The organism is Kitasatospora sp. NPDC022856 (genome assembly GCF_055561235.1).
This window is the reverse complement of sequence record NZ_JBVHHE010000009.1, coordinates 96,488-153,054: the sequence shown is the minus strand read 5'-3', so window position 1 is coordinate 153,054 and position 56,567 is coordinate 96,488. Positions and strand designations below refer to the sequence as shown.

Below are 56,567 nucleotides of genomic sequence, written 5' to 3'. Positions count from 1 at the left end.
CGGTCACGTCCAGCTCGCGGGTCAGCACGTCGTTGATCTTCTGCTCGACGTCGACCAGCACGCTGCCGGGCACGGCGGCGGGCGAGCCGAAGTCGAAGCGGAAGCGGCCGGGGGCGTTCTCGGAGCCGGCCTGGGCGGCCGTCGGGCCGAGCGCGTCGCGCAGCGCCTGGTGGGTCAGGTGGGTGGCCGAGTGGGCGCGGGCGATGGCACGGCGGCGCTCGATGTCGATGGTGGCGTACGCCGAGGCGCCGAGCACGACCTCACCGAACAGCACGCCGCCGGAGTGCACCGTCACGCCCGGGACGGGCTGCTGCACGTCGCGGATCTCCACCACGGCGCCGGAGTCCAGCCGGATCCGGCCGTGGTCGGCGAGCTGGCCGCCGCCCTCGGCGTAGAACGGGGTGCGGTCGAGGATGATCTCGACCTCGTCGCCCTCGCTCGCGGCCGGCGCCGGGACGCCGTCCACCAGCAGGCCGACCACGGTGGCCTCGCCCTCGGTGAGGTTGTAGCCGGTGAAGACGCTGGCGCCGGACTTGTCGGCGACCTCGCGGTACGCGGCGACGTCGGCGTGGCCCATCTTCTTGGCCTTGGCGTCGGCCTTGGCACGGTCCCGCTGCTCCTGCATGAGGCGGCGGAAGCCGGCCTCGTCGACCTGGAGGCCCTGCTCCTCGGCCATCTCCAGGGTCAGGTCGATCGGGAACCCGTAGGTGTCGTGCAGCTTGAACGCCTGCTCGCCGGAGAGCACCGCGCCGCCGGACTGCTTGGTCTCGGTGACCGCGGTGTCCAGCAGGGTGGTGCCGGCCTTCAGGGTCTGCAGGAAGGCCGCCTCCTCGCCGCTGACGACCGTCTCGATGCGCTTGCGGTCGGCCTCCAGCTCCGGGTACTGCGGGGCCATCGCCTTGATCGCGACGTCGGTCAGGTCCTTCGCGACCTGGCCGGTGGCGCCCAGCAGGCGCATGTTGCGGATGGCGCGGCGCAGGATGCGGCGCAGCACGTAGCCGCGGCCCTCGTTGCCGGGGGTGACACCGTCGCCGATCAGCATCAGCGCGGTGCGGATGTGGTCGGTGACCACGCGCAGCGAGACGTCCGACTTGTGGTCGGCGCCGTAGGTGTGACCGGTCAGCTCGGCGGCGCGGTCGAGGATCATCCGGCTGGTGTCGATCTCGAAGAGGTTGTCGACGCCCTGCAGGATGGCGGCGAGGCGCTCCAGGCCGAGGCCGGTGTCGATGTTCTTGCTCGGCAGGTCGCCGAGGATCTCGAAACCGTCCTTGCCGTCACCGTGGCCGCGCTCGTACTGCATGAAGACCAGGTTCCAGATCTCCAGGTAGCGCTCGCCGTTGACGGCGGGGCCGCCCTCCTCGCCGTACGCGGGGCCGCGGTCGTAGTTGATCTCCGAGCACGGGCCGCACGGGCCGGGGACGCCCATCGACCAGAAGTTGTCCTTCATGCCGAGGCGCTGGATGCGCTCGGAGGGCACGCCGATGACGTCGCGCCAGATCTGCTCGGCCTCGTCGTCGTCCTTGTAGACGGTGATCCAGAGCTTCTCCTTCTCCAGGCCGTAGCCGCCGTCCGCGACGGGAGTGGTGAGCAGCTCCCACGCGAACTTGATGGCCCCTTCCTTGAAGTAGTCGCCGAAGGAGAAGTTGCCGCACATCTGGAAGAAGGAGCCGTGCCGGGTGGTCTTCCCGACCTCCTCGATGTCCAGGGTGCGCACGCACTTCTGGACGCTGGTGGCCCGGGAGAACTGCGGCTTGACCTCGCCGAGGAAGTACGGCTTGAAGGGCACCATGCCGGCGTTGACCAGCAGCAGGGTGGGGTCGTCGGCGACCAGGGACGCCGACGGAACGACGGTGTGGCCGCGCTCCTCGAAGAAGCGCAGCCAGCGGCGGCGGATCTCTGCCGACTCCATTAGTGGTCCTTCCGGTTCGGGGTACCGCCCGGCTGCGGCAGTGCGCGGCCGGGCGTCTTTTCGATGGCTGGGGTGGTGCGCGCACCGTCGGACGATGCGCGGGCGCTGCTGGACGGAGGCAGGGCGGCGGCCGGGCTGCCGGGCGCCGCCGAGATAGCTCGGTACTGCGGCTCGCCGCGCAGGACCCGGCGCCGGGGCTCGACGACGGCGGTGCCGTCCAGTCCGAGGTCCTCGCGCAGCTGCTCCTCGCGCTCGGCCATGCCCGCCTTCACGTCCTGGGCGAACCGCTTGGCCGCGTCGCCCAGGTGCAGCGCGCCGCGCGCGGCGGTGCCGGAGAGGCTGTCCGGGGTGAGCCGGTGCACGGCCTCGTTGGCCTTGTTCATGGCCCAGACGGTGGCACCGGCGCCGACCGCCATCCAGAAGATGCGTCGCACCATGCCGTCAGCCCCTCACCGCGCGCCGGACCCGGGCGAGCAGGCCGCTCTTGGCCGTCGTCGCGGCGCGCACCTCGGCCCGGATCAGCCGGGCCAGCTCCTCGCGCTCGCTCGGCTGGGTGGGCAGCGTCACGGTGCCGTTCTGCTTGGCGACGGCCTTGCGGACGCCGTAGCTGAAGGCCGCGACCTTGACCAGCGGCCCGCCCAGGGTGGCCGCGACGGTGGAGGAGAGCGCCTGGGCGTTGGCGGCGGCGTCCTGGACGTTGGCGGTGATCTCGTCGACCCGCTCCAGCTGCTCGTTGGCGCTGCGCACGGCGGCTCCGGCCTCGGTCAGCAGCGGCACGGCCTGCTCGGTCACGGCGGAGACCAGGACGGCGGCCTCCTTGAGCACCCGCGAGAGGTGCACCAGCACGACGGCGAGCAGGGTGACCAGGACCGCCCAGAACACGGCGACGAGCAAGCCGGCCAGCTCTCCCACGGACACCTTGTGCGCTCCCTCGCCTTGCTGTTCTCCGAAGGAGACCCTATCGCGACCACGGCCGGTTTCCGGACCGGATATCGGCCGGGGCGTCCCCGGGCCCGTCCCCGCGGATCCGGTCCGGTGTACGAGCCGCGCGCGTAACCTACCGGCCGGTCACCTCGTTCTGCCGGACGGGCCGTCGCCGGGGCGGCCTGCGGGCATGCCCGAACCGCGACGGTCCGGGCCCGGAGACGGGAGCAGCGCTTGGCCGCGGACCCGACAGCACGGCCCGGAGCGGGGGCGGCGCGGCGGGAGCCGGCGCCCGGCCGGCTTCCGGCCGAGGTGACCAGCTTCGTCGGCCGGCAGCGGGAGCTGACCGAGCTGGCCCGGCTGCTGGCCGCCGCGCGGCTGGTCACGGTGACCGGCCCGGGCGGCGTGGGCAAGAGCCGACTGGCCCTGCGCGCGGCGGCCCGGGCGGCCGGCGCCTTCCCGGACGGCACCTGGCTGGTCGAGGTCGCTCCCGTGCAGGACCCGCTGCTGCTCGGCCACGCCGTGCTGGAGGCGCTGCGGCTGACCGACGGCACCCCCCGGCCGCCGCTGGACGTGCTGACCGAGCAGCTCGCCGGGCGCCGGACGCTGATCGTGCTGGATGGCTGCGAGCACCTGGTGGACGCCTGCGCGGACCTGGTCGACGCCCTGCTGCGGGCACTGCCCGGCCTGCGGGTGCTGGCCACCAGCCGGGCGGCGCTGCGCGCCCCGGGCGAGCACCTGCTCGTCCTGGCGCCGCTGCCGGTGGGCCCGGTCGGCCCCGGCGTACTGCCGGACGCGGTGCGGCTGTTCGCCGACCGGGCCCGGGCGGTGCTGCCCTCCTTCGAGATCACCGCGGCCTCCGCCGAGGGGATCGCCCAGCTCTGCCGCCGGCTGGACGGCATCCCGCTGGCCGTCGAGCTGGCGGCCGGCCGGCTGCGATCGCTCTCGGTCGCGCAGATCGACGCCCGGCTGGGCGACCGGTTCCGCGTGCTCACCGGCGGCGCCCGGACGGCGCTGCCGCGCCACCAGACGCTTCGCACGACCATCGGGTGGAGTCACGAACTCTGCACGCCGCAGGAACGTTTGCTCTGGGCCCGGCTCTCGGTCTTCGCGGGGAGCTTCGACCTGGAGGCCGCCGAGTACGTCTGCGCCGGCGACGGCATCGCACCGGACGACCTGCTCGACCTGGTGTCCGAGCTGATCAACAAGTCGGTGCTGCTCCGGGTGTCGGCCCCCGGCCGGCCGGCCGAGGAGGGGGGCGGCGTCAGGTTCGGACTGCTGGACACCCTGCGCGAGTACGGCCTGCGGTGGCTGCGCTCGACCGGTGAGGAGCAGCGGCTGCGGCGCCGCCACCGGGACTGGTACCTGGGCGTGGCCACCTGGGGCGAGGTCGAGTGGTTCGGCCCCCGGCAGGCGGAGACCGCCGAGCGCACCGAGCTCGCCCACCCCAACCTGCGCGCGGCGCTGGAGTTCTGCCTGGCCGAACCGGGCGAGGAGCAGCTCGCCCTGCTGCTGGCGAGCACGCTCTGGTTCTACTGGGTCGGCTGCGGCCACCTCGGCGAGGGCCGGCACTGGCTGGACCGCGCGCTCGCCCTCGACCCCGAGCCGACCGAGGCCCGCGCCAAGGCGCTCTGGGTCACCGGGTACATGGCGACCCTCCAGGGCGACCTGCTCACCGCCCGCCCGGCCCTGGAGGAGTGCCGCCGCCAGGCGCTGGACACCGGCGACGACCGGGCGCTCGCCTACGCCGTCCACCGGCAGGGCTGCGCCGCGCTGATCGGGGACGAGCCGGCCCGTGCCGCCGAGCTCTTCGAGGAGGCGCTCTGGCACTACCGGACGATCGGCGAGCTCAACAGCAACGTCCTGATGGCCATGTTCGAGCTGGGCATCGCCTACCTGTTCCAGGGCGACCAGGACAGCGGCGAGTTCTGGCTCGGCGAGGTCCGCGAGCTCTGCGAGGAGCACGGCGAGCAGTGGGCGTACGCCTACGGGCTCTACGCGCTCGGGTACTCGCACTGGCTGGACGGCGAGGTCCGGCTGGCCCGCGCGCGGGCCCGCGAGAGCGTCCGGCTCAACCACCTCTTCCACGACCTGCTGGGCATCGTGCTGGCGATCGACCTGCTGGCGCTGCTGGAGACCGAGCCCACCGGGCCCGGCCGGCCGGGCGACCTGCGCGAGGCCCGGGTGCTGCAGGGCGCCGCGCACCGGATCTGGCAGGCGGTGGGCAAGCCGTTCTTCGGCTCGCGCGCCTTCAACGGCCCCCACCGGCACTGCGAGGAGCGGGCCAGGGCCGGGCTGACCGAGCAGGAGTTCACCGAGTGCTTCGACCGCGGTGCCCGGCTGGACCTCGACGCCGCCGTCCACCGGGCGCTCGGCGGCGACGGCCGCGCGGGCGGTCCGGGCCGGCTGCCGGACCCCTTCCCGGTGCCGCCGGCGCCGCACCCCGCACCGGCCAGGAATAGTTGAATCTTGTCCATTGCTACACCGGTCGGCACCTCCCGGCACCCCCGCCGGGCGGACGCCCGGAAGGAGCAATCGTGGCCACCAACACCGCCGACGAGTACCGCCTCGCGACGTTCTACTTCGACTCCAAGGCGTACACCGACGCCGCCCGCATGCTGGAGGGCGTCCTCGCCGAGGAGCCGGCCAACCTGTCCGTCCGGCTGCTGCTGGCCCGCAGCTACTTCCACTCGGCCCAGCTCTCCCGCGCCGAGGCCGAGCTGCGCCGGATCCTGGACGCCCACCCGGCCGAGGACTACGCCCGGCTGATGCTGGGCCGGACCCTGGAGCGCCAGGGCCGCGCCGAGGAGGCCCGCCCGCACCTGCGGCTGGCCGCCGCGATGACCGGCGAGGACGACTGAGCACAACCCGGGAGCACCCGGGAACGGGACGAGCCCCCGCCGCCTCGAAAGGCGACGGGGGCTCGCTGGGTACGGCAGGCGTACCGCTCGCGGGTCAGCGCGAGTAGTACTCGACGACGAGCTGCTCGTCGCAGATCACCGGGACCTCCTTGCGCTGCGGCGCGCGGTCCAGGCGGAAGGCCAGGGCCTTCAGGTTGACCTCGAGGTACTTCGGGGTCTGGCCCTCGCCCGCGTAGCCACCCTCACGGGCGACCTGGAACGGGACCTTCTCCTTGCTGCGCTCGCGAACGGTCACGACGAAGCCCGGCTTCATCTGGTACGACGGCTTGTTGACCTTGCCGCCGTTGACCTCGATGTGACCGTGGACGACCATCTGACGGGCCTGGTAGATGGTGCGGGCAATGCCCGAACGCAGCACCAGGGAGTCCAGACGGGTCTCCAGCTCGGCGACGAGCGCCTCACCGGTCTTGCCCTCGGCCTTCTTCGCGCGGTCGAACGCGCGCGCCATCTGCTTCTCGCTCAGGTCGTACTGGGCGCGCAGACGCTGCTTCTCGAGCAGACGGACCTTGTAGTCCGAGTTCTGCTTGCGGCCACGGCCGTGCTGGCCGGGCGGGTACGGGCGGGCCTCGAAGTACTTGACGGACTTCGGGGTCAGCGGCACGCCGAGCGCACGCGCGATCTTGACCTTGGGACGCTTCTGGTTCGCCATGAACCAAACCTTCCTTGCTTACGAATACGGCTTCACCAGGTGTTGACGGAGGTCGCTTCTCGCGGTCCGGAGACAACCGCACCGCCCGGGGGCAGTGCGATCAGCCGCTCTCCACGACCGGGCACGGATGTGCAAGCACACGAGTGGCCCACCGAACCTGGGTTGGTGGGCTGCACGCGACACCGAAACGGTGCGCGACGCTCCTGGGGCCTCCCGGAGGAGACCACGGCCATTGCCCCGCTGGTGCGGCCGGTCGGTCAGGGTCTCCCCTGCCGCCGCGCCCGGGACACGGCACTCCGGACGAGTATACCCGCCGATCACTCGCCCTTGAGCCGACCCCTGGTCCACTCCACGATGTCCGCGTACCGGGCCTCCCCGCCGTGCCGGGTCGGCCGGTAGTACGCCTTGCCGTGCACGGCGTCCGGCGCGTACTGCTGCGCCGCGATGCCCTCCGGCAGATCGTGCGGGTACTGGTAGCCCTGGCCGTGCCCGAGCTTGCCCGCGCCGCCGTAGTGCGCGTCCCGCAGGTGCGGCGGCACCGCGCCCGCCAGGCCCTGCCGGACGTCCGCCAGCGCCGCGTCGATCGCCAGGTAGGCGGCGTTGGACTTGGGCGCCAGCGCCAGCGCGATCGCCGCCTGGGAGAGGATGATCCGCGCCTCCGGGAAGCCGATCAGCGCCACCGCCTGGGCCGCCGCGACCGCCGTGGCCAGCGCCGTCGGGTCGGCCAGGCCGACGTCCTCGCTGGCCGAGATCATCAGCCGCCGGGCGATGAACCGCGGGTCCTCCCCCGCCTCGATCATCCGGGCCAGGTAGTGCAGGGTGGCGTCCACGTCACTGCCCCGGATCGATTTGATCAGCGCGCTGGCCACGTCGTAGTGCTGGTCGCCGTCCTTGTCGTAGCGCACCGCGGCCTGGTTCACGGCCGTCTCGGTGGTGGCCAGCGTGATGCTCGCCTCGCCCTTCTCCAGCGCCGCCCCGGCGGCCGCCTCCAGCGTGGTGAGCGCCCGCCGGGCGTCCCCGCCGGCCAGCCGGACCAGGTGGTCCTCGGCCTCCGGGGTGAGCTCCAGCGCGCCCTCCAGACCGCGCTCGTCGGCCACCGCGCGGTGCAGCAGGGCGCGGATGTCCTCGTCCGTCAGCGACTCCAGCGTGAGCAGCAGCGAGCGCGACAGCAGCGGGGAGATCACCGAGAAGTACGGGTTCTCGGTGGTGGCCGCGATCAGGGTGACCCAGCGGTTCTCCACGGCGGGCAGCAGCGAGTCCTGCTGGGCCTTGGAGAAGCGGTGGATCTCGTCCAGGAAGAGCACCGTCTCCCTGCCGTTCATGCCGACCGCCCGGCGGGCGCCGTCGATCACCGCGCGGACCTCCTTGACGCCCGCGGTGATCGCGGACAGCTCCACGAAGCGGCCCTCGACGGACTGGCTGATCACGTGCGCCAGGGTGGTCTTGCCGGTACCGGGCGGCCCCCAGAGGATCACCGAACTGGTCGCCGCCGGGCCGCGCGAGCCCGAGACCAGCCGGCGAAGCGGCGAGCCCGCCTTCAGCAGCTGCCGCTGCCCGGCGACCTCGTCCAGGGTGCGCGGGCGCATCCGCACGGCCAGCGGGGCCCGGCCGGGCTCCTTGGCCTGGCGTTCCTCGGCGGCGGCGGTGAAGAGGTCCGGTTCGTCCACACCGGAAGCCTATGCGAGCCGACCGACACCCCGGCCCGGCCGCCGCGCCCCGGCGGCCCCGCGGAGCTCCCGGGCGGCCGGGCCTACCCGATCCGCGCCGAGTGGTCCGGTACGTACTTCTGCAGGTCCCGCGGCGGCCGCTGGTAGCCGCGCGTCTCCGGGCGGGCCGGCAGCTCGATCCGCCGCGGGGCCACCTCGTGGTACGGGACGGTCGAGAGCAGGTGGGCGATCATGTTGATCCGGGCCCGCCGCTTGTCGTCGCTCTCCACCACGTTCCACGGCGAGTCCGGGATGTCGGTGTAGACGAACATCTCGTCCTTGGCCCGCGAGTAGTCCTCCCAGCGGCTGACCGACTCGACGTCCATCGGCGAGAGCTTCCACCGCCGCATCGGGTCCTCCAGCCGGTCCCGGAACCGCCGCTGCTGCTCGGTGTCGCTGACCGAGAACCAGTACTTGCGCAGCAGGGTGCCCGACTCGATCAGCATCCGCTCGAACATCGGGCACTGGTGCAGGAACTGCCAGTACTGCTCGTCCGTGCAGAAGCCCATCACCCGCTCGACCCCGGCCCGGTTGTACCAGCTGCGGTCGAACAGCACGATCTCCCCCGCGGCCGGCAACTGCTCGACGTAGCGCTGGAAGTACCACTGGGTCCGCTGGCGCTCGGTGGGCGTGGGCAGCGCCGCCACCCGGGCGATGCGCGGGTTCAGGTACTCCGTCACCCGCTTGATCGCGCCGCCCTTGCCGGCCGCGTCGCGCCCCTCGAAGACGACCACCAGCCGGGCGCCCTCGGCCCGCACCCACTCCTGGAGCTTCACCAGCTCGTTCTGGAGCCTCAGCAGCTCCCGCTCGTACGGCTTCTTCGCGAGCCGCTCCCGCCGGTGCTCCGGGCCGGTACCGGGATCGCGCTCGGCCTTGGCTGCCACCTGGGTGCCTCCGTTCGGCAAAGGCTGATGAGCACTCACCGTAGGCGCAACCCCGGGTTCCCGCAGGCCGGGGCGCCGGCCCGGCAGCGGCGGCCCCCTGAACCGCCGCTGCCGGACTCCCCCGTGGCCGGCCCGCGAGGGCCGAGTGATCAACCCTGTCGTAGACCTGCCGGGCCGGTCCAATATCCCGTTCCATAACCTTGGGGCATGGATGTGGACACCCGACTGCTGCGGAGCTTCGCCGCGGTCTGCGAGGAGGGCCAGCTGACGGCCGCCGCGGCCCGGCTGTTCGTCTCGCAGCCGACCCTCACCAAGCAGATCCGCCAGCTGGAGGCGCTGCTCGGGGTGGAACTGTTCGAGCGCTCGCGCCGGGGCATGGCGCCCACCCACGCCGGCCGGGCCCTGGCCGAGCGCACCGGGCCGATGCTGGCCGGCTGGGACGACGCGCTGCGCGCCACCCGGGCGGCGGCGGCCGAGCAGGGCTCGACGCTGCGGGTGGGCTTCGAGGGCGGCAGCATCAACCTGATGACCCGCAGCACGGTGACGGACTTCGCCCGGCGGATGCCCGGCTGGCAGGTGGAGCTGCGGCAGAACAACTGGTTCGACCCGACCTCGGGGCTCGCCACCGGGGAGATCGACCTGACGCTCTGGCACGCCCCGCCGTCGCTCTCCGAGCAGTACAACGTCGCGGTGCTGGGCGAGGAGCCGCGCTGTGTGGCGCTGCCGGCCGGGCACCGGTTGGCGGGCCACCAGGTGATCCGGTTCGAGGACCTGCTGGACGAGCCCTTCGTCGCGATCCCGCTGGAGGCCGGGCACTGGCGCGACTACTGGCTGTCGGTCCCGGAACGGCGCGGGCGACCGGTGCGGATCGGCGCGGTGGCGCACAACTCCGACGAGTGGCTGGCCGCGGTGGTGTGCGGTCAGGGCGTCGGCTTCGCCCCGGAGGCGATGAGCAGGCTGGCGGCGCGGGAGGACATCGCGTACCGGCCGGTGCGGGGGCTCAGCCCGAGCCTGGTCGGGCTCTACTGGCCGATGGGCCGCGAACTGTCGCCCGCCATGGCCGCGTTCGTGCGCAGCTGCCGGGCCACGGTCGGGTTCTCGGCCGGCCCGGCGGTCCCGGGCCAGGCGGAGTGAGCCGGACGGAGCCGGTCCGGCGCGTACGGGGGCGGGCCGGACCGGGTCAGACCGCCTCGAAGGGCTCCGGGTAGCGGCAGAGCCCGCGCGGACCGCCGTCGTAGGCCGGCAGGGCGAGTGTCTGGAAGTAGGCCTCCGGCACCTCGAACGGGCCGGTGACCTCGTGCCGGCCCGCCGGCGCGAAGCCGAACCTGCCGTAGTAGTCCGGATCGCCGAGGACGACGACGAGCTTCTCCGCCGCCTCCTCCGCGGCCGTCAGCGCGGCCCGGACGACCAGCTCGCCGACGCCCTTGCGCTGCCACTCCGGGGCGACCGCGACGGGCGCGAGCGCCAGGCCCCGGCCGTCGCCGACCGCCAGCCGGGTGAGCAGCGCGTGGCCGACCACCAGCCCGGCCTCGTCCACCGCCACCACGGACAGCTCGGGCAGCCAGGCGGGGTCGCGGCGCAGCGCGTCCACCAGATCGGCCTCGTCGGGGCCGGGGAAGGCCGCCATGTGGACCCGTCTGGTGGCGGGTGCGTCCTCGGGACACTCGATTCTGGTGGTGACCTTCATGGGGGGAGCCTCTCTCCGTCGCACACCGTTGTGGACCGGCCCCGGACGGCGGGTGCGCCGTCCGGGGCCGTGAAAGATTAGCCGATTGGACGTCAGGCCTGGGGCTGGGCCTCGGGCTTGACCTCGGAGGACTTGGCGTCCTCGCGGACCTTCGGCTGGGCGTCGACGCCGGCCTCGCGACGCTGCGCCGGGGTGATCGGGGTCGGGGCACCGGTCAGCGGGTCACCGCCGGTGGACGTCTTCGGGAACGCGATGACGTCGCGGATGGTGTCGTACCCGCCCAGCAGCGTGACGACGCGGTCCAGGCCGAAGGCGACACCGCCGTGCGGCGGCGGGCCGTAGTTGAAGGCGTCCAGCAGGAAGCCGAACTGCGAGGCCGCCTCCTCCTCGGAGAGGCCGATCGCGTCGAACGCCCGCTTCTGCACGTCCCGCTGGTGGATACGGATCGAACCGCCGCCCAGCTCCGAGCCGTTGAGGACCAGGTCGTAGGCGTTGGAGAGCGCCGAACCCGGGTCGGTGTCGAAGGTGGCGAGCGACTCGGCGGTCGGGGCGGTGAACGGGTGGTGCACCGCGTGCCAGCCCTGGAACTCGCCCTTGTCGTCCTCGATCGGCTCGAACATCGGGAAGTCGACGACCCAGAGGAAGGCCCAGCGGGACTCGTCGATCAGCTCGCAGCGGCGGCCGATCTCCAGGCGGGCGGCGCCGAGCAGCTCCTGCGAGGGGCGCTCCTTGCCGGCCGCGAAGAAGATCGCGTCACCGTTCTTGGCCCCGGCGGCGGCGGCCAGGCCTGCCAGGTGCTCCTCGGAGAGGTTCTTGGCGACCGGGCCGCGCAGCTCGCCGGTCTCGGCGTCGATCAGCACGTAGGCGAGGCCCCGGGCGCCGCGCGCCTTGGCCCAGTCCTGCCAGGCGTCGAGCTGCTTGCGCGGCTGCGAGGCACCGCCGGGCATGACCACGGCGCCGACGTACGGGGCCTGGAACACGCGGAACGAGGTGCCCTTGAAGTACTCGGTGAGGTCCGTGAGCTCCTGGCCGAAGCGGACGTCCGGCTTGTCCGAGCCGTAGCGGCCCATCGCGTCCGCGTAGCTCATCCGGGGCAGCGGGTTGGGGATCTCGTACCCGTGCACGTCGCGCCAGATCGCACCGATGATCTTCTCGCCGAGGGCCAGGATGTCCTCCTGGTCGACGAAGGAGGCCTCGATGTCCAGCTGGGTGAACTCCGGCTGGCGGTCGGCGCGGAAGTCCTCGTCGCGGAAGCAGCGCGCGATCTGGTAGTACCGCTCCATGCCGGCCACCATCAGCAGCTGCTTGAACAGCTGGGGCGACTGCGGCAGCGCGTACCAGTGGCCGGGCTGCAGGCGGACCGGGACGAGGAAGTCGCGGGCGCCCTCGGGGGTGGAGCGGGTGAGGTACGGCGTCTCGATGTCGAGGTAGTCGTTCTCCTCCATCACCCGGCGGATGATGTTGCTGACCTTGGAGCGCAGGCGCAGGCCCTTGGCCGGGCCCTCGCGGCGCAGGTCCAGGTAGCGGTAGCGGAGGCGGACCTCCTCGTTGACCGTACCGGGCTCGTACTCGGCGACCGGGAAGGGCAGCGGGGCGGCCTCGGAGAGCACCTCGATCTCGCTGACCACGACCTCGACGGCGCCGGTCGGGATGTCCGGGTTCTCGTTGCCCTCGGGCCGCACGCGGACGTCGCCGACGACCTTGACGCAGTACTCGGCACGCAGGCCGTGCACCGAGTCGAGGTCGCGGACCACGATCTGCACGGTGCCGGAGGCGTCCCGCAGGTCGATGAAGGCCACGCCGCCGTGGTCTCGGCGGCGGGCGACCCAGCCGGCCAGGGTGACGGTGGTGCCTGCGTGCTCCGGGCGGAGCGTGCCCGCGTCGTGCGTGCGGATCACAGCTGCTTCTCCTTCAGGGTGGTGACGAGAGCGTCGAGGGCGACGGGGTTCTGCTCGCCGGTGGTCATGTCCTTGAGCTGGACGACGCCGTCGGCGAGGTCCCGGTCACCGGCGAGCACGGCGAAGCGGGCGCCGGAACGGTCCGCGGACTTCATCGCGTTCTTGATGCCCTTGACGCCGAAGGCGAGGTCGGTGGCGACGCCCGCGCGGCGCAGTTCGACCACCTTGGCGAAGAGGACGTTCTTGGCCTGGTCGCTGAGCGCGACGGCGTAGACGGAGGTGGCGGCCGGCAGGTCGAGGACGACGCCCTCGGCCTCCATCGCCAGGTAGCTGCGGTCCACCCCGAGGGCCCAGCCGACGGACGGCAGCGCGGGGCCGCCGATCATCTCGGAGAGCCCGTCGTAGCGGCCGCCGCCGCCGATCGCGGACTGCGCGCCGAGGCCGTTGTGGACGAACTCGAAGGTGGTACGGGTGTAGTAGTCCAGGCCGCGGACCAGCTTGGGGTCGTCGGTGAAGGCCACCCCGTTGGCGGTCAGCAGCTCGCGGACCTTCTCGTCGTAGGCCTTGCACTCCTCGCAGAGGAAGTCGCGCAGCATCGGCGCGCCGCCGAGCTGGGCCTGCACCGACTCGCGCTTGTCGTCCAGCACGCGCAGCGGGTTGATCTCGGCCCGGCGGCGGGTGTCGTCGTCCAGGTCGAGGCCGGCCAGGAACTCCACCAGCGCGGCCCGGTAGACCGGGCGGCACTGCTTGTCGCCGAGGCTGTTGAGCAGCAGCGAGTAGTCGCGCAGGCCCAGCGAGCGGAAGGCGTCGTCGGCCAGGATGATCAGCTCGGCGTCCAGCGCCGGGTCCTCGGCGCCGATCGCCTCGGCGCCGACCTGCGAGAACTGGCGGTAGCGACCCTTCTGCGCCCGCTCGTAGCGGTAGTAGGAGCCGGAGTACCAGAGCTTGACCGGCAGGTTGCCCTGCTTGTGCAGGTTGGCCTGGAGCGCGGCGCGCAGCACCGAGGCGGTGCCCTCGGGGCGCAGCGCGAGCTCGTCGCCGCCCTTGGTGGTGAGGTTGTACATCTCCTTGCTGACGATGTCGGTGGACTCGCCGACGCCGCGGGAGAAGAGCTTCACGTCCTCGAAGACCGGGGTCTCGATGTAGCCGTAGCCGGCCCGGCGGGCCGGCGCGGCGATCCGCTCGCGGATCGCCAGGAAGGTCGCGGAGCTGGGGGGCAGCAGGTCGTAGGTGCCCTTGGGGGCGGTGAAGGTGCTCAACTTCTCTTCCGTCACATTCCTCGTCGCGGGAAGGCCGGAGCGCCGAGCGCTCCCGCCGCCTGTCGGAGGTAGGGGTTGGTGGCGCGCTCGCGGCCGATGGTGGTCTGTCCGCCGTGGCCGGAGAGGACCACGGTCGCGTCGTCGAGGGGCAGGCACACCCGGGCCAGCGACCGCAGGATCGCGTCGCCGTCCCCGCCCGGGAGGTCCGTGCGCCCGATGGAGCCGGCGAAGAGCAGGTCGCCCGAGAACAGCACCGGGGGGAGGTCCTCGGCGCCGGGCGTCCGGAACGTCACCGACCCCTTGGTATGGCCGGGCGCGTGGTCGACGGTGAGCTTCAGGCCGGCCAGCTCCAGCACGCTGCCGTCGGTGAGCTCGCGCACGTCGTCGGGCTCGCCGACGGTGAGCTCGCCCATCAGCTGGGTGCCGAGCGAGCGGCCGAGCGCCTTCTCCGGGTCGGCCATCATGTAGCGGTCCTCGGGGTGGATCCAGGCCGGGACGCCGCGCGCGCCGCAGACCGGGACCACCGAGGCGACGTGGTCGATGTGGCCGTGGGTGAGGACCACCGCGACCGGCTTCAGCCGGTGCTCGCGGACCAGCTCCTCCACGCCGCGGGCGGCCTGGTGGCCCGGGTCCACGATGACGCACTCCTCGCCGGCGGCCGGTGCGACCAGGTAGCAGTTGGTGCCCCAGGCTCCAGCGGGGAATCCGGCGATGAACAACGCGCGTCCTTCGTGATTCGGGTCGGCCGTGGCGGCTGCGGGATGCGGCTACACGATGAGATGTAACGGAAGCCTACCGGCGCTCCGGGTCCGGTTGCGAACCAGATAGGCGGGACAGGTCCACTCCGTCCCGACGGGTTCACCGGGTTCTTACAGCCGCGGTCCCTACACTTGGCCGCCGATGGATGCGATGATCCGCTCCAGCATCCGCACACGATCCCTCCCCGCCCCCGGGCCGGAGGGGCCGGACAGCCCCCAGTACGACAGCACCCATGTAGGAGACACGGCCGGTGGTCAGCAGCGAACAGCGGCGGCGGCAGCTCGCCCGCGAGAAGTACGAGCGCCAGGCGAAGCGCCGGGCCGAGATGCACGCCGCGCGCCGGCGTCGCAACACGATCCTCGGCAGCGCGCTCGCCGTGGTGGTGCTGGCGGGCGGCGGTGTCCTGGTGGGCACGGGTGCCTTCACCTCGGACGACAAGAAGGACACCGCGGCGGCGCCGCCGACCGCGCCGACCGCGCCGACCGCCACCGACGAGCCCACCACCCCGACCCGCACGCCGGTCGAGGGCTGCGCCGACCCGGCGCCGGGCGCGCCGAACGGCAAGCAGTGGAAGGCCGAGCCGGCCATGAGCGTCGACGCCGCCGGCAAGTACACGGCGACGCTGGACACCAACTGCGGCAAGGTGACGCTCTCGCTGGACGCGGCCAAGGCACCGCACACGGTGAACTCCTTCGCCTTCCTGGCCGGCGAGCAGTACTTCGACCACACCAAGTGCCACCGGCTGACCACCGGCGGCATCTTCGTGCTGCAGTGCGGCGACCCGACCGCCAGCGCGACCAACCCGGGCGGCACCGGCGGTCCCGGCTACAAGTTCGCCGACGAGAACCTGACCGGCGCGACGTACCCGGCGGGCACCCTGGCGATGGCCAACTCCGGCCCGGGCACCAACGGGAGCCAGTTCTTCCTGGTCTACAAGGACACCCAGCTCGGCCCGAACTACACCCCGTTCGGCAAGATCACCGGCGGTCTGGACGTGCTCCAGAAGATCGCCGCCGCGGGCACCCTGGAGGGCGGGACGGACGGTCACCCGATGGCCGACGTCACCCTCAACTCGGTGACCGCCGCGAAGGGTTGACCGGCACCGGGACCGCCCCGCGGACGCCCGCGCGGCGCCCCGGCGCGGTGCCGGCCCGAAATCGCCCGGCCCGGATGCGGACAGCACCGGTCCTGGTCGCCTATGTTGGCGTTGTGTAGGGTGCCCAGACCCGCCGGCCGTCACCCTCGGCAGCAAAGCACGGCGGACGGGACGGCGGGCCCATCGGTCCGCCGCACATCAACTGTGGACGACGTACGCGTCCCGCTCCGGCGCGGGCGCGACGTCATGTGGAGGACGCGCTATGAGCAGCGACCCGTGGGGCCGTGTCGACGAGCAGGGCACGGTCTACGTCAGGACGGCCGACGGCGAACGCGTCGTGGGTTCCTGGCAGGCCGGCTCGCCCGAGGAGGCTCTCGCCTACTTCGAGCGCAAGTACCAGGGCATCGAGGTGGAGATCGGCCTGCTGGAGAAGCGGGTGCGCACCACCGACCTGGCCGCCAAGGACGCCCAGACCGCGCTGGACCACCTGCGCGCGCAGGTGACCGAGGGGCACGCGGTCGGCGACCTGGACGCGCTGGCCAAGCGGCTGGACACGCTCGCCGGTGATATCGAGAGCCGCCGCGAGGAGCGCAAGGCGGCCCGCGCCAAGGCCCAGGACGAGACCCGTACGGCCAAGGAGGAGCTGGTCGCCGAGGCCGAGCGGCTCGCCGAGTCCACCCAGTGGCGGGAGGCCGGGGACCGGCTGCGCGCGCTGGTGGACACCTGGAAGGGCCTGCCCCGGCTGGACCGCAAGAGCGACGACGAGCTGTGGCACCGGTTCTCGCACGCCCGCTCGGTCTTCTCGAAGCACCGCAAGGCCCACTTCGCGACCCTGGACGCCGAGCGCGACCAGGCCCGGGCCACCAAGGAGCGGCTGGTCAGCGAGGCCGAGGCGCTCTCCTCCTCCACCGAGTGGGGCGAGACCGCGGCCAGCTACCGCGACCTGATGGCGCGCTGGAAGGCCGCCGGGCGCGCCCAGCGGGACATCGAGGACGAGCTGTGGGCGCGTTTCCGCGGCGCCCAGGACGTCTTCTTCCAGGCCCGGTCCGCGGTGTTCAGCGAGCGCGACGCCGAGCAGGTCGGCAACCAGAAGCTCAAGGAGGCGCTGGCGGCCGAGGCCGAGGCGATCCTGCCGATCACCGACCTGAAGGCCGCCAAGGCCGCCCTGCGGGACGTCAACGAGCGCTGGGAGGCGATCGGGCACGTGCCGCGCGACGCCCGCCCGAAGCTGGACGCCCGGCTGAACACCGTCGAGCGGGCGATCCGCGAGGCCGAGGACAGCGAGTGGAAGCGCTCGAACCCGGAGGCCAAGGCCCGCGCCGCCGGCATGGTCGGCCTCTTCGAGGCCAAGGCCGAGAAGATCCAGGCCGACCTGGACAAGGCCCGTGCCGCCGGCAACGCGAGCAAGGTCGCCAAGCTGGAGTCCGAGCTGGCGGGCGTGCAGACCCTGCTGGAGCAGGCGCACCGCAGCCAGGAGGAGTTCAGCGGCTGATCCGCCGCCCTCCGGACCTGACGAAGGGCCCCACCGCCGAGGCGGTGGGGCCCTTCGCCGTACCCGCTACTTGCGGGCCGAGGTGACCCGGTAGACGTCGTAGACGCCCTCCACGCCGCGGACCGCCTTCAGCACGTGGCCGAGGTGCTTCGGGTCGCCCATCTCGAAGGTGAAGCGGCTCATCGCCACCCGGTCGCGGGAGGTCTGCACCGCCGCCGACAGGATGTTGACGTGCTGGTCGGAGAGGACCCGGGTGACGTCCGAGAGCAGCCGGGAGCGGTCCAGCGCCTCGACCTGGATGGCCACCAGGAAGACGGACGACTGGGTGGCCGCCCACTCGACCTCGATCATCCGCTCGGGCTGCTGGCTGAGCGCCTCCACGTTGACGCAGTCGGCGCGGTGCACCGAGACGCCGTTGCCGCGGGTGACGAAGCCGACGATCGGGTCGCCCGGCACCGGGGTGCAGCAGCGCGACAGCTTGACCCAGACGTCCTCGACGCCCTTGACGATGACGCCCGGATCGCCCTTGGCCCGGCGGCGCACCGCCCGGCGGTTGTCGTGCGTCGGCGTGGCCGTCTCGGCCAGGTCCTCGGTGGCACCCTCCTCGCCGCCGAGCGCCTGCACCAGCTTCTGCACGATGTTCTGCGCGGCGACGTGGCCCTCGCCGATCGCCGCGTACAGCGAGGAGATGTCCGGGTAGCGCATCTCGTGGGCCAGGGTGACCAGCGAGTCGCCGGTCAGGATCCGCTGGATCGGCAGGCCCTGCTTGCGCATCGCCCGGGCGATGGCCTCCTTGCCGTGCTCGATCGCCTCCTCGCGGCGCTCCTTGGAGAACCAGGCGCGGATCTTGTTGCGGGCGCGCGGGGACTTGACGAAGCCCAGCCAGTCCCGGGAGGGGCCGGCGTTCTCCGCCTTGGAGGTGAAGACCTCGACGCTGTCGCCGTTCTCCAGGGTCGACTCCAGCGGCACCAGCCGCCCGTTGACCCGCGCCCCTATGCAGCGGTACCCGACCTCGGTGTGGACGGCGAAGGCGAAGTCCACCGGGGTGGCACCGGCCGGCAGCGCTATCACGTCGCCCTTGGGCGTGAAGACGAAGACCTCGTTGTTGGAGAGGTCGAAGCGCAGCGACTCCAGGAACTCGCTCGGGTCCTCGGTCTCCTTCTGCCAGTCCAGCAGCTGCCGCAGCCAGGCCATCTCGTTGACGGCGCCGGCCTTGTCGTCCTTGCGGGTCTGGGTGGGGGTGTCGGTGCGGACCTTGGAGGCGCCGGCCACCGCGCGCTGCTTGTACTTCCAGTGCGCGGCGATGCCGTACTCGGCCCGGCGGTGCATGTCGAAGGTGCGGATCTGCAGCTCGACCGGCTTGCCCCCGGGACCGATCACCGTGGTGTGCAGCGACTGGTACATGTTGAACTTGGGCATCGCGATGTAGTCCTTGAACCGCCCCGGCACCGGGTTCCACCGCGCGTGGATGGTGCCCAGCGCCGCGTAGCAGTCGCGGACGGTGTCGACCAGGACCCGGATGCCCACCAGGTCGTAGATCTCGGCGAAGTCCCGGCCCCGGACGATCATCTTCTGGTAGACCGAGTAGTAGTGCTTCGGCCGGCCGGTGACGGACGCGGTGATCCGGGCGCCGCGCAGGTCGCCCTGGACCTGGTCGATGACGGTGGCGAGGTACTCGTCCCGCTTGGGGGCGCGTTCGGCGACCAGGCGCACGATCTCGTCGTACATCTTGGGGTAGAGGATCGCGAAGGCGAGGTCCTCCAGCTCCCACTTGATGGTGTTCATGCCCAGCCGGTGCGCCAGCGGGGCGTAGATCTCCAGCGTCTCGCGGGCCTTCTTCTCCTGCTTCTCCCGCTTGAGGTAGCGCATGGTGCGCATGTTGTGCAGCCGGTCCGCGAGCTTGATCACCAGGACGCGCGGGTCCTTGGCCATCGCGACGACCATCTTGCGGACGGTCTCGGCCTGCGCGGCCTCGCCGAACTTCACCCGGTCCAGCTTGGTGACGCCGTCGACCAGCAGGGCCACCGAGTCGCCGAAGTCCTTGCGCAGGGTCTCCAGGCCGTAGTCGGTGTCCTCGACGGTGTCGTGCAGCAGGCCGGCCATCAGGGTCGCGGCGTCCATGCCCAGCTCGGCCAGGATGGTCGCCACCGCCAGCGGGTGGGTGATGTACGGGTCGCCGCTCTTGCGCTTCTGCCCGCGGTGCCACTTCTCCGCGACGGCGTACGCCTTCTCGATGTCCCGCAGCAGGACCGGGTCGGCCTTGGGGTCGTTGGCCCGGATCGAGCGGAACAGCGGCTCCAGGACGGGGTTGAGCACGCTGGAGCGCTGGCCGCCGAGGCGGGCCAGCCGGGCGCGCATGCCCCCGGAGGAGGACGGACGGCTCGCGGGAGCCACCGGGCGGGAGGAGGTCGGCGCCGGGCGTGCCGGGGTGGCCCCCGAGGGCGTGGGACGGTTTTCGGGGGCGGCCGCTTCGGCCGTGGGCACAACCTCGTCGGGCAAGGACACTCCTCGGGGCACCGGGCCGGCCCCTCGTGCGGCTCGCACCATCACGCACAACCGGGAGGGGATGAACCTTCATGGTACCGAGCCCGGCGCTCCCGTGTTCAGCCGGTCGGCCCCGGACACGCGGAGGGCGGCGGTCGGATGATCCGACCGCCGCCCTCCGTCCGTACGTCGGACGCTTCCCTCAGACCGTGACCAGCGTCTCCAGCGGCGCGCCGCCCAGGTGCCCGGCCAGCCGCTCGCGGCCGTCCAGGAAGCCCAGCTCCATCAGCACCACGACGCCCACCAGCTCGGCGCCGGCCTCCTTGACCAGGTCCAGCGAGGCACCGATCGTCCCGCCGGTGGCCAGCACGTCGTCCACCACCAGCACCCGCTCACCGGGTGCGAAGGCGTCGCACTGCACCTCCAGCGTCGCCGAGCCGTACTCCAGCTCGTACGAGCGCCGGAACACCTCGCCGGGCAGCTTGCCCTCCTTGCGGATCGGCACGAAGCCGAGCCCGGCCGCGAAGGCCGCCGGGGCCGCCAGCACGAAGCCGCGCGCCTCCAGGCCCACCACCTTGGTCGCACCGAGGGCCGTCGCCCGCTCCGCCAGCGCCCGGGTGAGGGCCGCGAAGGCCTCGGCGTCGGCGAGCAGCGGTGCGATGTCCTTGAACAGCACACCGGGCTTCGGGTAGTCCGGAACGTCCCGGATCCGGCTGTTCAGCAGCTCGGCCAGGGCGGTGTCGGCGGTGGTCACGGAAGAGTCCTCACGGTCGGTCGGGCGTCAGCGCTTGGTGGACGGACGGCCCTTGGCACGCGAGGCGCCGGCCGCCCGGCCGCGCTGACCGACCATACCCGCCGGCAGGTCGCCGTCGGCGATCTCCTCGCCCTCCGGGGCCTCGCCGCGCGCCTCCGCGGCGGCGTTCCTGGCCTCCGCGGCCCGCCGCTGGGCGACCCGCTTGGCCAGCGCCTTCATCTCCGGCTGCTCCTCCTTGAGCTGCGCGAGCAGCGGGGTGGCGACGCAGATCGAGGAGTAGGCACCGGCGGCGAGACCGATGAACAGGGCCAGCGAGATGTCGTTCAGCGTGCCGGCGCCCAGGAGGCCGCCACCGATGAACAGCAGCGCCGCCACCGGGAGCAGGGCGACCACCGTGGTGTTCAGCGAGCGGACCAGGGTCTGGTTGAGGCCCGCGTTGGCCGCCTCGCTGTAGGTGATCTTGTTCTGCTTGGTGAGCCCCTTCGCGTTCTCCTTCACGGTGTCGAAGACGACGACCGTGTCGTAGAGCGAGTACCCGAGGATCGTCAGGAAGCCGATCACCGTACCGGGGGTGACCTCGAAGCCCACCAGGGCGTACACCCCGATGGTGATCAGGAGGTCGTGGATGAGGGCGACCAGGGCGGCCACCGCCATCCGCCACTCGAAGGCGATCGCCAGGTAGACCGTCACCAGGACCATGAAGATGATCAGGCCGGTGAGGGCCTTGTCGGAGATCTGCTCGCCCCAGCTGGGGCCGATCACCTGGGTGTCGATCTCCGCGATCGGGACGCTGAGCTCCTTGGACAGCTTGTCGGTGAAGACCGCCGAGGAGACCTGGTCCTCGGAGCTGACCTGGATGCGGATCTTCTTGCCGTCGTCCACGGACTGGACCAGCGGGTGCGAGTGGACGATCTTGTCCACCACGTCCTGCGTCTGCGAGATGGTCAGCCCCGGCTTGGCGACGGTGTAGACCGAGCCGCCCTTGAACTCGATGCCGAGTTTCAGGCCCATGGCCAGGCCGACGGCGGCGACCAGCACGATCACGCCGGAGATGCTGTACCAGAGCTTGCGGCGGCCGACGAAGTCGAAGCTGACCTCGCCCTGGTAGAGCCGGTGACCCAGATTGGAGAAGCGCGACACGGTGTCAGGCCTCCTTCACGGCGGCAGAGGAGGAGGAGCTGCGACGACGGGTGCTGCGCAGCGGCGGGCGGGCGCCCAGGCGCTTCGGGTCCAGGCCCGACCACGGGTGACCGTCGGAGAAGAACTTCCGGCGGGCCAGCAGGGTGATCAGCGGCTTGGTGAACAGGAAGATCACCACGACGTCGAGCGCGGTGGTCAGGCCCAGCGTGAACGCGAAGCCCTGCACCTTGCCGACCGAGACCAGGTAGAGCACCGCGGCACAGAGGAAGGACACGAAGTCCGACACCAGGATGGTGCGCCGGGCGCGCGGCCAGGCCCGCTGGACCGCCGGGCGCAGCGGGGCGCCCTCGCGGACCTCGTCGCGGATGCGCTCGAAGTAGACGATGAAGGAGTCCGCGGTGATACCGATCGCGACGATCGCGCCGCAGACGGCCGGCAGGTTCAGCGCGAAGCCGATCCCCGCGCCGAGCAGGCTCATGATCGAGTAGGTCAGGATCGCCGAGACGATCAGACCCGCGATCGAGACCAGGCCGAGGCCGCGGTAGTAGACCAGCGAGTAGAGGACCACCAGCACCATGCCGATGAGGCCGGCGATCAGGCCCGCCTTCAGCTGGTCGCCGCCGAGCTGCGGCGAGACGGTGGTGACGTCGTCCGTGGTGAACTCCAGCGGCAGCGCGCCGAAGCTCAGCACGTTGGCGAGGTTCTGCGCCTCCGCCTGGCTGAAGCTGCCGGAGATCACGGCCGAGCCGCCGGGGATGGCGTTGCGCACGTACGGGTGGGAGACGACCTGCCCGTCCAGCACGATGGCGAACTGGTTGGTCGGGTCCGGCTGGGCGGCGAGCTTGCCGGTGACGTCGGTGAAGGCGTCGGTGCCCCGGCCGTTGAACTGCAGCGCGACCTGCCAGCCGGCACCCTGCTGGGTGTCGATGGTGGCCTGCGCCTTGGAGACGTCGGCGCCCTTTACCGCGACCGGGCCGAGGGCGAGCTTGTAGAAGATCCCGCGCTCGTCCTTCTGGGTGCAGGCGACGGTCGGCTGCCCCTCGGACTTCTGCAGGTTCTTGCGCTGCTCGGGCTTGGAGCAGTCGACGGCGGCGAACTCGGCGGCCAGCTCCGGCGGCACGGTGCCCGTGGTCATCGCGGCGGAGAGGCCCGGGTTGACCGGTGCGGTGGGCGCGGGAGCGCTCGGGGTCGCGGCGGCGGGCGCGCTCGGAGCGGTGCTCGCGCTGCCGGTGGCGGCCGGGGTCGGGGTGGCGTCGGCGGCGAGCGCCTCACCGACGGCGCGGCCCTGCTTGGTCGCACTGGCGCTGGGGGCGCCGGCGGACGCGGCGGGCGTGCCGGTGGCCGAGGGGGTCGCGCTCGGGGCGGCGCTGCCGCTCGCCGAGGGGGACGCGCTCGGGGCCGGGGCCTGGACACCGCTCGGGGCGAGGGCGAGGACGGGGCGGAAGTAGAGCTGCGCGGTGGTGCCGACCTGGTCGACCGCGCTCTGCTTGTCACCACCCTTGGGGATGTTGACGATGATGTTCCGGTCGCCCTGGGTCTGGACCTCCGCCTCGGAGACGCCCATCCCGTTGACCCGCTGCTCGATGATCCCGGTGGCGATGTCCATGTTGGACTTGTTGATCGCCTTGGGGTCGGTCGACTTCGCGCTCAAGGTGATGCTGGTACCGCCGGCGAGGTCGATACCCAGGCGGGGCTTGGTGTGGCCCGTCCCGAACATGAGGGCGACCAGTCCGACGGTGACCACCAGGATGAGGGCCAGAGCCCGCCCCGGGTAACCGTCGCGCGGGCGCGACTTGGGTGTTGCCACCTTGCTCGTTTCTCCCTGTCCATGCCACCTCCCCTACCGGACCCCCGTCCGGCTCGTGGCGGACGGGGGCATGGCGGATCTGCGGCCCTGAGATCCTGTGGGCTCGCGGCACTACTGACTGCGCCGCGCGGCCGGGCGGGTGCCCGGCCGTACTACTTGGTCGCGGGACCAGCGCCCTCGACGTCGCCCTTGTCGGCGCTGTCCTTGGTGAGCGTCAGCGGCTTGTCCTCGACCGGCTCGACGTCGGCGTCCTCGGCCTCCGGCTCGGACAGCTCGTCCACGGCGGGGCGACCGTTGATGATCGCGTCGTACTCCTGCGGGTCCAGGACCGCCGCCACCGCGCTCTTGGTGAAGTGGGTGACCACGCCGGGCGCGATCTCCAGCTCGACGGTCTCCTCGTTGACCGCCTTCACCTGGGCGTACAGGCCGCCGATGGTGCGCACTCCCGCCCCGGGCTCCAGCGCGGTCTGCATGCTCGCCTGCTGCTGCTGGCGCTTCTTCTGCGACCGGAACATGAGCACGATCGCGATGATCGGGAGGAGAAGGATGATGAGGTTCACTGCAGCCAGGGTCCTTTACGGGCCGCCGGCCGGCGGCCTGTGTGGTAATGGTCGGCCCGTCAGGTGAGAGGGGCGGTCCGGCGGAGTCTAGGCGACCCCGAACTGATCGGACAACGCCAAGCATCGCATCCTGCCGCCGAAAGTGGCGAGCCTGCGCCTGCACAGATTCCCCGGACTTCTCCCCCGGCTTCTCCGCGCGGACCTGCTCAGGCGTCCGCGCGCCCCGATCGCCCCGGTGTCACCCGTTCAGCCCTCGTCCGCCGGGAAGAGTTCCGACTGGGCCGGTACCGCGCCCCTGGTGGTCTGAACCGGCGGGGTCAGACCGAGGTGCTGCCACGCGGCGGCGGTGGCGATCCGGCCGCGCGGGGTCCGGGCCAGCAGGCCCTCGCGGACCAGGAACGGCTCGGCGACCTCCTCGACCGTCTCGGACTCCTCACCCACCGCGACCGCCAGGGTCGACAGGCCGACCGGTCCGCCGCCGAACAGGCGCAGCAGCGCGTCCAGCACCGCGCGGTCCAGCCGGTCCAGACCGCGGGCGTCCACCTCGTAGACGTCCAGCGCCCGGGCGGCGATCTCCGGGGTGACCACCCCGTCGTGCCGGACCTGCGCGAAGTCGCGGACCCGGCGCAGCAGCCGGTTGGCGATCCGCGGGGTGCCCCGGGAGCGGCCGGCGATCTCGGCGGCGCCGGCCGGGTCGATCTCGACGTCCAGCAGGGCGGCCGAGCGGTGCACCACCCGCTCCAGCTCGGCGGGCGCGTAGAACTCCATGTGGCCGGTGAAGCCGAACCGGTCGCGCAGCGGCGGCGGCAGCAGCCCGGCCCGGGTGGTCGCGCCGACCAGCGTGAACGGCGGCAGCTCCAGCGGGATGGCGGTGGCGCCCGGGCCCTTGCCGACGATCACGTCGACCCGGAAGTCCTCCATCGCCATGTAGAGCATCTCCTCCGCCGGCCGGGACATCCGGTGGATCTCGTCCAGGAAGAGCACCTCGCCCTCGGAGAGCGAGGAGAGGATCGCGGCCAGGTCGCCGGCGTGCTGGATGGCCGGGCCCGAGGTGATCCGGATCGGGGCGCCCAGCTCGGCCGCGATGATCATGGAAAGGGTGGTCTTGCCGAGCCCGGGCGGACCGCTGAGCAGCACGTGGTCCGGCGCGGTCCCGCGCTGCCGGGCGGCCTGCAGCACCAGGGACAGCTGCTCGCGCACCCGCTCCTGGCCGATGAACTCGTCCAGCTGCTTGGGGCGCAGCGCCGCCTCGACCGCCTGGTCCTCGCCGTCGGCGGCGGCCGTCACCAGCCGGTCGGCCGGGTCGGAGTCGTACGGGCTCATCGGTGCGGGCTCCAATGTCGACAAGGTGACAGATGGTCGGTTCGGTGGAGAGTGGTGGCCGACGCGGCGTCAGCGCGTCCGGTTGAGGGTCCGCAGCGCGGCCCTGAGCAGCGCGCCCACATCGGTGACGGCCTGCGCCTCGGCCTCGGGGGCGACGGCGGTGACCGCCTCGTCCGCCTCGCGCGGCGCGTAGCCGAGGCCGACCAGGGCGGCGTGCAGCTGCTCGCTCCACGGCGCGGGCCCCGCGGCGATCGGCTTCTGGGCCGGGACGCTGCCGTGCGGGGCGCCCAGCTTGTCCTTGTACTCCAACAGCAGCTTGGCGGCCTTCGCCTTGCCGATACCGGGGACGGCGATCAGCGCCTTCTCGTTCCCGGCGGCGACGGCGGCGCGCAGCTCGTCCGGGCTGTGCACGCCGAGCATGGCCTGGGCCAGGCGCGGCCCGACACCGGGCGCGGCCTGGAGGATCTCGAAGACGGCCCGCTCGTCGTCGTCGGCGAAGCCGTACAGCGTGAGCGAGTCCTCCCGGACGACCAGCGAGGTGGCGAGCCGGGCCGGCTCCCCGAGGCGCAGGCCGGCCGCGGTCGCCGGGGTGCACTGGACGGCCATGCCGACGCCGCCGACCTCGACGACGACGGTGCCGCCGCTGACGGCGGCCACCGGCCCTTGGACGAAGGCGATCATCGAGCGGCTCCTCGGGGGGATCGTGCGGAGTACGGGGCCCGGGCGGCGGGCGCGGCCGCGCCGGGCGCGGTCCTGGCGGGCGCCGCCTTGGCGAGCGCCGCGGCGATCCGGTCGCTCGCGCCGCCGCGCCAGATGTGGCAGATGGCCAGCGCCAGCGCGTCGGCGGCGTCGGCCGGCTTGGGCGGGGCGTCCAGTCGCAGCAGCCGCTGCACCATGGCGGTGACCTGGGCCTTGTCGGCCCGGCCGGAGCCGGTGACGGCGGCCTTCACCTCGCTGGGGGTGTGCAGGGTGACGGGGATGCCGCGCCGGGTGGCGCAGAGCATCGCGACCGCGCTGGCCTGCGCGGTGCCCATCACGGTGCGGACGTTGTGCTGGGCGAAGACCCGCTCGACCGCGACCAGGTCGGGCCGGTGCTCGTCGAGCCAGCTCTCGATGCCCTGCTCGACCAGCAGCAGCCGGGGCCCGATGTCCGCCTCGGCGGCCGTGCGCACCACCCCGACGCCGACCATCCTCAGCGGCCGGCCCGGAGCGCCGTCGACCACCCCGATCCCGCACCTGGTCAGCCCCGGGTCCACACCCAGTACCCGCACCTCGACCCCGCCTCTCCGAAAAGCGCCGCTCGCCGTGGCGACCTGCGAAGGCTACCGCCAGGGTCGGACAGTCCCACCGACGACACCGGCCCGGTGGTCGTGGGACCACCGGGCCGGGGAGTGGGAACGATCACTCGGCGTCGAGCTGCGCACCGACCTCGTCGCTGATGTCGAAGTTGGCGAAGACGTTCTGCACGTCGTCGCTGTCCTCCAGGGCGTCGATCAGCTTCAGGATCTTGCGGGCGCCGTCGACGTCCAGCTCGACCTGCATGCTCGGGAGGAAGTTGGCCTCGGCCGAGTCGTAGTCGACGCCGGCGTCCACCAGCGCGGTCCGGACGGCGACCATCTTCGAGGCCTCGGAGACGATCTCGAAGGACTCGCCGAGGTCGTTGATCTCCTCGGGCTCCTGGTCGAGGACGACCTCGAACAGCTTGTCCTCGTCGACGCCGTCGGCCTTGGGGACGATCACGACGCCCTTGCGGTTGAACAGGTACGAGACCGAGCCCGGGTCGGCCATCGAGCCGCCGTTGCGGGTCATCGCCACGCGCACGTCGGAGGCGGCGCGGTTGCGGTTGTCGGTGAGGCACTCGATGAGGACGGCGACACCGTTCGGGCCGTAGCCCTCGTACATGATCGTCGAGTAGTCGGCCCCGCCGGCCTCCGCGCCCGAGCCGCGCTTGACGGCGCGGTTGATGTTGTCGATCGGGACGGAGCTCTTCTTCGCCTTCTGGATGGCGTCGTACAGCGTGGGGTTGCCGGCCGGGTCGCCGCCGCCGGTGCGCGCCGCCACCTCGATGTTCTTGATCATCTTGGCGAAGAGCTTGCCGCGCTTGGCGTCGATCACGGCCTTCTTGTGCTTGGTGGTAGCCCATTTAGAGTGGCCGGACATCGCCAGCTCCTTTACGTCGCCAAAGGGAAATGAACAGGAGGGATCTTACCGGTGCCGCCGCCGGTGGGGTGCACACGGTCCGCGTGCGGCGGCGAAGCGTTACCGGGCCGCCGCCGCCAGGTGCTCCTCGACCATCCGCACGAAGTAGCCGTGCACCCGGTGGTCGCCGGTGAGCTCGGGGTGGAAGGAGGTCGCCAGCAGGTTGCCCTGGCGGACGGCGACGACGCGGCTCTCCGGACCGTCGGCGGCCGGCAGCTCGGCCAGCACCTCGACGCCCGCGCCGACGGCCTCGACCCAGGGGGCGCGGATGAACACGCCGTGCACCGGGGCGTCGTCCAGGCCGCGGAAGGCGATGCCGGACTCGAAGGACTCGTTCTGGCGGCCGAAGGCGTTGCGGCGCACGGTCATGTCGATGCCGCCCACGGTCTCCTGGTCGTCGCGGCCGTCCAGGATCTTGTCGGCCAGCATGATCATGCCCGCGCAGGTGCCGTAGACCGGCATGCCCCCGGCGACCCGCTCGCGCAGCGGGTCCATCACGCCGAACAGCAGGGCCAGCTTGGACATGGTGGTGGACTCCCCGCCGGGGATCACCAGCGCGTCGACCTCGGCCAGCTCCTCGGCACGGCGCACCGGGCGGGCGAGCGCGTCGGCCTCGGCCAGCGCGACCAGGTGCTCGCGGACATCGCCCTGCAGGGCGAGGACGCCGATGACTGGAGTGCTCACGGTCTCAAACCTCTTCGATCGTTACGTCGTGTGTACGTGGCGCGGCCCGCCGCGCGCCGAGGCGCTGCGGCGGGCCGGCGCTTGGCGCGGGGCCGACTACCAGCCGCGGTTGGCGTAGCGCTCGCTCTCGGGCAGGGTGTCGCAGTTGATGCCGACCATGGCCTCGCCCAGGTTGCGGGAGGCGTCCGCGATGATCTTCGGGTCGTCGAAGAAGGTGGTGGCCTTGACGATCGCGGCGGCACGCTTGGCCGGGTCGCCCGACTTGAAGATGCCGGAGCCGACGAAGACGCCCTCGGCACCGAGCTGGCGCATCAGCGCGGCGTCGGCCGGGGTGGCCACACCACCGGCGGAGAACAGCACGACCGGCAGCTTGCCGAGCTCGGCGACCTCCTTGACCAGCTCGTACGGAGCGCGCAGCTCCTTGGCGGCGGCGAACAGCTCGTTGTTGTCGTAGCCGCGCAGCCGGGCGATCTCGTTCTTGATCTGGCGCAGGTGGCGGACCGCCTCGACGACGTTGCCGGTGCCGGCCTCGCCCTTGGAGCGGATCATGGCCGCACCCTCGGCGATGCGGCGCAGGGCCTCGCCCAGGTTGGTGGCACCGCAGACGAACGGCGTGGTGAACGCCCACTTGTCCGAGTGGTTCACCTCGTCGGCCGGGGTCAGCACCTCGGACTCGTCGATGTAGTCCACGCCGAGCGACTGCAGGACCTGGGCCTCGACGAAGTGGCCGATCCGGGACTTCGCCATGACCGGGATCGAGACCGCGGCGATGATCTCCTCGATCATGTTCGGGTCCGACATGCGCGCGACGCCGCCGTCCTTGCGGATGTCGGCGGGCACCCGCTCCAGCGCCATGACGGCGACAGCGCCGGCGTCCTCGGCGATCTTGGCCTGCTCGGCGTTGACCACGTCCATGATCACACCGCCCTTGAGCTGCTCGGCCATGCCGCGCTTGACCCGGGCGGTACCGATCTGCGGCTGGTCTGCGGTGGTGGGGGTGGTGGACACGTGAGACCTCACTCGAAGATGAACCAGTGCTATCGCCCTATGGTAGGCGGAAGAAATGGTCTTTCCATGCGCCATCAAGTCCAGGCTGGCCGACGGGATACGACAAACAGGCCGGATCCGGGCACACCCGGTCCGGCCTGTGAGACGCCCGCTCCTCAGGCCGGAGCACCCTCCGGGGTCAGCGCCGACGGCGGGGCGTCGTCCATCTCGAAGGCCATCGGGAACGGTGCCTTGCCCGCCAGCCGGAAGTAGCGCACCAGCCGGTGTTCGCGCACCGCCCGGGCCGCACGCACCGCGTCGTTGTGGAACCGCCGCGCCATCGGCACCCGGCGCACCGCGGCCGTCAGCTCCTTGACCGCCTCCTCGCCGCCCGGCTCGGCCACCAGCACCGCGACCTGCTCCGGCTCGGCGAACACCGCCCGCAGCGCCATGCTCAACTGGCTCTCCGCCACCTCGCGCTGCTCGTCGTCGGCCTGCCGGGCCGCGTGCGCCGCGTCCAGCAGCAGCAGCGAGGCCGCCGGGTCCAGCAGCGAGGAGGCCGCCAGCTCGATCGCGACCGAGGCCCGCCGGACCAGCTGCGCGTCCAGCGCCGCCCGCGCGGCGTCGATCCGGGCGTGCAGCCGGTCCAGTCGGCCGGCCGTCCAACTCAGGTACATGCCGAACAGCACCACGGCCACGGCGGCCCAGATCCAGGTAGTCACGGGGCGCTACGCTACCGGGTGCCCGGCGTCAGCCTTCGGCGGTGGCACTCCGGTAGCTGGCGCGGTCGATGTCCTCGACGTTCACCGCGGTGAACAGCCGGGTGCCCGGCGCCGGCGCGATCCGCTCCGCCAGCAGCGCCAGCACGGCGTCGCTGAGCGCCGCCTTCGCCTCCGGGGTACGGCCCGGGAAGATCTGGAACTCGACGTACACCTGGGCGTCGCCCGCGCCCTCGCCGTCCTCGACGCCCACCACGAACTCCCGCACCTCGCGGAAGACCGTCTTGCACGCCTCCGGGCTCGCGTCGATGGTCTTCACCACCAGCCGGTTGATCGCCAGGCCCAGCGCACGCCGGTCGAAGGCGCCGGACAGGCTCGGGGAGTAGTCGACGGAGATCTGCGGCATCCGGTGCCTCCAGGGTCACGATGATCGGTGGTTCAGGCAGCCCAACCCCGGACGGCCACCGCCGATTCCCGGCCGACCGGCCCCCGGACGCCGGGGTCAGTCCCGGGCCAGCCCGAACCGCCCGCGCCGGCCGCCGCGCTCGTCCTCGCCGACCACCGCCACCGCGCCGGCCGTCACCGTCTCGTACACCGCCAGGATGTCCGCACCGACCGTCGACCAGTCGAACCGCCGCACGTGCCGGGACGCCGCCTTGCGCAGCTCCTCCAGCCGGCCCGGGTCCCCCAGCAGCCGCAGTGCCGCCGCGGCCAGCGCGTCCGCGTCCTCCACCGGGAACAGCTCCCCCGCGTCCCCGCCGTCCAGCACCTGCTTGAACGCGTCCAGGTCGCTCGCCAGCACCGGGGCGCCCGCCGACATCGCCTCCACCAGGATGATCCCGAAGCTCTCGCCACCGGTGTTCGGCGCCACGTACAGGTCGACGCTGCGCAGCAGCCTGGCCTTGTCCCGGTCGCTCACCATGCCGAGGAACTCCACCTGCGCGCGGACCTCCGGCGCCAGGCCGGCGACCGCCTCCTCCTCGTCGCCCTTGCCGGCCACCAGCAGCCGCACCCCCGGCCGCTCGGCCAGGATCCGCGGCAGGGCCGCCAGCAGCGTCGGCAGGCCCTTGCGAGGCTCGTTGATCCGGCCGATGAACCCGATCGTGCCGGGCTCGCCGGACGCCGCCCCACCCGTCCAGCGCGCGTCCGGCTCCGCCTCCGCGAAGAAGCCGACGTCCACCCCGTTGGGAATCACCACCGCGTCCCCGCCCAGGTGCTCCACCAGGGTCCGCCGGGCGTACTCGCTCACCGCGATCCGCGCCCGCATCTTCTCCAGGCCGGGCTGCAGGATCGGCGAGGCCGCGATCATCGCCCGCGACCGCGGATTGGACGTGTGGAAGGTGCCGACCATCGGCCCCGACGCCGACCAGGCGGCCAGCATCGACAGGCTCGGCGAGGCCGGCTCGTGCACGTGCAGGATGTCGAACCGGCCCTCGTTCAGCCAGCGCCGGACCCTGGCCGCCGAGAGGATGCCGAAGCTCAGCCGCGCGACCGAACCGTTGTACGGCACCGCCACCGCCCGCCCCGCCGAGACCACGTACGACGGCAGCGCCTCGTCGTCCTCCGCGGGCGCCAGCACCGACACCTCGTGGCCGAGGCCGATCAGGTGCTCGGCCAGGTCCCGGATGTGGAACTGCACCCCGCCGGGAACGTCCCAGTCGTACGGGCAGACGATGCCGATCTTCACTGGTTCCTCGTGATCCTCTAGGTGCGGCGGGTGCGGCGGGTCAGGGCCCGGAGGCCTCGGCGGCGGGCTCGCCGGCCGGAGCGGGGCGGGCGGCGCCGGCCGGCCGCGCCGGCTCCTCCACCGCCGCGCGGACCGGCAGGTCCGCCAGCCAGAACCGCTGCAGCATGTGCCAGTCCTCGGGGTGCTCGCGGATCCCCTGCTCCCAGACGTCAGCCATGGCCTGCACCATCGCCTGGGTCTTCTCCTTGCGGTCCCCCTCCGACGGCGGAACGATCTCGGGGTGGATCCGCGCCCGCAGCAGCGGGCCGTCGTACCAGAGCGAGACCGGCAGCAGCGCCGCCCCGGTCCGCTGGCAGAGCGCCGCCGGACCGGCCGGCATCCTGGTCGCCTCGCCGAAGAAGGACACCTCGATCCCGGCCTCCGAGAGGTCCCGGTCGCCGACCAGGCAGACCAGCTTCCCCTCCCGCAGCCGGCGGGCCAGCGTACCGACGACGTTCACCCCGCCGCCGGTCAACGCGAGCACCTCCATGCCCAGGCTCTCCCGGAACGCCACGAAGCGGTCGAACAGCTTCTCGGGCTTCAGCCGCTCCGCGACCGTGGTGAACGGGTACCCCTCCAGCGCCACCCAGGCGCCCGCGAGGTCCCAGTTCCCCATGTGCGGCAACGCGACGACCGCGCCGCGGCCGGACTCCATCGCCTCCCGCAGCTGCTCGAAGCCGGCCACCTGCACATCGCGGGCCACCCGCTGCCGGCTCCACACCGGCAGCCGGAAGGACTCCATCCAGTACCGCATGTACGACCGCATCCCGGCCCGCGACAACTCCCGCAGCCCGGCCTCGTCCAGCCCCGGCCGGACCCGCCGCAGGTTCGCCTCCAGCTGGAGGACCCGCTTGCCGCGCCTGCGCCAGGCGAAGTCGGCGATCCGGTCGAACAGGCCCCGCGCCACCGGCTCCGGCAGGTGCCGCAGCACCGCCCAGCCCGACGCGTAGGCCGAGTACACCAGTCGGTCCTTCACCGAAGGCCCGCCCCCCATCAGCTCCCGGCCGCCGCTCGGTCGGCCTCGAACGCCTCGCGGCGCACCGTCAGCATCCGCTGGAACACCGTGACCAGGCTGCCCGCGGCCACCAGCCACAGCGCCACCGGCAACAGCCACTCCACATAGGGCACCCCGAAGGTGTGCAGACCCGCGACGCCGGCCGCGACCAGACTGATCACCAGCCGCTCGGCCCGCTCCACCAGCCCCGACACATCACACGGCAGCCCCTGGCTCTCCGCCCGCGCCTTGGTGTACGAGACCACCAGGCCGCTGGCCAGGCAGAAGATCGCCACGGCACAGAGCAGATCGTTGTCGCCCCCGCCCGCGTACCACATCGCCAGCCCGCCGAAGATCGCGGCGTCCGCGACCCGGTCCAGCGTGGAGTCCAGGAAGGCACCCCACTTGGTGGACCGGCCCAGCTGCCGCGCCATGTTCCCGTCCACCAGGTCCGAGAAGATGAACAGCGTGATCGTGATGGTGCCCCAGAAGAACTCCCCACGCGGGAAGAACACCAGCGCACCGGCGACCGAACCGGCGGTACCGATCAGCGTCACGGCGTCCGGGCTCACACCCAGCCGGATCAGGAACGCGGCGAACGGGGTCAGGACACGTGTGAAGAAGGCACGCGCGTATTTGTTGAGCATGGCCTTCCGGACCGCTCCGATCTCCCTGGTACCCGCCTGCGGCGGAGTACGCGGCAGACGGCCGGACGGATCAGCCCACCCGGCGCACCCATCGTAGTCACGCCCACGACACCCCTCCGCGCACCGCACCGCCCGCCCGCCCCCAGCGCCCGCCCACCGGCGACCCCCGGCGCACGGCCGCACACACCCGGTCACCGCGAACCCCCAGAACACGCGCCCCCGCGAACACCGCCCCTAGACTTTTCACGTCAGCCTCGGCGCGACGGGAGGAGACCCCGATGCCCGACCGCAGCACCGCACGATCCGGCCAGGCGCCCAGCGTCACCGACCCCGGACAGCTGCGCAACGTCGTCCTCATCGGCTGCAGCGGCGTGGGCAAGACCACCCTCGCCGAATCCCTCGCCCTCACCGCCGGCGCCCTCGGCCGGGCCGGCCGCGTCACCGACGGCAACACCGTCTCCGACCACGAGGACATCGAGCACCAGCAGCAGCGCTCGGTCCAGCTCTCGCTGCTCCCCCTCGAATGGAACGGCGTCAAGGTCAACCTGATGGACCCGCCCGGCCACCCCGACTTCACCGCCGACCTGCGGGCCGCCCTGCACGCCGCCGACGGCGCCGTCTTCGTCGTCTCGGCCACCGACCCGGTCACCGCCCCCACCCGCGCCCTCTGGCGCGAGTGCGCCGCCGAAGGCATCCCCCGCGCCATCGCCGTCGCCAAGTTCGACATCGCCCGCAGCGACTTCGACGACATCCTCACCGCCTGCCACGACGCCTTCGGGCTCGGCCCGGACACCCTGCGCCCGCTCTTCCTCCCCGTCCACCACGACGGCCACCCCGCCGGCACCGTCGACCTGCTCACCGGCCGCACCTACGGCGAGGCCGAACCGCTGCCCGACACCGGCCCCGCCCGCGAGAGCCTCGTCGAAGCCATCTCCGGCCAGGACGACACCCTCATGGAGCGCTACCTCGCCGGCGAACCGCTCGACACCGACGCCCTCGAAGCCGGTCTGCGCCGCGAAGTCCTCGCCTGCGCCCTGCACCCCGCCCTGCCCACCACCGACCGCGGCCTCGGCTCGGCCGAGCTCCTCGACCTCATCACCACCGCGTTCCCCGACCCCACCGAACGCACCCGCCCCGGCCCCGACTGCGACCCCGACGCCCCCCTCGCCGCCCAGGTCGTCCGCGTCACCGCCGACGCCTACGTCGGCCGGATCAGCCTGCTGCGGATCTACGCCGGCACCCTGCGCCCCGACACCCACATCCACCTCACCGGCCCCGACCACCCCGAGGACCAGACCGGCGACGAACGCGTCACCGGCCTCACCAGCCCGTTCGGCAAGCTCCAGCGGCCCGTCCCGCACGCCGTCGCCGGAGACCTCGTCTGCGCCGCCAAGGTCAGCACCGCCCGCCCCGGCGACACCGTCCACGAACCCGGCCACCCCGTGAAGCTCGACGGCTGGCCACTGCCCGAACCGCTCCTGCCGATCGCCATCGAGGCGCACAGCAAGGGCGACGACGACCGGCTCTCCCAGGCCCTCGCCCGGCTCACCGCCGAAGACCCGGCGCTGCGCCTGGAACAGAACCCCGACACCCACCAGCTGGTCCTCTGGTGCACCGGCGAGGCCCACGCCGAGGTCGTCCTCGACCGGCTCCGCGGCCGGCACGGCGTCCACGTCGACACCGTCGAACCCAAGGTCGCCCTGCGCGAGACCTTCGGCACCGCCGCCGCCGGCCACGGCCGACTGGTCAAGCAGTCCGGCGGGCACGGCCAGTACGCGATCTGCGAGCTGGAGGTCGAACCGCTGCCGGCCGGCGCCGGCTTCGAGTTCCGGGAACACGTCGTCGGCGGCGCCGTGCCCAAGCACTTCATCCCCTCGGTGGAGAAGGGCGTCCGCGCCCAGCTCGCCAAGGGCGTCGGCGCCGGGTACCCGCTCGTCGACATCCGGGTCACCCTCACCGACGGCAAGGCGCACTCCGTCGACTCCTCCGACTCCGCCTTCCAGAACGCCGCCGCCCTCGCCCTGCGCGACGCCGCGGAACACGCCGTCATCCGACTGCTCGAACCGGTCTCCGCGGTCAGCGTCCTGCTGCCCGACGACTACCTCGGCGCCGTCCTCGGCGACCTCTCCGCCCGCCGCGGCCGGGTCCTCGGCACCGAGACCGGCGGCCCGGGCCTCACCCTGCTCCGCGCCGAGGTCCCCGAGCTCGAACTCGCCCGCTACCCCGTCGACCTGCGCTCCCTCACCCACGGCACCGCCGAGTTCTCCCGCGCCCATCTGCGCCACGAACCCATGCCCGCCGCCCTCGCGGCCAAGCACACCGCCTGACGGTCCCGCGGCCTCAGCGCTTCGGCAGCGCGCAGGCCGGCGTCCCGCCCGGCATCCGGTGCCGGTTCTTCGCCACCCAGCGGTACAGCACGTCCGCGAGCGGCCGCACCGGCGCCAGCGCCAGTACCCCGCCCAGGTACGCCCAGACCCCGCCCGACCGCATCAGCAGCCGCGCCACCGCCTGCGCACCGCCGTACACCCGGCCGGCCGGCGTCACCCAGAGCACCTCGCGCCCGGCCCGCTCCCAGGACACCTCGCCGCGCCCGCCGGCCAGCGCGTCCAGCCCGGCGAGATCCGCGAACTGGAACGGCTCCGCCTCCCAGCCGCCCGACGCCAGGGTCTGGCGCAGGTACCGCTCCGCCCAGCCGGCACACGTCGTGCAGAACGCGCAGTCCCCGTCGAAAACCAGCACCGGATCCTTCATCACGGCTCCCTCCGTACGGCCCATGCGCCCATCGTGCACCACTGCGCCCGTCCACCCCCCGCACACGGGTATCGCACGGCGCAAAGGTGGGCATCATGCCCCACGAGCGCGTACTGGCCCGAACGTGACGGCACTTCAGACGATCATCCGCGCGCCCGCACCGCGGCGCGGTACCCTGCCGCTGACAAGGGGAGGAGGGGAAGCCACCGTGACGACACTCGACATGACCCCGGGTGCGCAGATACCCCGGACCGACACCGGCCCGCAGACCGCCGTCACCCAGGCGCTCTCCTCGGCCGCCTACCGCGACGGCGAGGTCCGCGGCTTCGTCGAGACCGTCGCCAACGCCACCGAGAAGAAGGGCCGCTTCGCCCTCTTCCGCCCCAACCTCGGCGAGGCCTTCAGCCGCGCCGTGATCGGACGCACCCTCGGCGGCGACCGCAAGCCCCTCGTCCCGTCCTTCGGCATCGACACCCGGCAGATCGTCGAGCACTGCCTGGCCGCCGAGGACCTGCGCGCCGCCCGGGACCGTCGGCTCACCACCGTCACCCTCGTCACCGGTCTGCTCTTCCTGCCCGGCGCCCTGGTCTGGCTCGGCGCCTTCCAGCTCCGCGCCTGGCTCAAGCGGGACAGCCCCAGGAACGCCGGCGTCGTCGGCGCGGTGGTCCTCCTCGTGGCGGCCGCCGTCGGCGTGCTGCTCGCCCTCAAGCCGCCCGCCGGCGGCCTGTTGGGCGTCTACCTGCGCATCGTGATGCTCGCACCGGTCGTCGGCTGGTACCTCGCCAAGCGCATCGTCGTCGGCACCGCCGTCGACCTGCGCAACCGCTGGCGCGACCTCGTCGAGGGCAACGCCGTGGCCGCGACCGTCCCCATGGCCGTCCCGCGCGACGACCTGGACAAGAAGGCCGCCGACCTGCGCGCCAAGCTCGGCCGGCTCGAAGCCGAGCAGGACACCAACATCCAGCACTACGCCGGCCCCAAGGGGATCCTCGGCGCCGGCCGGCGCTGGGGCGAGTGGAAGATGGTCGACGCCCTGCGCCCGGCCGAGGGCCACGCCGACTTCCGCGCGTTCCACCCCTGGGACCTCGTCCGCAAGATCGCCGGGCACCTCAAGGGCCTCGGCATCAGCGAGGTCGCCAACAGCGGCATTCCCAACGTCGCCGTCAAGCAGTGGGTGGTCTTCGAGGTCGGCGAGGGCGCCGACGAGATCGGCCGCCCCGGCAACGCCGACATGGACGGCGACCGGATGCGCGACTTCGCCGTCCAGGCCATAGCGGACAAGCAGACCTTCCCCGGCGGCCCCCGGCACTACCTCGCCACCCAGTTCGTCACCCACGACGGCAAGCTGGTGCTCACCTTCACCGTCACCGTCGTCCTGCTCGCGCACACCATGAACGTCAGCGTGGCCGGCTACGCGCTCGGCCCGGTCAACGGCGTCTTCTCCGACAAGCCCAAGGACAAGGAGAAGTCCGTCCCGAAGAGCCTGAAGTTCTGGGAGGAGCGGACGGTCAAGCTCCCGCTGATCGACAACGACGAGGTGGTCCGGCAGGCCGTCCGCGCCCCCCTCCACCGCAGCCCCGGACTGCTCGCCTGGCTCGGCGGCGGCCTCGGCCTGCCCGAGCCGTTCGGCCTGCGCCACGTCTGGGCCGCACCGCCCTGGAACACCCGGTCGATGACCGACAACGCGCTCAACGCCGCCACCCCGGTGCTCACCGCCGTCCACGCGGCCGTGCTGGAGTTCCTGGAGGAGCACGACCTCGACACCGAGCGCTTCTTCAAGAACCGCGCCTCGATCATCAAGTCCGAGGCGCAGGGCACCCGGCCCTACAAGGTCGACCAGTACGACGCGGGCTGAGCGGCCCGCCGCAGAGCAGGGGAGAGGGGCCCACCGGTTCTCCGGTGGGCCCCTCTCCCCTGCGGTCCAGCCCTGCGGTTCAGCCCTGCGGTTCAGCCCTGCGGCCAGGCCTCGGCCAGCATCTTGCGGGTGTCCGCCAGCAGCTGCGGCAGCACCTTGGTGTGGCCGACCACCGGCATGAAGTTGGTGTCCCCGCCCCAGCGCGGCACCACGTGCTGGTGCAGGTGCGCCGCGATCCCGGCGCCCGCCGCCGCGCCCTGGTTCATCCCGATGTTGAACCCGTGCGCGCCCGAGGCCGCCCGCAGCGCCGCCATCGCCTTCTTGGTGAACACGGCCAGCTCGGCCGTCTCCGCGTCGTCCAGCTCGGTGTAGTCCGCGACGTGCCGGTACGGGACCACCATCAGGTGCCCGCCGTTGTACGGGTACAGGTTGAGCACCGCGAACACGGAGTTCCCGCGCGCGACGACCAGCCCTTCCTCGTCGCTCAGCGACGGGATCGAGCAGAACGGACAACCGTCGTCCGGAGCCGGACCGGTGGGCTTGTTCTCGCCCTGGATGTAGGCCATCCGATGGGGGGTCCACAGGCGGCGGAAGCCGTCCGGCTCGCCGACGCCCCGCTGCAGTTCCGGCTCAGTCGTCATGCTGATCAGCATATTCGCCCGGCGTGGCTTGCAAAGCAGTGCGGGGCAGACTCCGTGTGGAGACTGCCCCGCGAACCCCGCTGACGCGGGGCGGGAGGTCACACCTGGACGCGACGCTCCACCGCGTCGACGATCTCGGCGACCGCCTCGGCGAGCGGCACGCCGTTCTTCTGCTCGCCGTTGCGGTAGCGGAACGACACCGCGCCCGCCTCGACGTCGTCGTTGCCCGCGATCAGCATGAACGGCACCTTGCTCTTCTGCGCGTTCCGGATCTTCTTCTGCATCCGGTCGTCCGAGGTGTCGACCTCGACCCGGATGCCGCGCTTCTTCAGCTCGGCCGCGACCTCCAGCAGGTACGGCACGTGCTCGTCGGTGATCGGGATGCCGGTCACGGTGACCGGGGCCAGCCACGGCGGCATGGCGCCGGCGTAGTGCTCCAGCAGCACCGCGAAGAACCGCTCGATCGAGCCGAACAGCGCACGGTGGATCATGACCGGCCGCTGACGCGAGCCGTCCGCCGCCGTGTACTCCAGGTCGAAGCGCTCGGGCAGGTTGAAGTCGAGCTGGATGGTCGACATCTGCCAGGTCCGGCCGATCGCGTCCTTCGCCTGGACGGAGATCTTCGGGCCGTAGAAGGCCGCGCCGCCCGGGTCCGGGACCAGCGGCAGGCCCTGCTTCTCGGCCACGTTCGCGAGCACGGCGGTGGCCTCCTCCCAGGCCTCGTCCGAACCGACGAACTTGACCGGGTCCTTGGTGGAGAGCTCCAGGTAGAAGTCGGTCAGACCGTAGTCCCGCAGCAGGTTGAGCACGAAGGTCAGCGTGGAGTCGAGCTCCTCCGCCATCTGCTCACGGGTGCAGTAGATGTGCGCGTCGTCCTGGGTGAAGCCGCGGGCGCGGGTCAGGCCGTGCACCACGCCGGACTTCTCGTACCGGTACACCGTGCCGAACTCGAAGAGGCGCAGCGGCAGTTCACGGTACGAGCGGCCGCGCGCGTCGAAGATCAGGTTGTGCATCGGGCAGTTCATGGGCTTCAGGTAGTAGTCCACGCCCTCGTCGAGCTGCATGGGCGGGTACATACCGTCCGCGTACCAGTCCAGGTGGCCGCTCTTCTCGAAGAGCTTCCCCTTGGTGGCGTGCGGGGTGTAGACGAACTCGTAGCCCTCCTCCTCGTGCCGGCGGCGCGAGTAGTCCTCCATGGCGCGGCGGATGATGCCGCCCCTGGGGTGGAAGACGGCGAGGCCGGAGCCGATCTCCTCGGGGATGGAGAAGAGGTCGAGCTCGTTGCCGAGCTTGCGGTGGTCGCGCTTCTCGGCCTCGACCAGGAAGTCGAGGTGCGCCTTCAGCTCGTCCTTGGTCGGCCAGGCGGTGCCGTAGATGCGCTGCAGCATGGGGTTGCGCTCGCTGCCGCGCCAGTAGGCGGCGGCGTTGCGCATCAGCTTGAAGGCCGGGATGTGCCGGGTGGACGGCAGGTGCGGGCCGCGGCAGAGATCGCCCCAGCAGAGGTCGCCGCTCTTGGCGTCCAGGTTGTCGTAGATGGTCAGCTCGCCCGCGCCGACCTCGACGTCGGCGCCCTCGCCGGCGGTGGCGGCGGAGCCCTTGAGGCCGATCAGCTCCAGCTTGTACGGCTCGGCGGCCAGCTCCTCGGCGGCGGCCTCGTCGGTGACCACCCGGCGGGAGAACTTCTGGCCCTTCTTGATGATCTCCTGCATCTTCTTCTCGATGGCCTTGAGGTCATCGGGGTGGAACGGCTTCTCGACGTCGAAGTCGTAGTAGAAGCCGTCCTTGACCGGCGGGCCGATGCCGAGCTTCGCCTCCGGGAAGAGCTGCTGCACGGCCTGGGCCATGACGTGCGCGGTGGAGTGGCGCAGGATGTCCAGGCCGTCCTTGCTGCCGATCTCGACCGGCTCGACCTCGTCGCCGTCCTGCACGGCGTACGCGAGGTCCTTGAGCTGGCCGGCGATGCGCGCGGCGATGATCGAGCGGTCGTCGGCGAAGAGCTCGGCGGCCGTAGTGCCCGTGGTCACCACGCGCTCTTCCCGATCGGGTTCGCGGTTGATGATTACCCGGACGTCCGTCACCGGTCTCTCCTGACGTGCTGGATTCATAGGACGCAACACGGCGCTGCGCGTGACGATGGTACCGAGAGCACCACCCCCGCCGTGCACCTACGCCCCCGCTCCCCCTTCTCCCAGGGTCTTCAGCAGCCGCTCCCGCTCGGCCTCCTCCAGACCGCACGGCTCCAGCGCTCCCGGGTGGGTGAGCCGCCGGAACCCGCCGCGGCGCTCCAACCGGCCGCTGACCCGCACCGGAGCCCCGGCCAGGTGGGCCTCGACGGCCACCCGGTAGGCGGGGTCGGCGAGCCGCACCCGGACCTCGCTGACCTCCGCGCCGCCGAGCACCTTCAGCCGGACGGTGCCCGGTCCGGCGGGGTCGGCGCGCTTGAGCCGGACGACCAGGCCGACCACGGTGACGGCGACCGCCGGTTCGATCCGCTCCAGCAGGGCGGCCGCCTCCTCCAGCGCGGGCAGGTCCCCGGGCGAGAACTCCAGGGCGATCCGCCGGTCGCCGAAACCGCCGGGCGGGCCGGCGGCGGCCGACCAGGCGACGGACAGCTGGGCCGCCGTGGCGCCGCGCACCAGGTCCTCGACGGACTGCACCAGCTCCCGGCTGACGCCCGCCTGCACCGCGTTCTCGAAGGCCTCCGGGCCGCCGCTGACCCGCCGGTAGTCCACGGCGTCCCGCAGCGCCTCCAGGGCCCGGACCAGGGTGGTGACCACCGCCCGCCCCTCGGGCGCCGGGGTGTACGCGGTGAGTCCGGCGGCGCCGTCCGCCGCCGGACCGCCGCCGACCACCAGGACCTGCTCCAGGAAGTCCCCGGCCCAGGTGTCCAGCCGGGCGCCGAAGTAGGCGGCCCTGGTCCGCCCGGCCTTGGCGCCGGCCGCCAGCATCGCCCGGGCCGCCCGCTGGAGCCGCTCGACGCCGTCCCAGGGCGCGGTGCCGGCCGGACCGGGGAGTTCGCGCCGCCACTGCAGCTCGTCCCCCGGCACCGCCAGGGCGAGCAGGATCGAGCGGGCGGACGGGCTGCGGGAGCGCGACAGTGCGGTGACGGCGTCGGCGAGCAGCTCGACGGCGTCGTCGAAGCCCTCCCCGGCCGGGACCAGCAGGCTGGTGCCCGGGTCGGAGTCGCCCGGGGGCGTCCAGCGGCCGTACCGGGCCGTGGGGCCGCCGCGCCGGACCCAGCCGTGCCGGGCGAGCAGCGTGGTGAGCACCGCCGGGTCGACGGCCGCCGGGTCGGGCAGCGCCCGGGAGACCTCCTGCGGCCCGTGTGGCAGCGTCATGGTCCTGCTCCTCCCCGCCGGGGCCGGGCCGTCACGGGCTGCCGCCCGCGCCGACCCGCGCCATGATGTCGCACAGTGCCCGGTCGTCGAACACCTTCGCGGTGGGCACCCGGACGTTGGTCCGCCGCTGCCCGGTGACCGGGTGTCCGGCCAGGTTGACCCAGTAGCAGCAGTGCCGCAGCTCCAGCGCGTCCGGGCCGGCCGAGAGCCAGCGGTCGACCCGGCGCGGCAGCAGCATCACGACCAGGATCCGGGGCACCGCGACCCGCTCCCGCGCGAGCTTGCGCAGGTGGTCGTTGTCCAGGGTGAAGCTGAAGAAGGGTCCGCGCGGATCGGGTGCGATCTGTGCGGTGGCCTTCAGCTGGATCTTGACGGTGACCTCGTCGTCCACCGCGTGGGCGCGCGAGCCGTGGCTGACCTGCCAGTCGATGCCGTTGTCGGGGAAGGGCTGGGACAGCGAGCAGCCGGCCGCCGCCGCCACCGCGTGCAGATAGCCGACCTGCAGTGTCTCCATGCAGGCCGTCACGGCCAGATCGCCCCGCAGGACGGCCGCCGCCCCGTCGGGCTGCGGCTCTGTCAGCGTCATCGCCCCGTAGCCTCCCCCGGCCCGCGGGCCCGTCCGGATTCGAACGGGTCGTCTGATCGCAGGGTGCCCGGCCCGAACAGGGCCAAACGGTTGAAGGGGCGTCAGGAGCGGGTATCACCCGGGCGGGAACCGCAGTACCTGAGGGGCAGTCATGCAGCAGCACTGGTACACCGGTCCGCTCGCCTCCTTCGACACCGAGACCACCGGCGTGGACGTCGAGACCGACCGGATCGTCTCGGCCGCCCTGGTCGTCCAACTCAGCCCGGGCGCGGCACCGCGGACCACTTCCTGGCTGGCCGATCCGGGCGTGCCGATACCCGACGGCGCCCGGGCGATCCACGGCATCGGCGACGAGCGGGTGCGGGCGCACGGCCGCCCGGCGCAGACGGTGGTGGCGGAGATCGCCCGCGCCCTCGCCGAGCAGAGCCGCGCGGGGCACCCCGTGGTGGTGATGAACGCGCCGTACGATCTGACGCTGCTGGACCGGGAGTTGCGCCGCCACCGGGCCACCGCGCTGGCGGACGCCCTCGGCCCGGACGGGCTGCTGGTGCTCGATCCCCGGGTGCTGGACAAGCACGTGGACCGCTACCGCAAGGGCCGGCGCACGCTGACCGACCTGTGCGCGCACTACGGGGTGGAGCTGACCGGAGCGCACGACGCGGCGGCCGACGCGACGGCGGCCCTGGGGCTGGTCCGGACGATCGGCGCGCGCTACCCGGCGGCACTGGGCGGGCTGTCGGCGGCCGAGCTGCACCTGCGGCAGGCGGTCTGGCACGCCGCGCAGGCCCGGGGGCTGCAGAACTGGTTCGACCGCTCGGGGACGCCGGAGCGGGTGGACTTCTCCTGGCCGTTGCGCCCGGCCCGCTGCGGGTGCGGACGGCGGCTGTCGGCGGAGCACAGCTGCGAGGTCGCGGCGTAGCCGGACCGGATGCGACGGCCGGCGCTCGCCGGATCGGTCGCTCGGTCCACGAACGCAACAGGCCCCGATCGGTATCCGATCGGGGCCTGCGTGCTGTCCGGTGGGCGATACTGGGATCGAACCAGTGACCCCTTCGGTGTGAACGAAGTGCTCTCCCGCTGAGCTAATCGCCCGGGCAACGAGAAGAACAGTAGCACCATTCGGGGGGTGTCGTACAACTCGCACCAGCCCGGGCGGCCGGCGCATCGGCAGAACTCGCGCTCCGCGCGGAAGGTGACTGCGCCTCAGTCCGATTCGCCGGCGGCAGTTCACGGGATTGCGGAAATACATGTGAGGCCCAGCCGATAATCGACTGGGCCTCACATATCACAATGCATTCCGGTGGGCGATACTGGGATCGAACCAGTGACCCCTTCGGTGTGAACGAAGTGCTCTCCCGCTGAGCTAATCGCCCGGGTGCAGGGAAAACATTACCGCATCCCCCGGGGTGCTCCGAACACGCCCGCCCCGGCGCCCCCGCCCCGGCCCGTCACCCGAACGGGCCGCCACCGGTCGCCGCGGCCGGGTCAGTGCCGGTCGATCTTCCAGGGCATGGTGAGCCCGTACTTCCAGAGGTACCAGGCGCCGATCCCGGCGATCACCGCCAGGCCGATCGCGGTGAGTGTGATGTTGCGGCGGCGGACCCTCGGGTCCATCGCCTTCTGCGCCGCCTCGGCCACCTTGCGGCGGGTCCAGCGCAGGGCCAGCTGGGCCCAGACGAACTCGGTGGCCCAGACGCCCATACCCAGGAAGATGACCACCCAGCCGGGGCCGGGCAGCGGCAGCATGATCACCCCGGCCACCACCACCGCCAGGCCGACCAGGAAGACGGCCACCTGCCAGCTCAGGTGCAGCGGCCTGGAGCGCCGGATGAAGTGCGGCGCGCGCGAGCCCAGCGGCCGGCCGCCGTCGGCGCCCGCCGCGTCCTCCGCCCCGTCCCCGTCCGGCGTGTGTACCCCCGAGTCGTCCGGCACGACCGCATCACCCGTTCTCGTGTTCCCGCCCGCGTTCCCGCGCGCCTTGTCGCTTCGCACAGTCATGCCAGGAAACTAACCGAGAAGTGGCCCGGTAATGCCCCGGCGGGCACTCCGTGCCGATTCCGCAATGCGCCGTAAGGGGTACGACTCGGCCCCGAATCGGGACAGAGGGGTTTACATCGGTCGTGGAGGTGGGATGGTCCGTTCGCCGACGTGCGATTCCCCGAGCGCACACTGAGCGAAAGGCCATGGCGCTTATGAACACCACGGTCAGCTGCGAGCTGCACCTGCGCCTCATCGTGTCCAGCGAGTCCTCACTGCCCGTCCCAGCGGGCCTGCGCTACGACACCGCCGACCCCTATGCCGTGCACGCCACGTTCCACACCGGCGCCGACGAGACGGTGGAGTGGGTGTTCGCCCGAGATCTCCTTGCGGAGGGGCTGCATCGACCCACCGGCACCGGCGACGTCCGGGTCTGGCCCTCGCGCAGTCACGGGCAAGGGGTGGTCTGCATCGCGCTGAGCTCTCCGGAAGGAGAAGCCCTGCTGGAGGCCCCGGCCCGAGCGCTTGAGTCGTTTCTCAAGCGCACGGACGCCGCCGTGCCGCCCGGCACCGAACACCGTCACTTCGACCTCGACCGGGAGCTGTCCCACATCCTCGCCGAAAGCTGACCCCGACCGGAGGCGGTCACGCCCCGCCGTCGGCGGGGCCGTAACCCCCTGCTGTCACCGCTGCCGTCCTACTCGGGGGCACGGCAGCACGACTCAGCCGCGCACGACGCGGACTCGGGGCCGGTGAAACGGTCCGCCCCCACCGGGGCGTGCCCCAGCACCGCAGGCGCCCGGCACTGGAGCCGGCCATCCGTACGGGTGGTCGGCCTCGCTGCCGGGCGCCGCTGTTTCCCGGCGGCGGGTGATCGGACTTCGCGGGTCCGCGACACGACCGCCCGCACGCCCCGTCGCAATCCGTACACGCCTTCGACCGAAGCGGCGGCCCGCCGCTGCGGGGCCCGGTAAGGTCTGAGACTGACCGTAGACGCGGGGTGCCGACGGCCCCCTCCGCGCGAGGAGCCCCCACGTGCTGATCACCCATGACACCGAGTGCGCGCTGAGCATCCTCGTCGAGCTGCTCAACACGGCGCCCGAGGTGTGCGGCAGCGAGCTGCTGCCCGACGTGGCCGCGCTGGACGCCTTCGTGGTCCGCCAGGAGATCAGCGAGATCGACTCGCTGACCGAGGACGACCTGCGCAAGGTGCAGGAGCTGCGCACCCGGCTGCGGGAGGTGTTCGGCACCGAGTCCACGGCGGAGGCCGCCGAGCTGGTCAACGCGCTGGTCGCGGCCGCCGGCACCACGCCCCGGCTCACCAACCACGACCACCACGGCTGGCACATCCACTACTTCGCCCCGCACGCCGCGCTGCACGACCACCTGGCGGCCGAGCTGGGCATGGCGCTGGCGTTCATCCTCACGGCGGGCGAGCGCGAGCGGCTGCGCCGCTGCGAGGCGCCGGACTGCGCCCGCGTCTTCGTCGACCTCTCCCGTAACCGGTCCCGGCGCTACTGCGACAGCCGGACCTGCGGGAACCGGCTGCACGTCGCCGCCTACCGGGCGCGCCAGCGCTCGGCGGAGGCCGTGCCCTCCGCCTGAGCGCTCACCGGCCCCCGCTCGCCGTGACCGCCGCGTTCAGATGCCGCGGCGGCGCAGGATCTCCTCGATGTCGGCGAAGTCGCCGAGGCCGTCGTCCCGCTTGCCCGCCTTCGGCGCGGTGCTCCTGGGAGCGGCGGCCTTCGGGGCGGCGGAGGGCCGGCCGGCCGGTGCACCGGTGACGGCGGCCCGTCCCGGGGCGGGCCCGGCGGCGGCCGGCGCGGAGCCGGTGGCGTCCACCGCGCGGCGGCGGCCCGCCCAGCGGGTGGTGACCAGCAGGGCGGCCGACACCGCGAGCAGCGCGATGCCCGTCCAGACCCGGGGGTCGAACACCAGCTTGGTCGCCCAGTCGGCGAGCTCGCTGCCGATCGTGCGCGCCACCGGGAAGAGACCGGTCAGGTAGAGGCCGGCCGGTAGCAGCGCCACGGCGAACCAGCGGGTCGCGGAGAGGTAGCGCCGACGGTAGGCGCGCAGGCCCGCGACGGCCACGCCCGCGGCGGTGAGCACGAAGGAGACCGTCGCCGTCAGCACGGCGGCACTCCGTCACGTCCAGTTGTCCTCGTCATCGGGTCGGACCTCCCGTCGCTTCCGGCCGGCGCCCGGGCACACCGCCGGGACGGCACGGTGCCCACTAGTGGAACACTGGGGGCATGATCGAAGGTTCCCTCCCCCGTCTCGAGTTCTGGTGCGAGCTCCAGTGCCCGGACTGCCGCACCGCCCTGGACGACGTCCGGGCGCTGCGCGAGCAGTACGGTGACGCGCTCGTCGTCGAGTTGCGCCACTTCCCGCTGGAGAAGCACAAGCACGCGTACGCCGCGGCGCAGGCCGCCGAGGAGGCGTTCGCCCAGGGCCTGGGGTGGCCGTACGTGGAGGCCCTGCTGGAGCGGGTCGACGACCTGGCGGCTCGCGGCGAGGACGTGCTGCTGGAGGTGGCCCGTGCCGTGGGAGTGGATGCCGAGGAGGTCGACACCGCGCTGGTCGACGGCCGGCACACGCTGATCGTGGACGCCGACCAGGCCGAGGGGAAGGCGATCGGGGTGCGGGGCACCCCGACGTACGTGATCGGCGGGAAGCGGCTGGACGGCGGGCAGAGCCAGGACGGCCTGCGGGACCGGATCGTCGCCGTCATCGAGGCGGCGAAGGCGTCCTGACGCCAGGTCAGGTCAGCGGCTTGCCGTAGACCCGGTTGGTGACCCGGTAGCCGAGCGACTCGTAGAGCCGGATCGCGACCGCGTTCCCGGTGAACACGTTGAGCCCGAGGTCCCTCACACCGGCGGCCAGGCACTCGCGTTCGGCGAGCAGCATCAGCGAGCGGCCGTGGCCGGCGCCCCGGTGGGCCTCGGCCACCTCGACGACCATCACCCAGGCGAGCGGGGCGCCGTCGGGCAGGTCCCGGACCCGCAGGGCAAGCCAGAGCGAGCCCAGCGGGTCCGGCGCGTCCCCGTAGAGCCGGCGCAGGGCCACGCCGGGGCTGTCGGCGCCCTGCGGCAGCAGGGACTGGTGGTCGGCGTCCGACTTGGCGCGGGCCTGCTCGGCGCCGAGGCCGGAGGAGACCAGGTCGGACAGATAGCCCTCCTTGGCGTCGGCCAGCCACCCGGGGAAGGCCTCGGCGTCGATCCGGCGCGCGGCGACGCCGGCCGGGAGCGCGGGAGGGGCGGCGAGCCGCTTGGCCATGTTCCGCATCCGCTCGGTGTAGCCGAGGGCGACGGCGAGGCCGCGGGCGGCCGGCGCCGCCTCGGGGACGTCGGCGTCGACCCGGGTGCAGCCCCAGCCGCGGAGCACCTCCTCGGCCGCGAGCGCACCGAAGGTGCCGCGTCCCCGGCCGCGCCCCTCGTGCACCTCCAACTCCGATATCTCACCCCAGAGTTGATTGCCGCGGCGAATGGCGGTGGTGCGCAGCGCGCCGACCGGGCGGCCGTTGGCGCAGATCTGCCAGCGTCTGGTGCGGCCGCCGGCGGCGGGTGACTCCGGCCCCTCGGGGCGCAGCGTGGTGGTCATGTCGTGGTCCCTTCCCCGCCGCCCGGGTGTTCTATCCGCCGGGGGGCCGCGAGGAGTCCGGGGCCGGTGTGGTGGGGCTCAGGGGTCGAGGTCGTCGCCGCTGCGCTCGGTGAAGACGGCCAGGGCCTTGGTGGTGACGGGGCCCGGTCCGGCGAGTTCACGGTCGTCGATCCGGGTGACGGCCTGGACGTCGCGCAGGGTGGAGGTCAGGAAGATCTCGTCGGCCTCCCGCAGCACGTCCAGCGGCAGGTCCGTCTCCTCGGCGCCGCACCAGTCGACGACGAGCTGCCGGGTGATGCCGGCCAGGCAGCCGGAGGCGAGGGTGGGGGTGAGCAGGCGGCCGCCGAGGACGACGAAGACGTTGGAGCCGGTGCCCTCGCAGAGCTGCCCGGCGGTGTTGGCGAACAGGGCTTCGGAGGCCTGGGCGCGGTGGGCGGCGGCGAGCGCGACGACGTTCTCGGCATAGGAGGTGGTCTTGAGGCCGGCGACGGCGCTGTGCTCGTTGCGGCGCCACGGGACGGTGGCGGCGGCGGTGGTGTCGGGGCGGCGGGCGGCGGCACCGAGGGAGACGACCAGGGTGGGGGCGTCCTGGCCGCGCTCCGAGCCGAGCGGGGCGATGCCGCCGGTGTAGGTGAGGCGCAGGCGGCCCAGGGGCATCGGGTTGGCGGCCAGCACCTGGGCGCAGGCTTCGCGGACCAGGTCGTGGTCGGGGTCGGGCAGGCCGAGGCCGCGGGCGGAGCGGGTGAGCCGGTCGAGGTGGCGGGTGACGGCGAAGGCCCGGCCGTCGACGGCCTTCATCGTCTCGAAGACGCCGTCGCCGGTGGTGAGGCCGTGGTCGAGGACGGACAGGGCGGCGTCGGCGGAGTCGACGAGTGACCCGTTGACCCAGCTCTTGGTGGGGTGCTGCATCGAGGGCTGCTCCTCAAGGCGGTTGCGCGGTGCGGTGAGCCTGGGTCGGTGGTGGCCCGGGGGTGTGCGTCCCGCTTCAGTCGGTTGCGGTGCCCGACGCTATCGCGACCAGGCGGGCGGCCTTCAGTTCGGTTTCCGCCCACTCGCGCGCCGGGTCGGAGCCCCAGGTGATGCCCGCGCCGGTGCCGAAGCGCAGCACGGGTGCGCCGGGGTCGGTCCGGTCGATCCAGAACGTGCGGATGCCGACGGCGAGTTCGCTCTCGCCGCGGTCGGCGTCGACCCAGCCGACGGCTCCGCAGTAGGGGCCGCGCGGGGCGGTCTCCAAGGCGTCGATGATCCGCAGGGCGCTGGACTTGGGGGCGCCGGTGACGGAGCCGGGCGGGAAGGTCGCGCCGAGGAGTTCGGGCCAGCCGGCCTCCGGGCGCAGGGTGCCCTGGACGGTGGAGACCAGGTGGACGAGGCCGGGGTGCTTCTCGACGACGCAGAGGTCGGGGACGGTGACGGTGCCGGTCTCGCACACCCGGCCGAGGTCGTTGCGGACCAGGTCGACGATCATCACGTTCTCGGCGTGGTCCTTCTCCAGCAGGTCGGCCTCGGTGCGGCCGGTGCCCTTGATCGGGCCGGAGGAGACGGTGCGGCCGTCGCGGCGCAGGTAGAGCTCGGGCGAGGCGGTCGCGATCTCGACGCCGTGTCCGGGCAACCGGACGGTGCCCGCGTAGGGGGCGGGGTTCCCGTGTGCGAGCAGACCGGTGAGGGCGTCGATGTCGGTGCGGTCCCGGTCCGGCAGCGGCGCGGAGAGGACGCGGCAGAGGTTGGCCTGGTAGACCTCGCCGGCCGCGATGTGGTCGCGGATGCGGCGGACGCCGGCCTCGTAGGCGGCGCGGTCCAGGGAGCTGTGCCAGCTGTCGGCGGCCGGGCCGAGCCAGCCCGCGCCGGACGGTGGCGCGGGGGCGGGGCGGACGTCGTCGAAGCGGGCGCAGGTGAGGCGGCCCTCGAAGTCGTGGACGACGGCCCAGAAGCCGGCGGAGTCGAGGGCGGCCGGGTCCGAGGTGACGTCGCGCAGCCCGGTGGCGAGGCGGCCGCCGAAGCGGGCGAGCGGGCTGTGGGGGACGGGCTGGCCGGACACGGTTCTCCTGCGCGGGCTGGTGGGGCTGCGGTGCCTGAAGTGTAGGTCGGGGGCGCGGGCGGGGGTCGGGCCGCCGCAGGGAGCGTGAGCAGGTGCGGGCGTCGCGCGGGTGTGCGCCGGGTGGCCGGCGGCTGACCGTCGGGTGCGCCGCAGGTGGGGGCGGTGGCCACCCGGAACGGCTGACGGGGCGGCACCCCGGGGGCACCCCCGCGGCACGCTGCGGGAACGGATTTTTAGCTGGCCCGGGAATCCGCTAGAGTTCAACACGTCGCCAGGGAGCGCAGCCGCACAAAAGCGGTGAGGCCCCCGGGAGACAGGCGGACGTGGCTCAGTTGGTAGAGCATCACCTTGCCAAGGTGAGGGTCGCGAGTTCGAATCTCGTCGTCCGCTCGATGGAGAACAGTGTAAGATCGTTCTTCAAGTGTTGCCTGGTGGAGTGGCCGAGAGGCGAGGCAACGGCCTGCAAAGCCGTCTACACGGGTTCAAATCCCGTCTCCACCTCCAAGAGGTACGACCGGTTCGACCGGGCGACCTCCCCGCGCGATTAGCTCAGCGGGAGAGCACTACCTTGACACGGTAGGGGTCACTGGTTCAATCCCAGTATCGCGCACGTCGGATCCTTCGGGGTCTGCTGCAGGACCGCCACACCAGGCGCGATTAGCTCAGCGGGAGAGCACTACCTTGACACGGTAGGGGTCACTGGTTCAATCCCAGTATCGCGCACAGTAACCGGCCGGGGCCGTGATCCATGGATCACGGCCCCGGCCTTCTGCGTTTCCGGGACCGCTGTCGCGGCCGGCGTGACTGCCGTTCCGCAGCGGGCCGTGGGGGCCGGGGAACGAAGAAGAGCCGTGTACGGACGCCCTCACCGACGTCCGTACACGGCATCTCCGCCTGCCGGGGTGCTCTGCGCACCGCTCCCGCCCGTCCGCGGGTCAACGCGGTGCGCGGCCTTCCCCGGCGGCACTGGCTCCCCGTCCCCAGGGGATCAGTGCCCGTTCGGTGGCCGGCCGGGCAGGTGCGCCGGCCGGGATCACGGGTCGATCGGTCAGTGGGTGATCAGTTCGGCGACGGCCTGCGCCTGGTTCGCCATCTGCTCCCAGCCCCCGAAGAGGATGACCAGCAGCACGGCGCAGGGCAGGGCGATCGCCAGCGCCACCGCCGGGTGCCTGGTCGGCTCCGCGGCCTGGCGCTGGGTGAAGGCCGGCCGACGGCGGCGGGGTGACCCCGTGAGCTGCGATGCCATGCCCTCACTCCTGATTCCTGCGCCGCTCTGGTCGTGCGCTGCTCGTGCCGACCGACGGGTCTAAGTGGACGCGGTGGACGGCTTACCTCGGGGGACGAGCTCCCCGTCCACCGCTGAGGACAACGCTATGGCCCGAGGGGGTGGTCGGACGTCATGCCGTCGTACTGTTCTCCGGGCATCCCCGAGGATGACGCTCCGACTTGAGGACTACTACCGAAGGGGGAGAGTCCCTCCACCGGACCCCCGGGGGAACCCTGAGAGCCGACCCCGAGAACGCTCCCGCCACCGCGCGCGCGACTGTCAGTGCAAGATCGGACAATCGCACGGAGGGTTCAGGTGTTGCGTATCAGCACACCGCAGCAGGCAGTCCGTAAGCTGTGCCCGACAGGAACTGACGATGCCCCAACCGACGGGGCCTCATCCACAGGCTGACGGGGAACGATGATGGCGATGATGCGGCTGAGGCGTGAGGACCCCCGCATCGTCGGGCCGTACCGGCTGCACCGGCGCCTCGGAGCCGGCGGCATGGGCGTCGTCTACCTCGGCTCGGACCGGCGCGGGCAGCGGGTCGCGCTCAAGCTGATCCGCGCCGAGCTGGCCGAGGACCTGGAGTTCCGCACCCGCTTCGCCCGGGAGATCGCCGCCGCGTCCAGGATCCGGGGCGGCTGCACGGCTCGGGTGGTCGGCTCCGACATCGAGACCGACCGACCCTGGCTGGCCACCGCGTACGTCCCCGGGCCCTCGCTCTACAAGCGGGTCGGCGACGGCGGACCGCTGAGCTGGCCGGAGGCCGCCAGGATCGGCGCCGCCCTGGCCGACGGCCTGGTCAAGGTGCACGAGGCCGGGGTCGTCCACCGGGACCTCAAGCCGTCCAACATCCTGCTCTCGCCCCGCGGGCCGCGGATCATCGACTTCGGGATCGCCTGGTCCCGCGGCGCCAGCACGCTCACGCACGTCGGCACGGCGGTGGGCTCCCCCGGCTTCCTCGCCCCCGAGCAGGTCCGCGGCGCCGCCGTGACACCCGCGACGGACGTCTTCGCGTTCGGGGCGACGCTCGCGTACGCGCTCACCGGGGACACCCCGTTCGGCTCGGGCGCCTCCTCCGAGGTGATGCTGTACCGGGTCGTCCACGAGGAGCCCGACCTGACGGACGTCCCTCCGCAGCTGGCCCCGCTGATCCGGGCCTGCCTGGCGAAGGAGCCCGCCGAGCGGCCCGGGGCGGCCGCCCTGCACGAAAGGCTGAGCGAACTCGCGGCGCGCGGCACGGGCGACGGCCCGGCGCCGGAGCGGCCCGGCCGCGGGCCCGTCGGCCGCGCCGGGGCGGGCGCGCGGCCGAGCGCTCCCGGGCCCGGCTCGGCCGCCGGACCGGGCTCGGCGGGCGCCGCCGCACGCGGCGTCCCGGCGCCGGGGCGCGGACCCGACCCGGCGGGCGCCCCGCGTGCCCGCGCCGGGGCGGCGAGCCGGCCGGCCGGCCACCAGCCCGTCGCACAGCACGGCGCCCACCCGGGTGCCCACCCCGGCGTCGCACACCGCCGGCCGCAGGGCCGGCCGGGGCAGGCCGCCACCGCGCCGATGCCGCGCCCCGAGGCCCACACCACCCGGCCGCTGCGCGAACGCCAGCAGACCCCGCCGCCGGGGCGCACCGGCACGCCCGGCGCCGCGGCGGGCCCCCGCGAGCGGGACCAGCGGCCGGACCGGCCGCGCGGGCGGGCCCGCGACCGGCAGCACACGCCCGTCCCCGGCGGCCGCCCGGCCACCGCCCGTCGGCGGTTGCTGCGGCAGCGGCTGGTGGTCTTCGTCACCGTGACGATCGGTGTGGCACTGGCGATCGCGGCGGCGCAGGGGTGCGAGAACCGGGACAACCAGAGCCTCGGTCCGGTCCACGGCGCCGGGGCCACGGTCAGCGCCGGACCCAACGGGCCCGCCGGGCAGTCGGGCGCCGCCCCGCAGGCGTCCGGGCTCTCGGCAGACGGCGCGGCGCAGTCCGCGACACCGCTGGCGGCGGCGGCCCACGGCAGCGTGGCGGGTGACGGCGCGCTGACGCCGCCGCAGGGCGCCGGGCCGGCGGTGGACTGGCCCAACCGCAGCTACCCCGACCCGGCGGGCGGCCCGGCGATCGCGCTGCGGGACGGCCGCTCGGCGGCTGGGGCGGGGCCCCAGGTCGCGCTCAGCGCCGTCCTCCCGGCCCGCTACAAGGGCGCGGCCGCGGCCCTGGTGGTGCTGCGCCGCGCGGAGGGCTCGGTGCCGGCCGACCTCGTCCAGTTGTTCGCCTTCAACGGGGACGCGCCGGTCGCGCTGGCGTCCCGCTCGTCGGCCGCCGATCCGCAGGCGACCGCCGCCTGGCGGCTCGACAACGGCGCGCTGGTCCGCGAGGAGCGGGCCAACCAGACCGGCGCGGTGGCCTCCACCCGCTACTCGGTGCGGTCGGACGGCACCATCGAGGAGTCCTGGCCCGGCGCCCCCACCACGATCGTCACCCCGCCACCCGCCGCCGCCCCGGCCCCGCCGACGGCCCCCACGGGCTGACCGGCGGGCCAACCGACGCACCGGAAGTCGGCCGGGCCGACTTCCTGATCCGCGGCTCAGGGTGTGGATGGCGTGGGCCATCGGGGAGCCAAGGCGGTGCTCCGCCCTGATGAGGGCGCGGCGGGGGTGCGGGGTGCGGATCAGGCCGAGGGGCCGAAGGTACGGGCCCCGGTGAGGAAGCCGCCGGCGGCCGGCAGGTGAGGCCGTCGCCCTGCGGGTTCCTCAGCTGGGTGCGGGAGCGAGGGGTGACGGGTCAGGCCGGGGCGGTGACGGCGTAGAAGGCCACGGCTGCTGCGGCGCCCACGTTGAGGGAGTCGATGCCGTGGGCCATCGGGATGCGGACGGCGCGGTCCGCGGCGGCCAGCGCCCGGCGGGTGAGGCCGTCGCCCTCCGCGCCGAGCATCAGGGCCGCCTTGGGCAGCCGGTGCGGGGCCAGTGCGGCCAGGTCGACGGAGCCCTCGGCAGGGGTCAGGGCGAGCAGCTCGAAACCGGCGGCGCGCACGGTGTCCAGCGCGGCCGGCCAGGGCTCCAGCCGCGCGTACGGGACGGCGAAGACGGCGCCCATGGAGACCTTGACCGCGCGCCGGTACAGCGGATCCGCGCAGTCGGGCGAGAGCAGCACGGCGTCCATGCCGAGCGCGGCCGCGCTGCGGAAGATCGCACCCAGGTTGGTGTGGTCGACCAGGCCCTCCAGCACGGCCACCCGGCGGGCGCCGGCCAGCAGCTCGGCGGCGTCCGGGAGCGGGCGGCGTTCCATCGAGGCGAGCGCGCCGCGGTGGACGTGGTAACCGGTGACCGCCTCGGCCAGCCCCGGTTCGACCACGTGGACGGGGGCGTCGGTGTCGGCGATCACGTCCGCCATCACGTCCAGCCACTTGGCCGTCAGCAGCATCGACCGCATCCGGTACCCGGCGGCCATCGCCCGGCGGATGACTTTCTCGCCCTCGGCGATGAAAAGACCCTCGGCGGGTTCGCGGCGGCGCCGCAGTTCGACGTCGGTCAGGCCGGTGTAGTCGCTCAGGCGCGGGTCGGCGGGGTCGGTGATGGTGCTGGGTTCGGACACCCTGCGATCTTGCCAAGCCGGGGTGGAGAAGGCCAAACGGCCCAGGGCGGGATGTGCTTGACCTTGGCCAGTCGGTGTGTGGAGTGCAAATATGACGTATGGCCCGTTTTCCGGGCCGATCATGGGCTCCGTCGGCCTCTGGCACTTTCGGCTCCGCTACGTCTTCCCGTGCCGCTGGTACCGCCGGCTCCTCCGGTGGGCGCCCACACGGTCGGCAACAGCAGCCGAAGGACGCTCGGCCGAGACCGGTACAGCGCCGGTCGGTGGCCGGACAGGTCTTCGCGCTGCAGGTACTCGTGGTGCTGCTGCTGGTCGCCGCCGCAGTGGTGGCGCTGGTGGTGCAGTCCCGCAACGACGCCCGGCACGAGGCGACCAACCGGTCGGTGGCGGTCGCCCAGACCTTCGCCAACTCACCGGGCATCGTCGAGGCGCTGCACTCCCCCGACCCCACCGCGGTCCTGCAGCCGAAGGCCCAGGCCGCGGCGCTCAACGCGGGAGTGGACTTCATCGTCGTCCTCAACACCGACGGCATCCGCTACACGCACCCCAATCCGGCCCGGATCGGTCAGAAGTTCGTGGGCGACTACGAGCCCGCGCTGCACGGGCAGGTGGTGACCGAGCAGGTCAACGGCACGATCGGACCTCTGGTCCAGGCGGTCGTGCCGGTCCGGGCACCGGACGACTCCGTGGTCGGCATGGTCTCGGCGGGGGTCACCATCGCCAACATCAGCAGCGCGAGCGAGCGGCAGCTGCCCGTGGTGCTGGGCGCCGCGGCGGTCGCCATGGGGCTGGCCACCTGCGGGACGGCGCTGGTCAGCCGGCGGCTGCGGCGGCAGACCCACGGGCTGGGCCCGTCCGAGATGACGCGGATGTACGAGCACCACGCGGCGGTGCTCCACGCGGTGCGCGAGGGTGTGCTGATCGTGGCCGGCGACGGGCGGCTGCTGCTCTGCAACGACGAGGCGCGCCGGCTGCTGGCCCTGCCCGCCGACGCCGAGGGGCGGCTGGTGACCGAGCTGGGCCTGGACCGCGCACCCGAGGAGCTGCTGACGGCCAACCGGCCGGTCACCGACGAGGTGGTGCTGGCCGGGGAGCGGCTGCTGGCCGTGAACGTCCGGCTGACCGACCGGGACGGCGGTCCGCCGGGCTGCGTCGCCACCCTGCGGGACTCCACCGAGCTGCTGGCGCTGTCCGGGCGGGCCGAGGTGGCCCAGCGGCGGCTGCGGCTGCTGTACGACGCCGGGGTGTCGGTGGGCAGCTCGCTCGATGTGACGCGGACGGCCGAGGAGCTGGCCCAGGTGGCGGTGCCGCGGTTCGCGGACTTCGTCAGCGTCGATCTGGCCGAGGAGGTGCTGGAGGGCGACGAGCCGCCGCAGGGCCAGCCGCTCGGACAGATGCGGCGGGCGGCGTTCAAGGGCGTCCGGGAGGGCTCGCCGTTCTACCCGGTGGGAACGGTGCTGGCGGTCGTGCCGTCGACGCCGCTGGCGGGCGCGCTGGACACCGGGGAGGCCGGGCTGGAGCCGCGGCTGGCGGAGGCCGAGGCCTGGCGGGGGCAGGACCCGGAGCGCTCGGTGCAGGCGCTGGAGTACGGGGTGCACTCGCTGGTGCGGGTGCCGCTGCGGGCGCGCGGGGTGCTGCTGGGGGTGGCGCGGTTCTGGCGGGCGGACCGGCCGGAGCCGTTCGACGAGGAGGACCTGGCGCTGGCCGAGGAGCTGGTCTCGCACGCCGCGGTCTGCATCGA

The 56,567-nt window shown here is 72.9% G+C and carries 51 protein-coding genes and 6 tRNA genes (2 of these 57 running past the window's edge); 17 read left to right on the top strand and 40 right to left on the bottom strand.

Annotated features, from left to right (window positions below; all coding sequences use genetic code 11):
• The 3 genes in view from alaS to ACZ34W_RS13690 are tightly spaced (at most 4 nt apart) and all read right to left on the bottom strand, a layout consistent with a single transcriptional unit that may run on beyond the window.
• On the bottom strand, positions 1–1,909 hold the 5' portion of the coding sequence (gene alaS / locus ACZ34W_RS13700) for an alanine--tRNA ligase (RefSeq protein ID WP_465603769.1). Its footprint begins 761 nt before the window's first position; 1,909 of the gene's 2,670 nt are visible here — the first part of the coding sequence; its start codon is at positions 1,907–1,909; its stop codon lies beyond the left edge, outside the window.
• The gene (locus ACZ34W_RS13695) at positions 1,909–2,346 is read right to left on the bottom strand and encodes a DUF6167 family protein (RefSeq protein ID WP_329486800.1); all 438 of its coding nucleotides are present in this window, start codon (positions 2,344–2,346) and stop codon (positions 1,909–1,911) included. Before ACZ34W_RS13695 ends, alaS begins: the two co-directional genes overlap by 1 nt.
• A gap of 4 nt (positions 2,347–2,350) precedes the next feature.
• The gene (locus ACZ34W_RS13690) at positions 2,351–2,827 is read right to left on the bottom strand and encodes a DUF948 domain-containing protein (RefSeq protein ID WP_329486801.1); all 477 of its coding nucleotides are present in this window, start codon (positions 2,825–2,827) and stop codon (positions 2,351–2,353) included.
• A 318-nt stretch (positions 2,828–3,145) separates the two neighbouring features.
• Between ACZ34W_RS13690 and ACZ34W_RS13685 the strand changes: the two genes are divergently transcribed.
• Both ACZ34W_RS13685 and ACZ34W_RS13680 read left to right on the top strand, forming a co-directional pair.
• The gene (locus ACZ34W_RS13685; RefSeq protein WP_465603766.1) at positions 3,146–5,299 is read left to right on the top strand and encodes an ATP-binding protein; all 2,154 of its coding nucleotides are present in this window, start codon (positions 3,146–3,148) and stop codon (positions 5,297–5,299) included.
• Between the two features lie 71 nt (positions 5,300–5,370).
• Positions 5,371–5,694 carry a tetratricopeptide repeat protein gene (locus ACZ34W_RS13680; protein WP_329486803.1) on the top strand — a complete coding sequence of 108 codons (324 nt, stop codon included), beginning with the start codon at positions 5,371–5,373 and terminating at the stop codon, positions 5,692–5,694.
• Positions 5,695–5,788: 94 nt separating this feature from the next.
• On the opposite strand, the gene rpsD is transcribed toward ACZ34W_RS13680, so the two are convergent.
• The 3 genes from rpsD to ppk2 form a co-directional block, all read right to left on the bottom strand.
• Complete coding sequence (rpsD, locus tag ACZ34W_RS13675) at positions 5,789–6,403, bottom strand: 30S ribosomal protein S4 (protein ID WP_063346792.1); 615 nt, start codon at positions 6,401–6,403, stop codon at positions 5,789–5,791.
• 317 nt (positions 6,404–6,720) lie between these two features.
• Entirely contained in the window at positions 6,721–8,070 is a 1,350-nt protein-coding gene (locus tag ACZ34W_RS13670; protein ID WP_329486804.1) for a replication-associated recombination protein A, read from the bottom strand.
• Between the two features lie 83 nt (positions 8,071–8,153).
• Positions 8,154–8,909, bottom strand: a complete 756-nt coding sequence (gene ppk2, locus ACZ34W_RS13665) for a polyphosphate kinase 2 (protein ID WP_442906936.1) — start codon at positions 8,907–8,909, stop codon at positions 8,154–8,156.
• Between the two features lie 291 nt (positions 8,910–9,200).
• On the opposite strand from ppk2, the gene ACZ34W_RS13660 reads away from it, so the two are divergent.
• Positions 9,201–10,127: a LysR family transcriptional regulator gene (locus ACZ34W_RS13660; RefSeq protein ID WP_465603762.1), complete on the top strand. Its 927-nt coding sequence runs from the start codon at positions 9,201–9,203 to the stop codon at positions 10,125–10,127.
• Positions 10,128–10,173: 46 nt separating this feature from the next.
• On the opposite strand, the gene ACZ34W_RS13655 is transcribed toward ACZ34W_RS13660, so the two are convergent.
• The 4 genes from ACZ34W_RS13655 to ACZ34W_RS13640 form a co-directional block, all read right to left on the bottom strand.
• Complete coding sequence (locus tag ACZ34W_RS13655; protein WP_329486807.1) at positions 10,174–10,680, bottom strand: GNAT family N-acetyltransferase; 507 nt, start codon at positions 10,678–10,680, stop codon at positions 10,174–10,176.
• Between the two features lie 92 nt (positions 10,681–10,772).
• Positions 10,773–12,578 (bottom strand): aspartate--tRNA ligase, encoded by a 1,806-nt coding sequence (aspS, locus tag ACZ34W_RS13650; protein WP_352293289.1) that lies wholly within the window; start codon positions 12,576–12,578, stop codon positions 10,773–10,775.
• The gene (hisS, locus tag ACZ34W_RS13645; RefSeq protein ID WP_329486809.1) at positions 12,575–13,837 is read right to left on the bottom strand and encodes a histidine--tRNA ligase; all 1,263 of its coding nucleotides are present in this window, start codon (positions 13,835–13,837) and stop codon (positions 12,575–12,577) included. Before hisS ends, aspS begins: the two co-directional genes overlap by 4 nt.
• Before the next feature lie 11 nt (positions 13,838–13,848).
• Positions 13,849–14,556, bottom strand: a complete 708-nt coding sequence (locus tag ACZ34W_RS13640; RefSeq protein WP_329486810.1) for an MBL fold metallo-hydrolase — start codon at positions 14,554–14,556, stop codon at positions 13,849–13,851.
• Positions 14,557–14,846: 290 nt separating this feature from the next.
• On the opposite strand from ACZ34W_RS13640, the gene ACZ34W_RS13635 reads away from it, so the two are divergent.
• Both ACZ34W_RS13635 and ACZ34W_RS13630 read left to right on the top strand, forming a co-directional pair.
• Positions 14,847–15,692, top strand: a complete 846-nt coding sequence (locus tag ACZ34W_RS13635; RefSeq protein WP_329486811.1) for a peptidylprolyl isomerase — start codon at positions 14,847–14,849, stop codon at positions 15,690–15,692.
• Between the two features lie 262 nt (positions 15,693–15,954).
• Positions 15,955–17,184, top strand: coding sequence for a DUF349 domain-containing protein (locus tag ACZ34W_RS13630; protein WP_329486812.1), 1,230 nt, complete (start codon positions 15,955–15,957; stop codon positions 17,182–17,184).
• Positions 17,185–17,250: 66 nt separating this feature from the next.
• Here the strand turns inward: ACZ34W_RS13630 and ACZ34W_RS13625 are convergent, their stop codons facing one another.
• The 16 genes from ACZ34W_RS13625 to pgsA all read right to left on the bottom strand — a co-directional run bounded on the left by ACZ34W_RS13625 (position 17,251) and on the right by pgsA (position 33,208).
• Entirely contained in the window at positions 17,251–19,731 is a 2,481-nt protein-coding gene (locus tag ACZ34W_RS13625; protein ID WP_380386243.1) for a RelA/SpoT family protein, read from the bottom strand.
• A gap of 139 nt (positions 19,732–19,870) precedes the next feature.
• Positions 19,871–20,422: an adenine phosphoribosyltransferase gene (locus tag ACZ34W_RS13620; protein ID WP_329486814.1), complete on the bottom strand. Its 552-nt coding sequence runs from the start codon at positions 20,420–20,422 to the stop codon at positions 19,871–19,873.
• Between the two features lie 27 nt (positions 20,423–20,449).
• A complete protein-coding gene (gene secF / locus ACZ34W_RS13615; protein WP_329486815.1) occupies positions 20,450–21,562 on the bottom strand; it encodes a protein translocase subunit SecF in 1,113 nt (370 codons plus the stop codon).
• Between the two features lie 4 nt (positions 21,563–21,566).
• Positions 21,567–23,369 carry a protein translocase subunit SecD gene (gene secD / locus ACZ34W_RS13610; RefSeq protein WP_465603757.1) on the bottom strand — a complete coding sequence of 601 codons (1,803 nt, stop codon included), beginning with the start codon at positions 23,367–23,369 and terminating at the stop codon, positions 21,567–21,569.
• A 152-nt stretch (positions 23,370–23,521) separates the two neighbouring features.
• A complete protein-coding gene (gene yajC / locus ACZ34W_RS13605; protein ID WP_329486816.1) occupies positions 23,522–23,929 on the bottom strand; it encodes a preprotein translocase subunit YajC in 408 nt (135 codons plus the stop codon).
• A gap of 246 nt (positions 23,930–24,175) precedes the next feature.
• On the bottom strand, positions 24,176–25,252 hold the full coding sequence (gene ruvB / locus ACZ34W_RS13600; RefSeq protein WP_329486817.1) for a Holliday junction branch migration DNA helicase RuvB: 1,077 nt from the start codon (positions 25,250–25,252) through the stop codon (positions 24,176–24,178).
• A 69-nt stretch (positions 25,253–25,321) separates the two neighbouring features.
• Entirely contained in the window at positions 25,322–25,933 is a 612-nt protein-coding gene (gene ruvA / locus ACZ34W_RS13595) for a Holliday junction branch migration protein RuvA (RefSeq protein ID WP_329486818.1), read from the bottom strand.
• Positions 25,930–26,523 (bottom strand): crossover junction endodeoxyribonuclease RuvC, encoded by a 594-nt coding sequence (ruvC, locus tag ACZ34W_RS13590; protein ID WP_465603754.1) that lies wholly within the window; start codon positions 26,521–26,523, stop codon positions 25,930–25,932. The genes ruvA and ruvC overlap by 4 nt, the downstream gene beginning before the upstream one ends.
• Before the next feature lie 130 nt (positions 26,524–26,653).
• The gene (locus ACZ34W_RS13585) at positions 26,654–27,412 is read right to left on the bottom strand and encodes a YebC/PmpR family DNA-binding transcriptional regulator (RefSeq protein ID WP_329486820.1); all 759 of its coding nucleotides are present in this window, start codon (positions 27,410–27,412) and stop codon (positions 26,654–26,656) included.
• A gap of 99 nt (positions 27,413–27,511) precedes the next feature.
• On the bottom strand, positions 27,512–28,135 hold the full coding sequence (gene pdxT / locus ACZ34W_RS13580; RefSeq protein ID WP_329486821.1) for a pyridoxal 5'-phosphate synthase glutaminase subunit PdxT: 624 nt from the start codon (positions 28,133–28,135) through the stop codon (positions 27,512–27,514).
• A 96-nt stretch (positions 28,136–28,231) separates the two neighbouring features.
• Positions 28,232–29,143, bottom strand: coding sequence for a pyridoxal 5'-phosphate synthase lyase subunit PdxS (pdxS, locus tag ACZ34W_RS13575; protein WP_329486822.1), 912 nt, complete (start codon positions 29,141–29,143; stop codon positions 28,232–28,234).
• 155 nt (positions 29,144–29,298) lie between these two features.
• Positions 29,299–29,844 carry a LemA family protein gene (locus tag ACZ34W_RS13570; protein ID WP_329486823.1) on the bottom strand — a complete coding sequence of 182 codons (546 nt, stop codon included), beginning with the start codon at positions 29,842–29,844 and terminating at the stop codon, positions 29,299–29,301.
• A 28-nt stretch (positions 29,845–29,872) separates the two neighbouring features.
• The gene (locus tag ACZ34W_RS13565; protein ID WP_329486824.1) at positions 29,873–30,247 is read right to left on the bottom strand and encodes a 5-carboxymethyl-2-hydroxymuconate Delta-isomerase; all 375 of its coding nucleotides are present in this window, start codon (positions 30,245–30,247) and stop codon (positions 29,873–29,875) included.
• A gap of 96 nt (positions 30,248–30,343) precedes the next feature.
• Positions 30,344–31,528 carry a glycosyltransferase family 4 protein gene (locus ACZ34W_RS13560; RefSeq protein ID WP_465603750.1) on the bottom strand — a complete coding sequence of 395 codons (1,185 nt, stop codon included), beginning with the start codon at positions 31,526–31,528 and terminating at the stop codon, positions 30,344–30,346.
• Positions 31,529–31,568: 40 nt separating this feature from the next.
• The gene (locus tag ACZ34W_RS13555) at positions 31,569–32,561 is read right to left on the bottom strand and encodes a phosphatidylinositol mannoside acyltransferase (RefSeq protein ID WP_329486828.1); all 993 of its coding nucleotides are present in this window, start codon (positions 32,559–32,561) and stop codon (positions 31,569–31,571) included.
• Entirely contained in the window at positions 32,561–33,208 is a 648-nt protein-coding gene (pgsA, locus tag ACZ34W_RS13550; RefSeq protein ID WP_352293275.1) for a phosphatidylinositol phosphate synthase, read from the bottom strand. The genes ACZ34W_RS13555 and pgsA overlap by 1 nt, the downstream gene beginning before the upstream one ends.
• A 278-nt stretch (positions 33,209–33,486) precedes the next feature.
• Between pgsA and ACZ34W_RS13545 the strand changes: the two genes are divergently transcribed.
• The gene (locus ACZ34W_RS13545) at positions 33,487–35,535 is read left to right on the top strand and encodes an elongation factor G-like protein EF-G2 (RefSeq protein WP_329486830.1); all 2,049 of its coding nucleotides are present in this window, start codon (positions 33,487–33,489) and stop codon (positions 35,533–35,535) included.
• A gap of 13 nt (positions 35,536–35,548) precedes the next feature.
• On the opposite strand, the gene ACZ34W_RS13540 is transcribed toward ACZ34W_RS13545, so the two are convergent.
• Positions 35,549–35,983, bottom strand: coding sequence for a thiol-disulfide oxidoreductase DCC family protein (locus tag ACZ34W_RS13540; protein ID WP_329486831.1), 435 nt, complete (start codon positions 35,981–35,983; stop codon positions 35,549–35,551).
• A 184-nt stretch (positions 35,984–36,167) separates the two neighbouring features.
• Here ACZ34W_RS13540 and ACZ34W_RS13535 point away from each other — a divergent pair, with 184 nt between their 5' ends.
• Positions 36,168–37,814: a hypothetical protein gene (locus ACZ34W_RS13535; protein WP_352293271.1), complete on the top strand. Its 1,647-nt coding sequence runs from the start codon at positions 36,168–36,170 to the stop codon at positions 37,812–37,814.
• Positions 37,815–37,906: 92 nt separating this feature from the next.
• Here ACZ34W_RS13535 and ACZ34W_RS13530 read toward each other — a convergent pair whose 3' ends face one another.
• The 4 genes from ACZ34W_RS13530 to ACZ34W_RS13515 all read right to left on the bottom strand — a co-directional run bounded on the left by ACZ34W_RS13530 (position 37,907) and on the right by ACZ34W_RS13515 (position 42,379).
• Entirely contained in the window at positions 37,907–38,467 is a 561-nt protein-coding gene (locus ACZ34W_RS13530) for an HIT family protein (RefSeq protein ID WP_329486834.1), read from the bottom strand.
• Positions 38,468–38,553: 86 nt separating this feature from the next.
• Complete coding sequence (thrS, locus tag ACZ34W_RS13525) at positions 38,554–40,533, bottom strand: threonine--tRNA ligase (protein WP_359808770.1); 1,980 nt, start codon at positions 40,531–40,533, stop codon at positions 38,554–38,556.
• Positions 40,534–40,620: 87 nt separating this feature from the next.
• Entirely contained in the window at positions 40,621–41,793 is a 1,173-nt protein-coding gene (locus ACZ34W_RS13520; protein WP_465603746.1) for a hypothetical protein, read from the bottom strand.
• Between the two features lie 31 nt (positions 41,794–41,824).
• On the bottom strand, positions 41,825–42,379 hold the full coding sequence (locus ACZ34W_RS13515; RefSeq protein ID WP_329486837.1) for a DUF4365 domain-containing protein: 555 nt from the start codon (positions 42,377–42,379) through the stop codon (positions 41,825–41,827).
• 151 nt (positions 42,380–42,530) lie between these two features.
• Here ACZ34W_RS13515 and ACZ34W_RS13510 point away from each other — a divergent pair, with 151 nt between their 5' ends.
• On the top strand, positions 42,531–43,298 hold the full coding sequence (locus ACZ34W_RS13510; RefSeq protein ID WP_352293261.1) for a 3'-5' exonuclease: 768 nt from the start codon (positions 42,531–42,533) through the stop codon (positions 43,296–43,298).
• Positions 43,299–43,399: 101 nt separating this feature from the next.
• Here ACZ34W_RS13510 and ACZ34W_RS13505 read toward each other — a convergent pair.
• The 3 genes from ACZ34W_RS13505 to ACZ34W_RS13495 form a co-directional block, all read right to left on the bottom strand.
• Positions 43,400–43,471, bottom strand: a tRNA-Val gene (locus tag ACZ34W_RS13505).
• 209 nt (positions 43,472–43,680) lie between these two features.
• Positions 43,681–43,752, bottom strand: a tRNA-Val gene (locus ACZ34W_RS13500).
• A 112-nt stretch (positions 43,753–43,864) separates the two neighbouring features.
• The gene (locus ACZ34W_RS13495) at positions 43,865–44,377 is read right to left on the bottom strand and encodes a TIGR02611 family protein (RefSeq protein ID WP_465603743.1); all 513 of its coding nucleotides are present in this window, start codon (positions 44,375–44,377) and stop codon (positions 43,865–43,867) included.
• A 194-nt stretch (positions 44,378–44,571) separates the two neighbouring features.
• Between ACZ34W_RS13495 and ACZ34W_RS13490 the strand changes: the two genes are divergently transcribed.
• Complete coding sequence (locus ACZ34W_RS13490; protein WP_030056266.1) at positions 44,572–44,985, top strand: SsgA family sporulation/cell division regulator; 414 nt, start codon at positions 44,572–44,574, stop codon at positions 44,983–44,985.
• A 406-nt stretch (positions 44,986–45,391) separates the two neighbouring features.
• Positions 45,392–45,961, top strand: coding sequence for a CGNR zinc finger domain-containing protein (locus tag ACZ34W_RS13485; protein WP_352293258.1), 570 nt, complete (start codon positions 45,392–45,394; stop codon positions 45,959–45,961).
• A 36-nt stretch (positions 45,962–45,997) separates the two neighbouring features.
• Here the strand turns inward: ACZ34W_RS13485 and ACZ34W_RS13480 are convergent, their stop codons facing one another.
• Positions 45,998–46,489 (bottom strand): hypothetical protein, encoded by a 492-nt coding sequence (locus ACZ34W_RS13480; RefSeq protein ID WP_465603741.1) that lies wholly within the window; start codon positions 46,487–46,489, stop codon positions 45,998–46,000.
• Positions 46,490–46,608: 119 nt separating this feature from the next.
• On the opposite strand from ACZ34W_RS13480, the gene ACZ34W_RS13475 reads away from it, so the two are divergent.
• Positions 46,609–47,109, top strand: coding sequence for a DsbA family protein (locus ACZ34W_RS13475; RefSeq protein WP_465603739.1), 501 nt, complete (start codon positions 46,609–46,611; stop codon positions 47,107–47,109).
• 7 nt (positions 47,110–47,116) lie between these two features.
• Here ACZ34W_RS13475 and ACZ34W_RS13470 read toward each other — a convergent pair whose 3' ends face one another.
• From ACZ34W_RS13470 to ACZ34W_RS13460, 3 genes are all read right to left on the bottom strand, one after another.
• Positions 47,117–47,956, bottom strand: a complete 840-nt coding sequence (locus ACZ34W_RS13470) for a GNAT family N-acetyltransferase (protein ID WP_329486843.1) — start codon at positions 47,954–47,956, stop codon at positions 47,117–47,119.
• A 78-nt stretch (positions 47,957–48,034) separates the two neighbouring features.
• Complete coding sequence (locus tag ACZ34W_RS13465; RefSeq protein WP_465603736.1) at positions 48,035–48,865, bottom strand: aminotransferase class IV; 831 nt, start codon at positions 48,863–48,865, stop codon at positions 48,035–48,037.
• Between the two features lie 76 nt (positions 48,866–48,941).
• Positions 48,942–49,991: a chorismate-binding protein gene (locus ACZ34W_RS13460; protein WP_380386205.1), complete on the bottom strand. Its 1,050-nt coding sequence runs from the start codon at positions 49,989–49,991 to the stop codon at positions 48,942–48,944.
• A gap of 317 nt (positions 49,992–50,308) precedes the next feature.
• Between ACZ34W_RS13460 and ACZ34W_RS13455 the strand changes: the two genes are divergently transcribed.
• From ACZ34W_RS13455 to ACZ34W_RS13440, 4 genes are all read left to right on the top strand, one after another.
• Positions 50,309–50,381: transfer RNA gene (locus ACZ34W_RS13455), tRNA-Gly, on the top strand.
• Positions 50,382–50,421: 40 nt separating this feature from the next.
• Positions 50,422–50,495 (top strand) — tRNA-Cys (locus tag ACZ34W_RS13450).
• Positions 50,496–50,529: 34 nt separating this feature from the next.
• Positions 50,530–50,601 (top strand) — tRNA-Val (locus tag ACZ34W_RS13445).
• Between the two features lie 41 nt (positions 50,602–50,642).
• Positions 50,643–50,714: transfer RNA gene (locus ACZ34W_RS13440), tRNA-Val, on the top strand.
• A gap of 325 nt (positions 50,715–51,039) precedes the next feature.
• On the opposite strand, the gene ACZ34W_RS13435 is transcribed toward ACZ34W_RS13440, so the two are convergent.
• Positions 51,040–51,237, bottom strand: coding sequence for a hypothetical protein (locus tag ACZ34W_RS13435; RefSeq protein ID WP_329486846.1), 198 nt, complete (start codon positions 51,235–51,237; stop codon positions 51,040–51,042).
• 450 nt (positions 51,238–51,687) lie between these two features.
• Here ACZ34W_RS13435 and ACZ34W_RS13430 point away from each other — a divergent pair, with 450 nt between their 5' ends.
• A complete protein-coding gene (locus tag ACZ34W_RS13430) occupies positions 51,688–53,763 on the top strand; it encodes a serine/threonine-protein kinase (protein WP_465603734.1) in 2,076 nt (691 codons plus the stop codon).
• A gap of 253 nt (positions 53,764–54,016) precedes the next feature.
• Here ACZ34W_RS13430 and ACZ34W_RS13425 read toward each other — a convergent pair whose 3' ends face one another.
• Positions 54,017–54,826, bottom strand: a complete 810-nt coding sequence (locus ACZ34W_RS13425) for a TrmH family RNA methyltransferase (protein WP_329486847.1) — start codon at positions 54,824–54,826, stop codon at positions 54,017–54,019.
• A 263-nt stretch (positions 54,827–55,089) separates the two neighbouring features.
• Here ACZ34W_RS13425 and ACZ34W_RS13420 point away from each other — a divergent pair, with 263 nt between their 5' ends.
• Positions 55,090–56,567 carry the 5' portion of a SpoIIE family protein phosphatase gene (locus tag ACZ34W_RS13420; protein ID WP_465603730.1) on the top strand. The gene runs 1,126 nt beyond the window's last position, so only the first 1,478 of its 2,604 coding nucleotides appear in the window; it begins with the start codon at positions 55,090–55,092; the stop codon falls past the right edge of the window.

Bases quoted from the DNA above. Each gene is read 5' to 3' on its own strand.
- ACZ34W_RS13695 (WP_329486800.1), bottom strand. From the start codon at position 2,346: ATGGTGCGACGCATCTTCTGGATGGCGGTCGGCGCCGGTGCCACCGTC.
- rpsD (WP_063346792.1), bottom strand. From the start codon at position 6,403: ATGGCGAACCAGAAGCGTCCCAAGGTCAAGATCGCGCGTGCGCTCGGC.
- ACZ34W_RS13660 (WP_465603762.1), top strand. From the start codon at position 9,201: ATGGATGTGGACACCCGACTGCTGCGGAGCTTCGCCGCGGTCTGCGAG.
- ACZ34W_RS13655 (WP_329486807.1), bottom strand. From the start codon at position 10,680: ATGAAGGTCACCACCAGAATCGAGTGTCCCGAGGACGCACCCGCCACC.
- ACZ34W_RS13630 (WP_329486812.1), top strand. From the start codon at position 15,955: ATGAGCAGCGACCCGTGGGGCCGTGTCGACGAGCAGGGCACGGTCTAC.
- ACZ34W_RS13625 (WP_380386243.1), bottom strand. From the start codon at position 19,731: ATGGTGCGAGCCGCACGAGGGGCCGGCCCGGTGCCCCGAGGAGTGTCC.
- ruvB (WP_329486817.1), bottom strand. From the start codon at position 25,252: ATGAGCCCGTACGACTCCGACCCGGCCGACCGGCTGGTGACGGCCGCC.
- ruvA (WP_329486818.1), bottom strand. From the start codon at position 25,933: ATGATCGCCTTCGTCCAAGGGCCGGTGGCCGCCGTCAGCGGCGGCACC.
- ACZ34W_RS13585 (WP_329486820.1), bottom strand. From the start codon at position 27,412: ATGTCCGGCCACTCTAAATGGGCTACCACCAAGCACAAGAAGGCCGTG.
- ACZ34W_RS13565 (WP_329486824.1), bottom strand. From the start codon at position 30,247: ATGCCGCAGATCTCCGTCGACTACTCCCCGAGCCTGTCCGGCGCCTTC.
- ACZ34W_RS13555 (WP_329486828.1), bottom strand. From the start codon at position 32,561: ATGGGGGGCGGGCCTTCGGTGAAGGACCGACTGGTGTACTCGGCCTAC.
- pgsA (WP_352293275.1), bottom strand. From the start codon at position 33,208: ATGCTCAACAAATACGCGCGTGCCTTCTTCACACGTGTCCTGACCCCG.
- ACZ34W_RS13545 (WP_329486830.1), top strand. From the start codon at position 33,487: ATGCCCGACCGCAGCACCGCACGATCCGGCCAGGCGCCCAGCGTCACC.
- ACZ34W_RS13540 (WP_329486831.1), bottom strand. From the start codon at position 35,983: ATGGGCCGTACGGAGGGAGCCGTGATGAAGGATCCGGTGCTGGTTTTC.
- ACZ34W_RS13530 (WP_329486834.1), bottom strand. From the start codon at position 38,467: ATGCTGATCAGCATGACGACTGAGCCGGAACTGCAGCGGGGCGTCGGC.
- ACZ34W_RS13520 (WP_465603746.1), bottom strand. From the start codon at position 41,793: ATGACGCTGCCACACGGGCCGCAGGAGGTCTCCCGGGCGCTGCCCGAC.
- ACZ34W_RS13515 (WP_329486837.1), bottom strand. From the start codon at position 42,379: ATGACGCTGACAGAGCCGCAGCCCGACGGGGCGGCGGCCGTCCTGCGG.
- ACZ34W_RS13510 (WP_352293261.1), top strand. From the start codon at position 42,531: ATGCAGCAGCACTGGTACACCGGTCCGCTCGCCTCCTTCGACACCGAG.
- ACZ34W_RS13495 (WP_465603743.1), bottom strand. From the start codon at position 44,377: ATGACTGTGCGAAGCGACAAGGCGCGCGGGAACGCGGGCGGGAACACG.
- ACZ34W_RS13490 (WP_030056266.1), top strand. From the start codon at position 44,572: ATGAACACCACGGTCAGCTGCGAGCTGCACCTGCGCCTCATCGTGTCC.
- ACZ34W_RS13475 (WP_465603739.1), top strand. From the start codon at position 46,609: ATGATCGAAGGTTCCCTCCCCCGTCTCGAGTTCTGGTGCGAGCTCCAG.
- ACZ34W_RS13470 (WP_329486843.1), bottom strand. From the start codon at position 47,956: ATGACCACCACGCTGCGCCCCGAGGGGCCGGAGTCACCCGCCGCCGGC.
- ACZ34W_RS13465 (WP_465603736.1), bottom strand. From the start codon at position 48,865: ATGCAGCACCCCACCAAGAGCTGGGTCAACGGGTCACTCGTCGACTCC.
- ACZ34W_RS13435 (WP_329486846.1), bottom strand. From the start codon at position 51,237: ATGGCATCGCAGCTCACGGGGTCACCCCGCCGCCGTCGGCCGGCCTTC.
- ACZ34W_RS13430 (WP_465603734.1), top strand. From the start codon at position 51,688: ATGATGCGGCTGAGGCGTGAGGACCCCCGCATCGTCGGGCCGTACCGG.